At 65.5% G+C, this 56694-nt stretch carries 51 protein-coding genes (2 of these 51 cut by a window edge); 35 read left to right on the top strand and 16 right to left on the bottom strand.

Annotated elements, in window-relative coordinates; translation table 11 throughout:
* The 3 genes in view from msbA to kdsB are tightly spaced (each overlapping or abutting the next) and all read left to right on the top strand, a layout consistent with a single transcriptional unit that may run on beyond the window.
* A protein-coding gene (gene msbA / locus GBG68_RS04015) for a lipid A export permease/ATP-binding protein MsbA (protein WP_152145518.1) crosses the window boundary here: on the top strand, positions 1-652 show its 3' end. 1148 nt of this gene lie to the left of the window's left edge; the window shows 652 of its 1800 coding nt (coding positions 1149-1800); its start codon lies off the left edge, out of view; its stop codon occupies positions 650-652.
* Positions 652-1632 (top strand): tetraacyldisaccharide 4'-kinase, encoded by a 981-nt coding sequence (gene lpxK / locus GBG68_RS04010; RefSeq protein WP_152145379.1) that lies wholly within the window; start codon positions 652-654, stop codon positions 1630-1632. The genes msbA and lpxK overlap by 1 nt, the downstream gene beginning before the upstream one ends.
* On the top strand, positions 1625-2395 hold the full coding sequence (kdsB, locus tag GBG68_RS04005) for a 3-deoxy-manno-octulosonate cytidylyltransferase (protein ID WP_152145377.1): 771 nt from the start codon (positions 1625-1627) through the stop codon (positions 2393-2395). The genes lpxK and kdsB overlap by 8 nt, the downstream gene beginning before the upstream one ends.
* Before the next feature lie 10 nt (positions 2396-2405).
* Here kdsB and GBG68_RS04000 read toward each other — a convergent pair whose 3' ends face one another.
* Positions 2406-2660 (bottom strand): hypothetical protein, encoded by a 255-nt coding sequence (locus GBG68_RS04000; RefSeq protein ID WP_152145375.1) that lies wholly within the window; start codon positions 2658-2660, stop codon positions 2406-2408.
* Between the two features lie 76 nt (positions 2661-2736).
* Between GBG68_RS04000 and GBG68_RS03995 the strand changes: the two genes are divergently transcribed.
* On the top strand, positions 2737-3210 hold the full coding sequence (locus GBG68_RS03995; RefSeq protein ID WP_152145373.1) for a low molecular weight protein-tyrosine-phosphatase: 474 nt from the start codon (positions 2737-2739) through the stop codon (positions 3208-3210).
* Between the two features lie 998 nt (positions 3211-4208).
* Here the strand turns inward: GBG68_RS03995 and rne are convergent.
* Positions 4209-7238: a ribonuclease E gene (gene rne / locus GBG68_RS03990; RefSeq protein WP_226801617.1), complete on the bottom strand. Its 3030-nt coding sequence runs from the start codon at positions 7236-7238 to the stop codon at positions 4209-4211.
* A gap of 372 nt (positions 7239-7610) precedes the next feature.
* On the opposite strand from rne, the gene GBG68_RS03985 reads away from it, so the two are divergent.
* Both GBG68_RS03985 and GBG68_RS03980 read left to right on the top strand, forming a co-directional pair.
* Entirely contained in the window at positions 7611-8576 is a 966-nt protein-coding gene (locus GBG68_RS03985; RefSeq protein WP_226801614.1) for an RluA family pseudouridine synthase, read from the top strand.
* Positions 8576-9577: a S49 family peptidase gene (locus GBG68_RS03980; protein ID WP_152145368.1), complete on the top strand. Its 1002-nt coding sequence runs from the start codon at positions 8576-8578 to the stop codon at positions 9575-9577. The genes GBG68_RS03985 and GBG68_RS03980 overlap by 1 nt, the downstream gene beginning before the upstream one ends.
* An 89-nt stretch (positions 9578-9666) precedes the next feature.
* Here GBG68_RS03980 and GBG68_RS03975 read toward each other — a convergent pair whose 3' ends face one another.
* Positions 9667-10257 carry a Maf family protein gene (locus GBG68_RS03975; protein ID WP_152145366.1) on the bottom strand — a complete coding sequence of 197 codons (591 nt, stop codon included), beginning with the start codon at positions 10255-10257 and terminating at the stop codon, positions 9667-9669.
* Positions 10258-10443: 186 nt separating this feature from the next.
* On the opposite strand from GBG68_RS03975, the gene GBG68_RS03970 reads away from it, so the two are divergent.
* The 14 genes from GBG68_RS03970 to GBG68_RS03905 all read left to right on the top strand — a co-directional run bounded on the left by GBG68_RS03970 (position 10444) and on the right by GBG68_RS03905 (position 21264).
* Positions 10444-10914 (top strand): YceD family protein, encoded by a 471-nt coding sequence (locus GBG68_RS03970; protein WP_193222208.1) that lies wholly within the window; start codon positions 10444-10446, stop codon positions 10912-10914.
* Between the two features lie 31 nt (positions 10915-10945).
* On the top strand, positions 10946-11125 hold the full coding sequence (gene rpmF, locus GBG68_RS03965; RefSeq protein WP_152145362.1) for a 50S ribosomal protein L32: 180 nt from the start codon (positions 10946-10948) through the stop codon (positions 11123-11125).
* A gap of 82 nt (positions 11126-11207) precedes the next feature.
* Complete coding sequence (gene plsX, locus GBG68_RS03960; RefSeq protein WP_152145359.1) at positions 11208-12236, top strand: phosphate acyltransferase PlsX; 1029 nt, start codon at positions 11208-11210, stop codon at positions 12234-12236.
* On the top strand, positions 12233-13204 hold the full coding sequence (locus GBG68_RS03955) for a beta-ketoacyl-ACP synthase III (RefSeq protein WP_152145357.1): 972 nt from the start codon (positions 12233-12235) through the stop codon (positions 13202-13204). The genes plsX and GBG68_RS03955 overlap by 4 nt, the downstream gene beginning before the upstream one ends.
* Positions 13205-13220: 16 nt before the next feature.
* A complete protein-coding gene (gene fabD / locus GBG68_RS03950; protein ID WP_152145355.1) occupies positions 13221-14156 on the top strand; it encodes an ACP S-malonyltransferase in 936 nt (311 codons plus the stop codon).
* A gap of 12 nt (positions 14157-14168) precedes the next feature.
* Positions 14169-14918: a 3-oxoacyl-ACP reductase FabG gene (fabG, locus tag GBG68_RS03945; protein WP_152145353.1), complete on the top strand. Its 750-nt coding sequence runs from the start codon at positions 14169-14171 to the stop codon at positions 14916-14918.
* Between the two features lie 93 nt (positions 14919-15011).
* Positions 15012-15248: an acyl carrier protein gene (acpP, locus tag GBG68_RS03940; protein ID WP_152145351.1), complete on the top strand. Its 237-nt coding sequence runs from the start codon at positions 15012-15014 to the stop codon at positions 15246-15248.
* A gap of 108 nt (positions 15249-15356) precedes the next feature.
* A complete protein-coding gene (gene fabF / locus GBG68_RS03935; RefSeq protein WP_152145349.1) occupies positions 15357-16598 on the top strand; it encodes a beta-ketoacyl-ACP synthase II in 1242 nt (413 codons plus the stop codon).
* 13 nt (positions 16599-16611) lie between these two features.
* Positions 16612-17454 (top strand): aminodeoxychorismate lyase, encoded by an 843-nt coding sequence (pabC, locus tag GBG68_RS03930; RefSeq protein WP_152145347.1) that lies wholly within the window; start codon positions 16612-16614, stop codon positions 17452-17454.
* The gene (mltG, locus tag GBG68_RS03925; RefSeq protein WP_152145344.1) at positions 17441-18448 is read left to right on the top strand and encodes an endolytic transglycosylase MltG; all 1008 of its coding nucleotides are present in this window, start codon (positions 17441-17443) and stop codon (positions 18446-18448) included. The genes pabC and mltG overlap by 14 nt, the downstream gene beginning before the upstream one ends.
* Entirely contained in the window at positions 18445-19083 is a 639-nt protein-coding gene (tmk, locus tag GBG68_RS03920; RefSeq protein WP_152145342.1) for a dTMP kinase, read from the top strand. The genes mltG and tmk overlap by 4 nt, the downstream gene beginning before the upstream one ends.
* Positions 19076-20062, top strand: coding sequence for a DNA polymerase III subunit delta' (gene holB / locus GBG68_RS03915; RefSeq protein WP_152145340.1), 987 nt, complete (start codon positions 19076-19078; stop codon positions 20060-20062). Before tmk ends, holB begins: the two co-directional genes overlap by 8 nt.
* A 4-nt stretch (positions 20063-20066) precedes the next feature.
* A complete protein-coding gene (locus GBG68_RS03910) occupies positions 20067-20432 on the top strand; it encodes a PilZ domain-containing protein (protein WP_152145338.1) in 366 nt (121 codons plus the stop codon).
* A 58-nt stretch (positions 20433-20490) separates the two neighbouring features.
* A complete protein-coding gene (locus tag GBG68_RS03905) occupies positions 20491-21264 on the top strand; it encodes a TatD family hydrolase (protein ID WP_152145336.1) in 774 nt (257 codons plus the stop codon).
* Positions 21265-21342: 78 nt separating this feature from the next.
* On the opposite strand, the gene GBG68_RS03900 is transcribed toward GBG68_RS03905, so the two are convergent.
* Together GBG68_RS03900 and GBG68_RS03895 are read right to left on the bottom strand one after the other, a co-directional pair.
* Entirely contained in the window at positions 21343-22464 is a 1122-nt protein-coding gene (locus GBG68_RS03900) for an aminotransferase class V-fold PLP-dependent enzyme (protein ID WP_152145334.1), read from the bottom strand.
* An 84-nt stretch (positions 22465-22548) separates the two neighbouring features.
* Positions 22549-24336, bottom strand: coding sequence for a bifunctional diguanylate cyclase/phosphodiesterase (locus GBG68_RS03895; RefSeq protein WP_152145332.1), 1788 nt, complete (start codon positions 24334-24336; stop codon positions 22549-22551).
* 147 nt (positions 24337-24483) lie between these two features.
* Between GBG68_RS03895 and GBG68_RS03890 the strand changes: the two genes are divergently transcribed.
* A complete protein-coding gene (locus GBG68_RS03890) occupies positions 24484-25608 on the top strand; it encodes an HD-GYP domain-containing protein (protein ID WP_152145330.1) in 1125 nt (374 codons plus the stop codon).
* 8 nt (positions 25609-25616) lie between these two features.
* Here GBG68_RS03890 and GBG68_RS03885 read toward each other — a convergent pair whose 3' ends face one another.
* Positions 25617-26828, bottom strand: a complete 1212-nt coding sequence (locus GBG68_RS03885; protein WP_152145328.1) for a TraB/GumN family protein — start codon at positions 26826-26828, stop codon at positions 25617-25619.
* Positions 26829-26981: 153 nt separating this feature from the next.
* Here GBG68_RS03885 and GBG68_RS03880 point away from each other — a divergent pair, with 153 nt between their 5' ends.
* Genes GBG68_RS03880 through GBG68_RS03870 form a run of 3 tightly spaced genes read left to right on the top strand, consistent with a single transcriptional unit; the run spans position 26982 to position 31374 of the window.
* Entirely contained in the window at positions 26982-29426 is a 2445-nt protein-coding gene (locus GBG68_RS03880; RefSeq protein WP_152145326.1) for a type I restriction-modification system subunit M, read from the top strand.
* Positions 29419-30756: a restriction endonuclease subunit S gene (locus GBG68_RS03875; protein ID WP_152145324.1), complete on the top strand. Its 1338-nt coding sequence runs from the start codon at positions 29419-29421 to the stop codon at positions 30754-30756. The genes GBG68_RS03880 and GBG68_RS03875 overlap by 8 nt, the downstream gene beginning before the upstream one ends.
* 3 nt (positions 30757-30759) lie before the next feature.
* A complete protein-coding gene (locus tag GBG68_RS03870) occupies positions 30760-31374 on the top strand; it encodes a Fic/DOC family protein (protein ID WP_152145322.1) in 615 nt (204 codons plus the stop codon).
* On the opposite strand, the gene GBG68_RS14085 is transcribed toward GBG68_RS03870, so the two are convergent.
* The 3 genes from GBG68_RS14085 to GBG68_RS03860 form a co-directional block, all read right to left on the bottom strand.
* Positions 31352-31519: a hypothetical protein gene (locus tag GBG68_RS14085; protein WP_193222207.1), complete on the bottom strand. Its 168-nt coding sequence runs from the start codon at positions 31517-31519 to the stop codon at positions 31352-31354. The two genes, GBG68_RS03870 and GBG68_RS14085, sit on opposite strands and share 23 nt — an antisense overlap.
* Before the next feature lie 359 nt (positions 31520-31878).
* A complete protein-coding gene (locus GBG68_RS03865) occupies positions 31879-32442 on the bottom strand; it encodes a PIN domain-containing protein (protein WP_152145320.1) in 564 nt (187 codons plus the stop codon).
* Positions 32442-32894: a helix-turn-helix domain-containing protein gene (locus tag GBG68_RS03860; protein WP_152145318.1), complete on the bottom strand. Its 453-nt coding sequence runs from the start codon at positions 32892-32894 to the stop codon at positions 32442-32444. The genes GBG68_RS03865 and GBG68_RS03860 overlap by 1 nt, the downstream gene beginning before the upstream one ends.
* 162 nt (positions 32895-33056) lie before the next feature.
* Between GBG68_RS03860 and GBG68_RS03855 the strand changes: the two genes are divergently transcribed.
* The 5 genes from GBG68_RS03855 (at position 33057) to GBG68_RS14620 (ending at position 41218) form a co-directional block, all read left to right on the top strand.
* On the top strand, positions 33057-36362 hold the full coding sequence (locus GBG68_RS03855; RefSeq protein ID WP_152145316.1) for a type I restriction endonuclease subunit R: 3306 nt from the start codon (positions 33057-33059) through the stop codon (positions 36360-36362).
* Positions 36359-37054, top strand: coding sequence for a M48 family metallopeptidase (locus GBG68_RS03850; protein WP_152145314.1), 696 nt, complete (start codon positions 36359-36361; stop codon positions 37052-37054). The genes GBG68_RS03855 and GBG68_RS03850 overlap by 4 nt, the downstream gene beginning before the upstream one ends.
* A gap of 323 nt (positions 37055-37377) precedes the next feature.
* The gene (locus GBG68_RS03845; RefSeq protein ID WP_152145312.1) at positions 37378-38340 is read left to right on the top strand and encodes an arsenic resistance protein; all 963 of its coding nucleotides are present in this window, start codon (positions 37378-37380) and stop codon (positions 38338-38340) included.
* A gap of 288 nt (positions 38341-38628) precedes the next feature.
* Positions 38629-39138 (top strand): hypothetical protein, encoded by a 510-nt coding sequence (locus GBG68_RS03840; RefSeq protein ID WP_152145310.1) that lies wholly within the window; start codon positions 38629-38631, stop codon positions 39136-39138.
* Between the two features lie 223 nt (positions 39139-39361).
* On the top strand, positions 39362-41218 hold the full coding sequence (locus tag GBG68_RS14620; RefSeq protein ID WP_152145308.1) for a diguanylate cyclase domain-containing protein: 1857 nt from the start codon (positions 39362-39364) through the stop codon (positions 41216-41218).
* 21 nt (positions 41219-41239) lie between these two features.
* Here the strand turns inward: GBG68_RS14620 and GBG68_RS03830 are convergent, their stop codons facing one another.
* Together GBG68_RS03830 and arsS are read right to left on the bottom strand one after the other, a co-directional pair.
* A complete protein-coding gene (locus GBG68_RS03830) occupies positions 41240-41851 on the bottom strand; it encodes a TIGR04282 family arsenosugar biosynthesis glycosyltransferase (protein ID WP_152145306.1) in 612 nt (203 codons plus the stop codon).
* Positions 41852-42820, bottom strand: coding sequence for an arsenosugar biosynthesis radical SAM (seleno)protein ArsS (gene arsS, locus GBG68_RS03825; protein ID WP_152145304.1), 969 nt, complete (start codon positions 42818-42820; stop codon positions 41852-41854).
* A 169-nt stretch (positions 42821-42989) separates the two neighbouring features.
* Here arsS and GBG68_RS14525 point away from each other — a divergent pair, with 169 nt between their 5' ends.
* From GBG68_RS14525 to GBG68_RS03815, 3 genes are read left to right on the top strand one after another with little or no spacing between them, the layout of a single operon-like run.
* Positions 42990-43118 carry a hypothetical protein gene (locus tag GBG68_RS14525; protein ID WP_264297974.1) on the top strand — a complete coding sequence of 43 codons (129 nt, stop codon included), beginning with the start codon at positions 42990-42992 and terminating at the stop codon, positions 43116-43118.
* Between the two features lie 18 nt (positions 43119-43136).
* On the top strand, positions 43137-43772 hold the full coding sequence (locus tag GBG68_RS03820; RefSeq protein WP_226801612.1) for a DUF3047 domain-containing protein: 636 nt from the start codon (positions 43137-43139) through the stop codon (positions 43770-43772).
* An 8-nt stretch (positions 43773-43780) separates the two neighbouring features.
* Entirely contained in the window at positions 43781-45919 is a 2139-nt protein-coding gene (locus tag GBG68_RS03815; RefSeq protein ID WP_152145298.1) for an FAD-dependent oxidoreductase, read from the top strand.
* 55 nt (positions 45920-45974) lie between these two features.
* Here GBG68_RS03815 and GBG68_RS03810 read toward each other — a convergent pair whose 3' ends face one another.
* Together GBG68_RS03810 and GBG68_RS14615 are read right to left on the bottom strand one after the other, a co-directional pair.
* Positions 45975-46814, bottom strand: a complete 840-nt coding sequence (locus GBG68_RS03810; protein WP_152145296.1) for a mechanosensitive ion channel family protein — start codon at positions 46812-46814, stop codon at positions 45975-45977.
* A gap of 297 nt (positions 46815-47111) precedes the next feature.
* Positions 47112-49628 (bottom strand): putative bifunctional diguanylate cyclase/phosphodiesterase, encoded by a 2517-nt coding sequence (locus tag GBG68_RS14615; protein WP_152145295.1) that lies wholly within the window; start codon positions 49626-49628, stop codon positions 47112-47114.
* A gap of 150 nt (positions 49629-49778) precedes the next feature.
* Between GBG68_RS14615 and GBG68_RS03800 the strand changes: the two genes are divergently transcribed.
* Both GBG68_RS03800 and otsB read left to right on the top strand, forming a co-directional pair.
* A complete protein-coding gene (locus GBG68_RS03800; RefSeq protein ID WP_226801610.1) occupies positions 49779-50858 on the top strand; it encodes an endonuclease/exonuclease/phosphatase family protein in 1080 nt (359 codons plus the stop codon).
* A 479-nt stretch (positions 50859-51337) separates the two neighbouring features.
* Positions 51338-52318, top strand: a complete 981-nt coding sequence (gene otsB, locus GBG68_RS03795; protein WP_193222206.1) for a trehalose-phosphatase — start codon at positions 51338-51340, stop codon at positions 52316-52318.
* A gap of 28 nt (positions 52319-52346) precedes the next feature.
* On the opposite strand, the gene GBG68_RS03790 is transcribed toward otsB, so the two are convergent.
* The 3 genes from GBG68_RS03790 to GBG68_RS03780 form a co-directional block, all read right to left on the bottom strand.
* On the bottom strand, positions 52347-52817 hold the full coding sequence (locus tag GBG68_RS03790) for an Hsp20/alpha crystallin family protein (protein WP_152145291.1): 471 nt from the start codon (positions 52815-52817) through the stop codon (positions 52347-52349).
* 263 nt (positions 52818-53080) lie between these two features.
* Positions 53081-55615 carry a response regulator gene (locus GBG68_RS14610; protein WP_152145289.1) on the bottom strand — a complete coding sequence of 845 codons (2535 nt, stop codon included), beginning with the start codon at positions 55613-55615 and terminating at the stop codon, positions 53081-53083.
* Positions 55616-55683: 68 nt separating this feature from the next.
* Positions 55684-56460, bottom strand: a complete 777-nt coding sequence (locus GBG68_RS03780; RefSeq protein WP_152145286.1) for an SDR family NAD(P)-dependent oxidoreductase — start codon at positions 56458-56460, stop codon at positions 55684-55686.
* A 129-nt stretch (positions 56461-56589) separates the two neighbouring features.
* On the opposite strand from GBG68_RS03780, the gene dusB reads away from it, so the two are divergent.
* Positions 56590-56694, top strand: the beginning of a protein-coding gene (gene dusB / locus GBG68_RS03775; RefSeq protein WP_152145284.1) for a tRNA dihydrouridine synthase DusB. It continues 876 nt past the right edge of the window; 105 of the gene's 981 nt are visible here — the first part of the coding sequence; its start codon is at positions 56590-56592; its stop codon lies off the right edge, out of view.

Raw genomic sequence — 56694 nt, 5'->3', positions numbered from 1 at the left:
CCGCTCGGGCAGCGGCAAGACCACCCTGGTCAATCTGTTGCCCCGCTTCTACGAACCACTCGCCGGCGGCATTCTGCTCGATGATCACCCGCTCACCGAATACCCCTTGTCTGCCTTGCGCCGGCAGATCGCCATCGTCGGCCAGCAGGTCACTCTGTTCGATGACAGCATCGCCGCGAATATCGCCTTCGGGCGCCCGGAAGCGGTTTCCGAGGAGGAAATCCGCGAGGCGCTGCGGCTGGCCAACGCCCTGGAATTCGTGGAACGCCTGCCCGCCGGGCTGCAGACCCAGATTGGCGAGAACGGCGTGCTGCTCTCCGGTGGACAGCGTCAGCGCCTGGCCATTGCCCGCGCGCTGATCAAGGACGCACCGATCCTGGTGCTGGATGAGGCCACCTCGGCGCTGGACACCGAATCCGAGCGCCAGATCCAGTCCGCCCTGGATCGGCTGATTGTAGGGCGCACCACCCTGGTGATCGCCCACCGACTGTCCACCATCGAGCAGGCGGACCGCATCGTGGTGCTGGACCAGGGTGAAGTCGTGGAGCAGGGGAGGCATGAGGAATTGCTCGCCCGAGGTGGCCATTACGCCGCTCTGCACCGTCTGCAGTTCAATCAGGAAGGCCATCGGGGCGCGCGGGAGCCGGCCTGATGGCGCTGTTCCCCCGCTGGTGGCTGGACGACAACGCCCGCTCCCGGGTGCTGCTGCCTGTCTCGGGCTTGTTCCGCGGCGTGACCGCGCTGCGCCGAAGCCTTTACCGCCAGGGCTTGCTGCGCAGCCATGAGATCTCCGCGCCGGTTCTGGTGGTGGGCAATGTGTTCATCGGCGGCACCGGCAAGACACCGTTGGTTGCCTGGCTGGCCCAGCGCCTGAGTGCGCGCGGCCTGCGACCGGGCATTGTCACACGAGGCTATGGCGGCCGCGCCGACCAGTGGCCCCAGAGGGTCACCGCCGAAAGCGACGCCCGGCTGGTAGGGGATGAGGCGGTGTTGCTGGCCCGGCGAGCGCAATGCCCCGTGCTGGCGGGACCTGACCGCGTGGGTTCGGCCCGCCTGCTGGCGGGGGAGTGTGATCTGATCATTAGTGATGATGGTCTGCAGCATTACCGGCTGCGCCGAGATGCGGAGATCGTGGTTTTCGATGCCGCCCGGGGCGCCGGCAATGGTCGCTGCCTGCCGGCGGGCCCCTTGCGCGAGCCCCTGTCCCGGCTCGCCGGCGCCGACCTGGTTGTAGTGAACGGTGGGCCCCTGCCGCGCTGGCCGCTGTCCTTTCGATTACGCCCCCTGGCCTGGGTGAACCTGCGCAGCGGCGAACGGCGCGCCCCGGATGCCTTCACGGGCCTGGCGGCTGACGCGGTGGCGGGCATCGGCAACCCGGCGCGTTTTTTCGAGCAATTGCGGGGGCTGGGCATCCAGGCCGATTGCCGGAGCTTTCCCGATCATCACGCCTATGAGGCTGAGGACTTGCCCGTTGACACCGGCCGGCGTTTGCTCATGACCGAGAAGGATGCGGTAAAGTGCGCCGGGCTGGTCGGTGAGCAGAGCTGGTATCTGGAAGTGGGCGCGGCGCCCGATGCCGCCGCCGAGCGGGCGCTGGATGAATTGCTGAGGAGATTGACGGCTGATGAGTGAAGGGTTCGTGGTGGTCATACCGGCCCGTTACGGCTCGCAGCGTTTCCCGGGCAAGCCGCTGGCCATGCTCGGCGGACGCCCCATGATCGCTCACGTCTGGGAGCGGGCCCGGGAAAGTGGCGCCGCCGAGGTGCTCATCGCCACCGATGACCGGCGCATCGTCGCGGTCTGCGAGGAGTTCGGCGCCCAGGTGCTGTTGACCGCCGACAATCATGTATCCGGCACCGACAGACTGGCGGAAGTGTGTACCCAGCGAGGCTGGGCGGATGACACCATCGTGGTCAATCTGCAGGGCGATGAGCCGATGATGCCGCCGGCACTGCTCAGTCAGGTGGCGGCTAACCTGATGGAGCGGCCGGAGGCCGATATGGCCACCCTGGCCGTAGCGCTGGACGACACCGCGCCCTTGCCCGATCCGAACGTGGTGAAGGTGGTCCGTCGGGAAGATGGCTACGCCATGTATTTCAGTCGCGCGCCCATTCCCTGGGACCGCGACGGCTTGCTCGCCACCGATGGGCTGGCCGCCTTTCCAGACGTGTTCCTGCGCCATTTGGGGATCTATGCCTACCGGGCCGGCTTTCTGCGCGCCTATCCCGGCCTGCCGCCGGCGCCATTGGAACGGCTGGAATCCCTGGAGCAGCTGCGTGCCTTGTGGCACGGTGCGCTCATACACGTGGGCGTGGCCAGCCAGGCGCCCGAGGCGGGCGTGGACACACCGGCGGACCTGGAACGGGTCGCTCGGCTGCTGCCGCCCCAAGCTTGAGCCGAGCGGCTCAGCGGTCCAGTCCCAGCTGCGCCAGCAACGGGTGAGGGCTGCGACCATCACCGCTGTAGCAGGGGATGGTCCAGGTTTCCGGCACCCGCCGGTTGGCTTCGCCGAACTGGTTGGCTTGTATCGTGCCGTCGCCGCCGGTTTCCGCCAGCACCAGTGCCGGCCCGTCGGGCAACACCTCCACCACCTGCAATTGGCGCCCCTGATAATGCAGGTGGCGCCCGATCAGATGATAGAAGCTGTCGGCCTGGGGCATGATGTGGACTCCGGTTTTTCACAGCGGGAGCAGTGTCTCCCTGAAAGCCAGTGTAGAGCGAGTAACGAGGGATTTCATGACGAGTAGCGTGTTGTTTGTCTGCCTGGGCAATATCTGTCGCTCCCCCAGTGCCCACGGCGTGTTCCGTGAACTGGTACGGGAGGCGGGGCTGACGGAACGGGTACTGATGGATTCCGCCGGCACCGCGGACTGGCACCAAGGCAAGGCGCCGGATCCGCGCAGTATCGTGGCCGCGGCGGCACGGGGGATCGATATCGCCGACCTGCGGGCGCGGCAGGTGACGAATGAGGACTTCGTCCGGTTTGATCGCATCCTGGCGATGGACGAGCAGAACCTGGCGGACCTGCGGGCACGATGCCCCGAGGCGCACCAGCACAAGCTAGGCCTGTTTCTGGAGCTGACGCCCGATTCGCCGGTGCGTGAGGTGCCCGACCCCTATTATGGCGGCGACCAGGGCTTTCAGCAGGTGCTGGACCTGATCGAGGCGGCCTCCCGCTCCCTGTTGGAAGCGTTACGGCAAAAGGACTGAAGCGGCAGGTTGTTGGCTTGCCGCTATCCGCTCGGAAGCGGTGAATGGCGGTTAGCCCGGTTTCGAGTGCGGGCGAATGCCGTTCTCGAAACCGAAGATGCCATCGCTGACATCGTGCACGGCTTGAGCCTGCCTGGCTTGGCCGCACCGCGGTCTCGCCAGGATCCATGTCACGTCGGAACGCCTCAGCCAGGGCGGACGCGGGTGCGCTGCGGTTGTGAGCTAAAACGCGGGGTTGAAACCTCGTGCCTGGCAGGCGGAGCGAGGCTGATGAACCACGAGTGCGCGGGGCGAAAAAACGCGCCAAGGCCACTGCACGCCCAATAGTTGGAAACTGATCATTCCGCTGCGACAGTCGATGGAGACATCAAGCACCCGCCCACGCCCCACCATGCCCGTGGCTGTCTGATCGAGCTGAGACCAATCGATGGGCACCCCGGTATAGTTGGTATACGGAGGTTCGTACCCGCCACGCGTCTGATCGAAGGCGCGGATGTCCATCGCGAGGGAGATGCCAAGCAGCGCAGTGAGCGCCACCCCAATGAGTGCGAACAAGGATGTCAGCACGCGTAGTGCTTTTCTCATCAGTGAATGCCCTTGAAACTCGGGAGTTTCACGAAATGTGTGCCGCCTCCCGTGTTGCGGAGGCTCGTTGGGTCAAGGCAGGCGGCGAAGTCCGCTTGGTTGGCGCTTCCTCGGTAGTAGTTTCCCTCAGCTTGTCCCGCGGGGGGTAGCCGAAGGGCTACGCCAGCCTCAGCTGGCTAAAGCCAACGGTCCTTTCGGCGTTTCAGTCGCCTGTTATCAGATTATTCCTTCATGCGCGTCTCTCAACCGCATGTCGTGGTCATGTCATTTCGGTCACAGCGGTAGTCCTCTTTCAGCGAGCGGGCTCTCCGGTGGCTCAAGGTGGTTGGCGTCGATCGTTGCTCTCCGTGCCTGGCGCACAGCAAAAAAAACGCCCCTGAGAGGGGCGTTTTTCCATGCTTACAGATGCCGGGTCACCGGTCGGACTGCTTATCCTCCGCGGGCCTGGTTTCCACCTGCTTCAGCGGACCGGCGGGCTTGCGGGGCTGCCGGGGCGGCTCGCTGGTGGCCGCCGGTGGTGTCGCCTGCCTGGCCGGTGCGCTCTCAGGCTGAGGTGCGGGGGCCGGTGCCTGGGTTTCTACCTGTTTCAGCGGTGCCCGCGGGGCTGGCTTCTCAGCCTGCGGTGCGGCTGCCGGCGCAGCTTCGGCGCGCGGTTTCGGCGCGGCGTTCGGTACAGGCGCCTTGCGCTCTGGCTGCGGCGTCGTCGTCTCGACCTGCCGCAGCGCACTTGCGGGCTTCTCGGCCTTCGGCTCAGGCTTCTCAGCCTTCGGCTCAGGCTTCTCGGCCTTCGGCTCGGGCTTCTCAGCCTTCGGCTCAGGCTTCTCAGCCTTCGGTTCGGGCTTCTCGGCCTTCGGCTCAGGCTTCTCGGCCTTCGGCTCAGGCTTCTCGGCCTTCGGTTCAGGCTTCTCAGCCTTCGGCTCGGGCTTCTCGGCCTTCGGTTCAGGCTTCTCAGCCTTCGGTTCAGGCTTCTCGGCCTTCGGCTCAGGCTTCTCAGCCTTCGGCTCGGGCTTCTCGGCCTTCGGCTCAGGCTTCTCAGCCTTCGGCTCGGGCTTCTCAGCCTTCGGCTCGGGCTTCTCAGCCTTCGGCTCGGGCTTCTCAGCCTTCGGCTCGGGCTTCTTCGCGCCGGGCTTTACGTTCTGCTGTTCCGCCGAGGAGCTGGCACTATCGGTTTTGGCGCCATCCAGGCCGGCTTCGGCCTTGGGCTTGCGCGGCCTGCCGGTGCCACGCCGACGCGGGGCGCTCCCATCCCGGCTCTGCTCATCTCGAGCCGAGCGCTTGTCTTCCCGGGGCTTCTCGGCCGTGGTTTCGCCGGTCTGTTCCTCGCGCTTGGGCTTCTGGTCTTCACCCTGGCGCAGTTGCTGCTCGTCGGTACCCGCTTCGCCCTGACTGCCGCGCCGACGCCGGCGACCACCTCGGCGGCCTCGGCGGCTGCGATTACCGTTCTCGCCGCGCCCGGCCTCGTTGTCCTCGTCGCTGCGGGCCGCGTTGCCGTTGGGGGCGGCGGCACGGGGCTTCTCCTCGGCGCTCTCCTGACGATTGCGACCTCGCGAGCGCGGCGCCTCGCCATTGTCCTGGCCGCCGCCATTGCCGCCGCGGCGGCTGCGGCCACGGGGCGCCTGGGTACCACGTTCGCCCTGTTTCTCGCGCTCTTCGCGCTTACGCTGCGGGCTGCTGCGCTCCTGACGGGGTTTCTCGGGCTCGCGGGCGCTCTGTTCACCGGCGTCACCGACGAAGATGTTCCGCAGCCAGCCCAAAACGCCGGCGACGGGCTTGGGCGCTTCAGCGGCGGGAGCGGGTTCTGCCGACTTCTGCTCGGGCTGGGGCGTCACCGGTGCGGCCGGTGGTGCTACGCGCTTCACCGCGGGCTGTTCCACCGGCGGACGCTCCTGGGCCACGGTGCGAACCACCTGCGGCTGCTCTTCCTTGCTTTCGGCGAGCTTGTAGCTGCTGCGCTCGTCGGTGCTGTTGTCGTCGGCGCGTATCCGCTGCACCTCGTAGTGCGGCGTTTCCATGAACTTGTTCGGGATGAGAATGACATCGACGCCGTAGCGCTCTTCCACGCCCGCAATCGCGGCGCGCTTCTCGTTGAGCAAGAAGGTCGCCACATCCACCGGCAGTTGCGCGAGCACTTTGCCGGTCTTGTCCTTCATGGCTTCTTCTTCGACGATGCGCAGCACCGACAGGGCCAGGGACTCGACGCTGCGCACGGTGCCCTGACCGCTGCAACGGCTGCAGACTTCCTGATGGGATTCGCCCAAAGAACTGCGCAGGCGCTGGCGGGACATCTCCAGCAGGCCGAAGCGGGATATGCGACCGATCTGGACCCGCGCCCGGTCAGCCTTCACCGCATCCCGCAGGCGGTTCTCCACCTCGCGCTGATTGCGGTTCGGACCCATGTCGATGAAGTCGATCACCACCAGGCCGCCCAGGTCGCGTAGCCGGAGTTGGCGCGCCACCTCGTCGGCGGCCTCCAGGTTGGTGTTCAGGGCGGTTTCCTCGATGTCCGCGCCCTTGGTGGCGCGGGCCGAGTTGATATCGATGGAGACCAGCGCCTCGGTGTGGTCGATGACGATCGCACCTCCGGAGGGCAGACGCACTTCGCGACGGAAGGCGGTTTCGATCTGGCTCTCGATCTGATACCGGGTGAACAGGGGCACCGGATCGTCGTAGTGCTTGAGCTTGTTCAGGTTGTAGGGCATGACCTGCTGAACGAAGTCCTGCGCCTGCTGGAAAACCTGGGGCTCATCGATCAGGATCTCGCCGATGTCGGCGCGCAGATAATCACGCAGCGCGCGGATGATAACGTTGCTTTCCTGGTAGATCAGGAAGGGCGCGGGGCGCTCCTCGGCGGCCTTTTGAATGGCGCTCCAAAGCTGCAGCAGGTAATCCAGGTCCCACTGCAATTCTTCCACCGAACGGCCAACGCCGGCGGTGCGCACGATCAGGCCCATCCCTTCGGGCACTTCCAGCTGACGCAGGGCTTCGCGGATTTCGTTGCGGTCGTCGCCTTCAATGCGGCGGGACACGCCGCCGGCCCGCGGGTTGTTGGGCATGAGCACCAGATACCGGCCGGCAAGACTGATGAAGGTGGTCAGCGCCGCGCCCTTGTTGCCGCGCTCTTCCTTGTCCACCTGGACTACGATTTCCTGACCTTCCTTGATGACATCCTTGATGCTGACCTTGGCAGGGTCGGCATCCGGGTTGCTCTGGAAGTAGGTGCGGGCGATTTCCTTGAAGGGCAGGAAGCCGTGGCGCTCCGATCCGTATTGGACGAAGGCCGCCTCCAGGCTGGGTTCTACGCGGGTGATCTTGCCCTTGTAGATGTTGGCTTTCTTCTGCTCCCGGGAGGGAGTCTCGATATCAAGATCGTAGAGGGACTGGCCGTCCACCAGGGCGACGCGCAGCTCTTCCGGCTGGGTCGCATTGATCAGCATGCGTTTCATGTCGTGTGAGTCTCCGGCGCTCAACCACGGGACGTGCCGGCACGGGACGCGACTGCTTGTCGTGGCGGGGCCACGGCAATACGCGGCCGGCGCCCGGTACGGAGTCCGGGAGCAGCCAGGCCAGCCATTGCAGTAAAGTCAGTTGCGTTACCATGAACAGGTCGTCTCGGGGGCGCGCTTTCGTTCGGTTTCAACGGCGAGGCCGCACCCTCAATGAGCGCGGCCTGGTTCTTTCGGTACCCATCTTCAGCCACCCGCTTGTGCGACCAGCTCAAAAATCGTCGTGCGGCGGCGGAAAACCGCCCAATCCTGCACGCAGCGGCACTATATCAGGCTTCGCCGCGGCCGCACAAACAGGCTATGATCGCGACGGTGAACACTACAGCCAACCACAGTCGGGGCGGGGTGCGGCGGGTCCGCGTGAACGCCGAGGGCGCCGGCCAGCGCATAGATAATTTCCTCCTGCGCGAGCTCAAGGGGCTGCCGCGCTCAAGGGTCTACAAGCTGCTGCGCAAGGGCGAAGTTCGAGTGAACGGCGGGCGCATCGGCCCCACCTATAAACTGCGCGCGGCGGATGAAGTCCGGATCCCCCCGGTGCGCCTGGAGGCTCCGAACCCTTCGGCCCCGCGAGTGCCCGCCGGGCTGCGCGAGCGTCTGCTGAGCGGTGTGCTGCACGAAGACGAGCGCCTGCTGGTGCTCGACAAGCCGCCTGGCATACCCGTTCACGGGGGCAGCGGCCAGGCCTGGGGGCTTATCGAGGCGCTGCGCGAGCTGCGCCCCGAGCTACCCTTTCTGGAACTGGCCCATCGCCTGGATCGGGACACCAGTGGCTGTCTGGTTCTTGCCAAGAAACGCAGTGCCTTACGGGAAGTTCATGAGGCCCTGCGCGAAGGCCGGGCCGAGAAGAAATATCTCACCCTTTTGAAGGGCAGGTTGCCCCGGGGCGCGCTGCCAGTGGAGGCGCCCCTGGATAAACGCGAGCGGCGTGGTGGTGAGCGCACGGTCACCGTAAGCGCGGCAGGCAAGGCGGCACGCACGGTATTCCGTACCGTGCGGCGGCTCGGTTTCGCCACCCTGGTGGAGGCCGAGATCGCCACCGGGCGAACACATCAGATACGCGTGCATGCCGCCCATGCAGGCCACCCGGTGCTGGGCGATGACCGCTATGGCGACCGGGACGCGAACCGAGACGTTCGCCGGTTGGGCCTGAAGCGAATCTTCCTCCATGCCCACAGCCTGCACCTGCGCCTGGCGGAGGGGAGGGAGTTATTGGTCGACGCGCCCCTGAGTGCGGATTTGCGAGCGGTACTCGATGCCGCGGAAAAGGAAGGTGCCTGATGAGCGAGCGACACGGACGAGACGACGGCGGGCAGGACGCCTGGCGGGAGCCGGCCCGGCACCCGCAGGGAGGCGACTGGGAGCAGGGGACCCTGCGCGAGATCGCCCTGGAGGGTGTACGGGAGCGTCGTCGCGCACGCCGTTGGGGCGTCTTCTTCAAGCTCTTCATGGTGGCTTACCTGATCTTTCTCGCATTCACGCTGCGCAGCTGCATGGATGCCCGCGAAGGCGCGCCCCCGGGGCCACACACCGCCGTGATCGACGTCAGGGGCGCGATCATGTCCGATTCCCCCGCCAGCGCCGAGCGGGTGATCCGCGGCTTGCGCAAGGCCTACCAGGCCAAAGGCGTGGTCGGCGTGGTGCTGCGCATCAACAGCCCCGGCGGCAGCCCGGTGCAGGCCGGGCAGATCAATGCGGAGATTCTACGCTTGCGAGCCGAACGGCCGGACCTGCCGGTGTATGCGGCGGTCGAGGATATCTGCGCCTCCGGGGGCTATTACGTGGCCGTCGCCGCCGAGCGCATCTATGTGGACCGGGCCAGCATGGTGGGCTCCATCGGTGTGCTGATGAACGGCTTCGGCTTCAGCGACACCCTGAACAAGCTGGGTGTGGAGCGACGCCTTTACACGGCGGGCGAGAACAAGGCCTTCCTGGACCCGTTCTCCGACGAGAATCCCGAGCACGTAGCGCACCTGGAGCAGATGCTGGACACGGTGCATCAGCAATTCATCGCCTTGGTTCGCGAGGGGCGGGGTGATCGGCTCGCGGACGATGCGGAGCTCTTCAGCGGCCTGGTATGGACCGGCGAGCGCAGCATAGAGCTGGGGCTGGCCGATGAGCTTGGCAATGTACACGACATAGCCCGGGACGTGCTGCGGGCGGAAAGGCTGGTGAACTATACGCCCGCGCAAGACTGGATGACCCGCCTCAGCGAACGCATGGGCGTGAGCATGGGTAATGCGCTAGGCGGGCTGCTGCAGAGCCAGAGCGGGCTACGTTAGAGAGACGCTGGCCGCGGAATGGGCGGAGATCGCCGAGGGGGTTTGCGGCCAGGGCCGCCCCCGCGGTCTTTCTCGCAAGGAAAGCCGCATCAGGGGAGTCGCACGCCTGCCCCCTTGAGCATATCCACCAGTCGTATCAGGGGCAGGCCGATCAGGGCGCTGGGGTCCTCGCCGCGCAGGGCGCGGAACAGGGTGATGCCCAAGCCTTCGGATTTGAAGCTGCCGGCGCAATCCAGCGGGGATTCACGGGCCACGTAACGCTCCACGGTACTCTTGTCCAGTTCGCGAAAATCCACCGAGTAGGGCACCAGGTCGAGCTGGTACTCCCCGCTACGGCTGTCCAGCAAACACAGGCCGGTAAGGAATTTCACGGTCTTCCCGGAAGCGGCCAGCAGCTGTTCTACCGCGCGCTCCGCGCTACCGGGCTTGCCCAGGATTCGGCCTTCCAGAATTGCGGCCTGGTCGGAACCGATGATCAGCGCATCTCCATGCCGGGTCGCCACGGCGCGCGCCTTGGCCAGCGACAGGCGGCTGACGTAGTCGGCCGGGGTTTCATCCGGCAAAGGCGTTTCGTCCACCGCAGGGCTGTCGCTTTGAAAGGCTAGCGACAGGCGCTCGAGCAGGGCGCGCCGGTGGGGGGAGCTGGAGCCGAGGATCAGTTGTCGGGAGGGGGTGGTCATGGGCGGGGTTCCGGGCAGTATTTCGGTGGCGGGCATTACAGGCGGCGCGCCCCGTGTCGTCAAGCGTCGCGCCGCTTTGACAGGCCTGATGCCGGCCGCTAATATTCGCGCCTTATGTCGCAGCCACGATTACCGCACTGGCTTGAAATCGAGCGCCTGGCCCGTACCGGGCAGGGTGTTAGTGGGGTGTTGCCGCTCGCAAAGCTTGAGCGCCTGCGCTCCTTGTTGGCGGTGGACGAGGGCGAGGCGCTGTTGGAGCTGCAGGTGCAGCGCTATCAGCGCCGCTACGTGCTGCAGGGTCGGGTGCAGGCCGAGTTGTCGCTGGTATGTCAGCGCTGTCTGAGGCCCTACCGCCACTCGGTGGCGCAGGCGTTCGAGTTGGTGGCCGTGGGCAGCGAGCAGGAAGCCGAGCGCTTGCCCGAAGAGGTGGAGCCGCTGCTCATCGATCGCGGGCGGCTGGACCCGGCACAGGTGCTGCAGGACGAGTTGATACTCGCCATACCGGTGATTCCCCGCCACATGGGGGAGGATGAGTGCACCGGGCAGGCGCTCACGGAAGTGCGTCCCCCCGAGGCCGAGCAGGAAGAACACGCGGACGAGCGCCCCAACCCGTTTTCGGTGCTCGCCCAACTGAAACGCGATGATTCGCAGGACTGATTTCTTTTCATATCTTTAAGGAGGCTGCGCGATGGCCGTTCAGCAAAACCGTAAGACCCCGTCCAAGCGCGGCATGCGCCGTTCCCACGACGCCCTGACCGGGCCCACCCTGTCGGTGGAGCCCACCACCGGTGAGACCCATCGCCGTCATCACATCAGCGCCGACGGTTTCTATCGCGGTCGCCAGGTACGCCCCGCCAAGGGCGAATGATGCCGACGCACAGAACGGGCGCCCTCCCTCGGGTGTGGCGCCCGTTTGTTTTGTTAGCAGACAGACGCGAGCGATGCCGCCTATGTCACGCAGCGTGACGATTGCACTGGACGCGATGGGTGGGGATCACGGCCCCGCCGTCGTCGTCCCCGCCGCCCTTGATGTGTTGAGGCGGCATCCCCGGGCACGGTTGATCCTGGTAGGTCAGGAAGAAGCCCTGCGGGAAGAGTTGGCCCGCCATCCGGCAGCCGACGAGCAACGCCTGAGCATCCATCATGCCTCCCAGACGGTGGAGATGGGTGACCCCCCCTCCCAGGCATTGCGCATGAAAAAAGACTCTTCCATGCGGGTCAGCCTTAACCTGGTCAAGGAAGGGCAGGCCGACGCGGTGGTGAGCGCCGGCAACACCGGTGCGCTCATGGCCACGGCGCGCTTCGTGCTGAAAACCCTGCCCGGCATCGATCGTCCGGCCATTATCACCGCCATCCCCTGTCAGGGCGGCTACACACGGGTGCTGGACCTGGGCGCCAACGTGGACTGCTCCGCGGAGCATCTCTTCCAGTTCGGGGTGATGGGTTCGGTACTGGCCGAAGCGGTGGATGGCATCGATCGGCCGCGCATCGGGCTGCTGAACATCGGTGAGGAAGAGATCAAAGGCAATGATCAGGTCAAGCAGGCCGCGCAGATGCTCTCGGGCAGCGATCTGAACTACCTGGGCTACGTGGAGGCCGACCAGATCTTCAAGGGCGCGGCGGACGTGGTGGTCTGTGACGGCTTCGTCGGGAACGTCTCGCTGAAGACCATGGAAGGCGTTGCTTCGCTGATCAAGCAGTATCTCAAGGATGCCTTCACCCGCAATCTGCTCACCAAGGCCGCGGCGCTGGCCGCGGCGCCGGTGCTCAAGGCCCTGGCCAAGCGCATCGATCATCGCCAGTACAATGGCGCCAGCCTTCTGGGGCTGCGGGGCATCGTGCTCAAGAGCCACGGCGGGGCCGATGCCTTCGCCTTCGGCCGAGCCATCGACGCCGCCATTGTGGAAGTGGACAAGGCCGTTCCTTCCCGTATCGACCAACGCCTGGATGCGCTGCTCTCGGAAAGGCGGCCCTCGTGACCTACGCTCGCATCATCGGCACCGGCAGCTACCTGCCGGAGAAGATTCTCACCAACCAGGACCTGGAGCAGATCGTCGAGACCAGCGATCAGTGGATCCAGGAGCGCACCGGCATACGCCAGCGCCACGTGGCCGCCGAGGGGCAGAGCTGCTCGGACCTGGCCACCATCGCCGCTCAGCGCGCGCTGGACGCCGCCGGTGTCACGGCCGCCGATATCGACCTGATCGTGCTCGGTACCTGCACCCCGGACCGGGTTTTTCCCAGCACCGCCTGCCTGGTACAGCACCGCCTGGGCGTACCCGGCGGCAGCCCCGCCTTCGATGTCTCGGCCGCCTGCTCCGGCTTCGTCTACGCCCTGGATGTGGCGCGGCGCTATCTGGAAACCGGCGGTGGCAAGCGTGCGCTGGTCATCGGCGCGGAGACCATCACCCGACTGCTGGACTGGAGCGACCGGAGCACCTGCGTGCTCTTCGGCGATGGCGCGGGTGCCGTGGTCCTGGAATCCGGTGAGCAACCGGGCATCCTCTCCACCCATCTGCATGCCGACGGCCAGTACGAAGACCTGCTGGGCGTGCCCTGGGGTATCTCTCAGGGTTTCGAGGAATTGAACGAACGTGCCGGCACCATCGAGATGCGGGGCAACGAGGTGTTCAAGGTGGCGGTGCGCACCCTCGGGCGTATCGTCGATGAAACACTGGACGCCAATGGCCTGAAGAAAAGCGATGTGAACTGGTTGGTTCCCCATCAGGCCAACGTCCGTATCATCGCCGCGACGGCGAAGAAACTCGATATGCCCATGGAGCGGGTCGTGGTCACCGTGGGCGAGCATGGCAATACGTCCGCGGCATCCATTCCCCTGGCACTGGATGCGGCTGTGCGCGACGGACGCATTCAGCGCGGCGAGCTGCTGTTGCTGGAAGCCTTCGGCGGTGGATTCACCTGGGGCTCGGCACTGATCCGCTACTGATAAAAGATCAAGGACAATGACCCAAGACACGAAACTCGCAGTGGTTTTCCCCGGTCAGGGCTCCCAGTCCCTGGGCATGCTCGCGGATCTGGCCGCGCAGTACCCGCAGGTGCAACAGACCTTCGCGGAAGCCTCCGAGGCGCTGGGCTACGATCTGTGGGAGCTGGTGCAGAACGGCCCGGAAGCGGACTTGAACAGCACTGATCGCACCCAGCCGGCCATGCTGGCGGCGGGTGTTTCGGTCTGGCGTCTGTGGCAGGCCCGCGGCGGCGCCGAGCCGGCTTTCCTGGCCGGGCACAGCCTGGGTGAATACAGCGCCCTGGTTTGCGCCGATGCCCTGGGCTTCGCCGACGCCGTGCGCCTGGTGGCCGACCGGGGCCGATTCATGCAGGAAGCCGTGCCCCAGGGGCAGGGTGCCATGGCCGCCATTCTCGGGCTGGACGACGAACAGGTCCGTGCTGCCTGCGAGCAGGCCGCCCAGGGAGAGGTGGTGGAAGCCGTCAATCTCAACGCCCCCGGCCAGGTGGTCATCGCCGGTGCCGCCGCCGCTGTGGAACGGGCCATCGAGGCTGCCAACGGTCTGGGCGCAAAACGCGCCATGGCGCTGCCGGTGAGCGTGCCCTCCCATTGCGCGCTGATGGAGCCCGCGGCACAACGCCTGGCGGAACGGCTCGCGGCGCTTGAGATCCGCAGCCCGCGTATTCCCGTGATTCATAACACCGATGTGAGCCCGGCGGGTTCCCCGGACGCCATCCGCGAGCGCCTGGTGCGCCAGCTGCACAGCCCTGTGCGCTGGGTGGAGACCGTACGGTATCTCGCCGACCAGGGTGTGGAGACGGTGGTGGAATGCGGCCCCGGCAAGGTGCTGGCGGGGCTTAACCGGCGCATCTTGCGCGAGATCAAACCCCTGCCGGTCTTTGACCCGGCAAGCCTGGACAAGGCGTTGAGCTGAAGGAAGAGCAACATGGACAAGCCGCTTAAGGACCAAATTGCCCTGGTCACCGGCGCGAGCCGCGGCCTGGGGCGGGCCATCGCCCAGGCCCTGGGCGCCCAGGGGGCCACGGTCATCGGTACGGCCACCTCCGACAAGGGTGCCGAGGCCATTCAGCAGGCCCTGGACACAGCGGGTATCACCGGTGCCGGGATGATGCTGAATGTCACCGACCGGGCCGCCGCCGATGATTTCGTCAAGACCGTGGGCGAGCGTTTCGGCGCGCCCACCATCCTGGTGAACAACGCCGGCATTACCCGGGACAATCTGGCCATGCGCATGAAGGACGCGGAATGGGATGCGGTGATCGAGACCAATCTCACCGCCGTGTTCCGCCTGAGCAAGGCCTGTCTGCGGGGCATGATGAAAGCGCGCCATGGGCGGGTCATCAACATCGCCTCCGTGGTCGGCGCCTCGGGCAACGCCGGTCAGGCCAATTACGCCGCCGCCAAGGCCGGCGTGTTCGGTCTTACCAAGTCCCTGGCCCTGGAGCTGGGCAGTCGCGGGATCACCGTGAACGCCGTGGCGCCGGGCTTTATCCAGACCGACATGACCGATGCGCTGAACGAAGAACAGCGTGCCGGTGTGCTGGAGCGGATCGCGCTGGGCCGCCTGGGCCAGCCCGAGGAAATCGCCGCCGCCGTAAGCTTCCTGGCGTCGCCGGGCGCGGCTTACATCACCGGCGAGACCATACATGTCAATGGCGGCATGTATATGAATTAAGTCGACTTTTTGTCGGCTGGAATACTGATAACGGTTCACATACAATACGCCCGCACTGCGGTTGCACCGGGAAACCTCAAGAGGAATTTTAGAATGAGCAGCATCGAAGAGCGCGTTAAGAAGATCGTGGTCGAGCAGCTGGGAGTCAAAGAAGAAGAAGTTACCGCTGAAGCTTCCTTCGTCGACGATCTTGGCGCCGATTCCCTGGACACCGTCGAGCTGGTAATGGCTCTGGAAGAGGAATTCGAGTGCGAAATTCCCGATGAGGAAGCCGAGAAGATCACCACGGTGCAGCAGGCTGTGGATTACATCAACAAGAACCTGGGCTAAGTCCGGTTCTCGGCTTCGGCCTCACGAAGTCGTACAGGGTCGGCAAGTGCCGGCCCTGTTTTGTTTCAACCCGTCAGGAGTGGCGGAGCGCAAGTGTAGGGGTGGGCCTTGGCTAAGAGGCGTGTGGTGATCACCGGTTTGGGTATCGTCTCGCCGGTGGGTAATACGGTGGCGGATGCCTGGCGCAATATCCTGGCCGGTAACAGCGGCATAGCGCCGATTACCAGCTTCGATACCGAAGGCTACGCCGTTCGGTTCGGCGGCTGCGTGAAGGATTTCGACGTCTCGGAATACCTCTCGCCCAAGGAAGCCCGCAAGATGGATCCCTTCATCCATTACGGCATGGCCGCCGGCATCCAGGCCTTTCGGGATTCCGGCCTGGAAGTGACCGAGGCCAACGCCGAGCGGATCGGTGTGGCCATCGGCTCCGGCATCGGCGGCATCCACACCATCGAGAACGGCCACAGCGGCCTGCTCAAGGGTGGCCCACGCAAGATCTCCCCCTTCTTCATCCCCTCCAGCATCATCAACATGATCTCCGGCAATCTGTCGATCATGTACGGACTGAAGGGGCCGAATATCGCCATCGTCACCGCCTGCACCACCGCCACGCACAACCTGGGCGAGGCGGCGCGCATGATCAGCTATGGCGACGCCGACGTGATGATCGCCGGCGGCGCCGAATACGCCAGCACCCCCATGGGCTTGGGCGGCTTTGCCGCCGCCCGCGCGCTGTCCACCCGCAACGATGACCCCGCGGCTGCCAGCCGCCCCTGGGACAAGGACCGGGACGGCTTCGTGCTGGGTGACGGCGCCGGCGTGCTGGTGCTCGAAGAGTACGAACATGCCAAGGCCCGAGGTGCGACGATCTACGCCGAGCTGGCCGGTTTCGGCATGAGCGGCGACGCCTACCACATGACCCAGCCCTCCGAGGGCGGCGAGGGTGCCAAGCGCTGCATGGCCAATGCCCTGCGCGATGCCGGCATCAACGTCGAGGACGTGGACTATATCAATGCCCACGGCACCTCCACCCCGGCTGGTGATCGGGCCGAGACCCAGGCGGTGAAGGCGCTGATGGGCGAGGGCGCCTATCAGGTGGCGGTGAGCTCCACCAAATCCATGACCGGGCACCTGCTGGGCGCGGCCGGCGGCATCGAGGCCCTGTTCACCGTGCTCGCGCTGCGCGATCAGGTCGCTCCGCCCACCATCAATTACACCACCCCGGATCCGGAGTGTGATCTGGACTACGTGCCCAACACGGCGCGTGAAATGCGCATCGACGTGGCGCTGTCCAATTCCTTCGGCTTCGGCGGCACCAACGGCAGTCTGGTCTTCCGCAAGCCGGAGTGACGCGGGCGCGGGCATGATGCTGATCGACGGTCACTGGCGGGAGGATGTGCCGGCCAATGACCGTGGCCTGCAGTACGGTGATGGCCTGTTCGAGACGATAGCCTGCCGTAACGGGCGGGCGCTGTTGTGGGAGCGACATCTGCAGCGCCTCATCGAGGGCTGTGCGCGCCTGCGCCTCCCGCCGCCCGAACCCGCACAGCTCTCGCGGGAGCGGGACCTTTGCCTGGCGCGCCAGCCCGATGGCGTGCTCAAACTGATCTACACCCGTGGCAGCGGCGGGCGCGGTTATGCGCCGCCCAGCCCGGCGCGGGCGCGCCGGCTTATCGCCCTGCATCCTCTGCCCGAGTATCCTGCCAGCCATTGGAGGGGCGGCGTGCGGCTGCGCCTGTGCGAGACGCGCCTGGCACGCCAGCCGGCATTGGCCGGCCTCAAACATCTCAATCGCCTGGAGCAGGTGCTCGCCCGCGCTGAATGGGGTGGGCCCGAGATCGTCGAAGGGCTGATGCGCGATACCGACGGCAAGGTGGTGGAAGGCACTTTCACGAATGTCTTCGTCCGTTTCGGTGATACGGTGAAGACGCCGGATCTTTCTTTTTGCGGTGTTCGTGGCGTGATGCGCCAGCGAGTGCTGGAGCAGTGTGCGGTGCTGGGCCTGAGGACCGAGCAGGCCTGGGTCACGATAGAGGATCTGTGCGGCGCGGACGAACTGTGGCTGAGCAACAGCCTGATCGGGTTGTGGCCCGTGCGACAATTCCAGAACCGGGCTTTTGATGCCAGCGAGCAGTTGCGTGCCCTGCAACGGGCGCTGGCCGAAGACTGCGGATTCATCGAGGAGATGCGTGATGGTGGCGCTTAAGCGTCTACTACTGGCGGCCCTGATGCTCGCGCTGCTGGGCGCGGGGGTGCTGTTTCTAGCCTACCGGGAGCTTGCCCAAACCCCCCTGGTGAGCGAAGCGCAGACTCTGGAGGTGCCTCGTGGCACGCCCTTCGCTCACCTGGCGCGGGATCTGGGACAGCGGGGTTGGGTGGACAGACCTTGGCTGCTGCGGGTCTACGCGCGCCTGAGCGGGAAATCCGCCCGCATCCAGGCCGGCGAGTACCGGGTGGAGGCGGGCATGAGCGCGCTGGAACTGGTGGATCGCATGGTCCGGGGCGAGGTGCTCCTGCACGGCTTCACCATTGTCGAGGGTTGGACTTTCAAGCAGTTGCGTGAAGCTCTTGCCGCGCATCCGGCGCTGGATCACCGGACCCACGCCTTGAGCGGGCCGGAGTTGATGGCCCGACTCGGGCACCCCGGCGAACATCCCGAAGGGCGGTTTCTTCCCGAGACCTACCACTTCCCTCGGGGTTTCACTGACCTGGAGCTGTATCGGCGCGCCTACCAGGCCATGGCACAGACCCTGAGCCGGGAGTGGGAGGCGCGCAGCGACGGGCTGCCACTGGACAGCCCTTACGAGGCCCTGATTCTCGCCTCCATCATCGAGCGCGAGACCGCCGTGCCCGCCGAGCGCCCGCGCATAGCCGGGGTGTTCGTGCGCCGGCTGCTGAAGGGGATGCGCCTGCAGACCGACCCCACGGTGATCTACGGTATGGGCGATCGATATCGGGGCGATATCCGATTTCGCGATCTGCGCAGAGATACGCCCTACAACACCTATACCCGGGGCGGCCTCACGCCCACCCCCATCGCCATGCCCAGCGCCGCGGCCATCCACGCCGCGCTGCATCCGGCCGAGGGCGACGAGCTGTATTTCGTCTCCCGAAACGATGGCAGCCATGTATTCTCCGCCACGCTGCAGGAGCACAACCAGGCCGTGAACTGCTACCAGCGCAAGCGGGGCTGTGAATGAGACGCGGACGCTTCATCACCCTGGAAGGACTGGAGGGGGCGGGCAAGACCAGCTGCCTGGGCTTCGTGCGCCAACAACTGGCCGCGCACGGTATAGCGCCGCTGGAGACCCGAGAGCCCGGCGGCACCCCCCTGGGCGAGGCAGTGCGTGAACTGCTGCTGGCTGAAACCTACACCGGCATGGCCGCCGAAGCCGAGGCGTTGCTGATGTTCGCCGCCCGAGCAGAGCACCTGGATAAATGCATACGGCCCGCGCTGGCACAGGGTCGCTGGGTGTTGTGCGATCGCTTCACCGAGGCGAGTCTCGCCTATCAGGGTGGCGGCCGCGGCCTGGGCCGTGAACGGGTGGCGGCGTTGGAGCAGTGGCTGCAGGGCGAATTGCGCCCGGATCTGACCCTGCTCTTGGACGTGCCGGTAGAGCAGGGGCTGGCCCGTGCCGCCAAGCGCGGCGCGCTGGATCGCTTCGAGCAGGAGCGGCTGGACTTCTTCGAACGCGCCCGGGAAGTTTACCTGACGCTGGCCCGGGATTACCCCCAGCGCATTCGCCTGATCGACGCCTCCCGGCCCCAGGAGCAGGTTCTGGCTCAATTGGGCGTGGAGCTGGGCGATTTTCTGGAGCGTGCCCTGGATGAGTGATGCCGACCACCCTTGGCTGGACGACGCCCGAGCACGGCTGTATGCCGAGCGCGCCCACGATCGTCTGGCCCACGGCCTGCTCCTGCACGGCCCCGCCGGCATCGGCAAGGCGGGGCTCGCGGTATCGCTGGCGGACGCGCTGCTATGCGAGCGGCCCCAACGGCAGGGCGCAGCCTGCGGCGCCTGTCGCGGCTGCCGGCTCACCGCCGCGGATGGCCGTCCACACCCGGACTACCAGGCCCTGTGCCCGGCGGACGACAAGAAAAGCATCTCGGTGGACCAGGTGAGACAGCTGGCTGAGTTCGTGCACCTGAAAAGCCAGTACGCGGGTTACCGCGTCGCCGTGATCACGCCCGCCGACGCCATGACCCATGCCGCAGCCAATGCCTTGCTGAAAACCCTGGAAGAGCCGCCGGCCGGCGCGGTGCTGATCCTGGTGGCGGACAGGCTCTCCCGCCTGCCCGCCACGGTGCTCAGCCGCTGCCGGCAGGTGGCGCTGCGCCCGCCCACCGCGACCGTCGCCGCGAAATGGCTGGCGGGGCAGGGCGTGGAGGACCCGCAACTGCTACTGGCCCTGGTGGGCGGAGCCCCCCTGCGGGCGCTGGATTATCGCGACCTGGGGCTGGTGGACGCCTGGGACGGGCTGTTGGCCGATCTGCTGCAGTCCGCTGGTGCGGTGCGCGCCGCCGCCCGGTTCGACAAACTCCCCCTGGAGCTTTTCCTGCTCAGCCTGCAACTGATGCTTCGCCAGATCCTTCGTCTGGGCGCCGGTGGTGAATGTGAGCCGCTAGGCAAGGAGCGCGAGCAAGGCTTGCGCCGATTGAGTGAGGGGGTAGACTGGGTTCAGGCACATCGTTTTCACGATTTATTGCTGCAGGCGCGGCAACGCCAGGACCATCCGCTCAACCCGCAACTCGTGCGCGAGGAATTGCTGGAGCGCTGGAACCGGCTGATGCGCCCGCGGCGGCTCAAGGGATAAGCCCATGGCAGACGCAGCACCACGCAAGCCCGGCGCGCGGCAGGGGATCCTGTCGCTGACCATCAAGGACAAGAACGCCCTGTACGCGGCCTACATGCCCTACATCAGGAACGGTGGGCTGTTCGTGCCCAACAACAACAGTTACTCCTTGGGCGATGAGGTGTTCATCCTGTTGAGCCTCATGGACGAAGCCGAGAAGTTCCCCGTGGTGGGCAAGGTGGTCTGGATGACCCCCAAGGGCTCTCAGGGCAACCGCACCGCCGGTATCGGCCTGCAGTTCACCGACAAGGATGGCGGGCCCGCCCGCACCAAGATCGAGACTTACCTGGCCGGTGCGCTGGACTCCGATCGCCCCACCCACACCATGTAAAGCCGATTTCCCCTGACTACGCCGACGGCTCGCCGCCGGCGAACAGACCCTATTGCCCATGCTCGTAGATTCCCACTGCCATTTGCACATGCTCTCCGAAGACCCCGAAGGGGTGCTGGCCGCCGCGGCCGCTGAAGGGGTGGAGCATTTCCTCACCGTTTCCGTAGCCGTGGAAGAGGCCGCGGAACTCAAGCGACTCGTCGCCCTATACCCGCAGGTATCCGCCAGCATCGGCGTGCACCCCTGCGGCGAGGGCCAGGACCCGGGGATGGACGAACTGGTGCGACTGGCCGCCGACCCCGATTACGTGGCCGTGGGCGAAACCGGACTGGACTACTTCTACGGCGAGGGTGACCTGGAATGGCAGCGGGAGCGTTTCCGCCGCCATGTGCGCGCGGCGCGGCAAGTGCGAAAGCCGCTGATCATCCACAGCCGCGGCGCCCCGGAGGACACCGCCCGGATATTGAAGGAGGAGGGCGCGGACACGGTAGGCGGCATTATCCATTGCTTCACCGAGGATTATCCCAGCGCCCGACGTTTCCTGGATCTGGGCTTTCACATCTCGCTTTCGGGCATTCTCACCTTCCGCAATGCCGATGCGTTGCGGGAAACCGCGGCCCGTCTGCCCAGCGATCGATTGCTCGTGGAAACCGACTGCCCCTATCTTGCCCCGGTGCCCCATCGCGGCAAGGAGAACCGCCCGGCTTTCGTGCGCCACACCGCTCAGTGTCTGGCGGAGTTGCACAAAATGCCCCTGGAGCGCATGGCCGAGATTACCAGCGAGAACTTCTACCGCCTGTTCCCGACGATCGAACGCAGGGCAAGCGCCTGAGCGGCTGTGCTGTGGGCTCGGCCTGGGCCGCCGATGCGCGCGGGTTATCCCAAGCCTTTTCCTGGCCGGGAGCCGCTCTTACAGGGAGAGGGAGAGAACCAAATCCACCGCAGCATCAATCTGTTGCGGGGTATTGTAAAAGTGCGGTGAGAAGCGCACCCCGCCGGCGCGGTGGGCGCAGGGGATACCTTCCTTGACCAGGGCGCGGTACAAGGTGGCGGTGTCCGTCTCGCGACGGCGGAAGGTGACGATGCCGGCACGCCGGTCAGCCGCGCTCAAAAGCTCCAGTGCCGATTCGGCGCGAATCCGCTCCACCAGATAACCGCTATTGGCGAGCACCCGCCGCTCCACCTCGGCGTAACCCACCTCTTCCAGCAGGCTCAGGCTCGCGCTCAGGCCGTGTACGCCGAGCATATTGGGGCTGCCGGCCTCGAAGCGGCGTGCGTCAGGCGCGGGAGCCCAGTCCTTGCGGTCGTAGTCGCCCGCGGCGGCCACCATGTGCCAACCGAACTGGCGCAGTTGCAGTTGGTCGCGCAACTCGGGCCGGGCGTAGAAAAGTCCCAGACCTTCGGGGCCCAGCAGCCATTTATGGCCGTCGGCGATGACGAAATCCGCGCCGATGGCCTGCGCATCGAAGCGCAGTGCCCCCAGGCTCTGTATCGCGTCCACGCAGAACAGGGCACCCGCCTCGCGGCATGCCTCACCCAGCCTCCCCAGATCCATGCGCAGCCCCGTGCCGTACTGCACGGAGCTTACCGCCAGCAGCCGCGTGCGCGCGCTCATGGCGGCAATCAAGGAACCCTCCGGGTCCTCGCGATCCAGGGTCACGTCGCGTACAAGCACGCCATATTCCCGGGCGAGGGATTCCCAGACGATGCGGTTGGAGGGGAATTCGTCGCCGTTGATGATGACCTCGTCCCCGGCCTGCCAGCCCAGCCCGTAAGCAACCAGTGACAAGCCCTCCGAGGTGTTCTTCACAAGCGCCACGTCCTCGGCGGGTACGTTGATCAGCCGGCCCAACTGTTCGCGCAACACCTGCTCGGTCTGCAGCCAGCGCGGGTAGTGGCGCGCACCCCAGCGTACATTCTCTTCCGCGAAGCGTTGCACCGCGGCGGCGGTGCGGCGAGGCCAGGGGCCGACGCCGGCGTGGTTGAGGTAAATCAGCTGCGGGTCTTGGGGGAATTCCTGGGCGATGTCCATGTGAGAGCGCTCGTTCTCTTTGCGGCCGGACACTCATGATAGCCACAGCGGAGCAGGGCTGTCGCCCGGCCCCGGGGGCAAGCCTCAGCAGGCTTGACGTTGACGGGGCGGACGAGGGTAGGCGGCATCCTGTTCCTCGTAGGCACGCCGATCCACGAATAGGCTGTTGCCCGGGCGTGCCTTGGCCTGGGCCTTGAGCTCTCCCATCACCGAAGCGATGTCGTAGGGGTTGGCAAAGCGTCCGGCGGGCACGGGGGCGACAGCCACCGACAAGCTGACAATGGGGTGGAAGCAGGGCCGGTCCTGGCGATCCCGGCAGCGTATGCCCTGAGCCTGGCGGTCGGTTTCGCTGTAATGCCAGGGGGCCAGGGTCTCGAAACGCCGCAGCACTTCCCGCAGGCGGTTGTGCCAGTCCGCGCTCTTCATCACCAGCATGAAATCATCCCCGCCGATGTGACCCAGAAAATCCAGCCCCGGCTGCAGGGATTCCTGCAACAGCCGGCTCAGGGCGAGAATCAGGTCATCGCCCTGGGCATAGCCGTAGCGGTCATTGAAGGCCTTGAAGTTGTCCATGTCGCAGTAGGCGACGATGAAGGGCCGTTGCTGATCGAGTAATTGCTGGATATGGGTGTTGATGGGCACATTGCCCGGCAGCCCGGTCAGCGGGTTGGCGTAGCGGGCGCTGCGCAATTGTTGCTCGGTGATCGCCCGTAGCAGGTCGATGATGGTGCCGAGCCCCAGATAACGATCATCACGGTCGATGATGATGAAATCCTCGTCCCCGGCCAGCCCTTGCATATCGGTGATCCGCTGGCTCAGGGCTTCCAGCGCGAGGCCCTGCGGAATCCGCAGAGCTTCGGTCTGGATGAGGTCGACGATGGGCCGCCGGCTGTACAGCGCGCGCCCGTAGCGGCTGGCGAAGAGGTTCAGCACGTCCGCGCGGCGCGCGAGCCCTAGCGCGCGCTGCTCGCCATCGAGCACCGGAACCGAGCGCAGGGACGGGTCGTTCTCGAACAGGTGGGCCACCTGCTCGGCGGGGGCTCTGCCATTGACCGGGGGTACGGGGCGGGCGAGTTCGCCTACATTGGCCGGTCCCACCTTGGCGCGCTGCTCCTGGCGCTGCGCCGGCAGGACCGTACTCACCTTCCGCGCCGGCTGCGCTGCGGGCCGCGCGAAGTAATAACCCTGCCCCAGCTCCAGACCGCTGCTCCACAGCGTGCGGTACTCCTCCAGGGTCTCGATGCCCTCGGCCACCACCTGGCAGCCCAGGCTGCGGGCCATTTCCATGATCGAACGAACAAAATCCCGCTTGCCGGAATCCTGGTCCACGCCCTGTACGAAGTGGCGGTCGATCTTCACATAATCCGGGCGCAACTCAGACCATTGGCGCAGCCCCGAATAGCCCGCGCCCAGGTCATCCATGGCGATGGAAAAGCCCATGGCCCGGTAGTGCTGCACGGCAGCACGCATCACGTCATAATCGTGAATGGGGAATTGCTCGGTGAGTTCGATGACCACGCGGTTGCCGCTCAGGCCGTGCTCGGCCAGAAAGCGGCTGGTTTCGCCGCTGCGGAAGTCCGCCTCCATGACGGTCTGTGGCGTGACGTTGAGAAACAGGCGGCCAGGCAGGGCGAGTTCTCCGAAGCGCGCTATGGCGACCTTGCGGCAAAGCAGGTCCAGCTCCACCAGTCGGCCGTTGCGGGCGGCGGCGTCGAACAGCTTGAGCGGTGAGTGCAGCAGGCTGTCCGAGGGGCCGCGGATCAGCGCCTCGTATCCGTAGACCGCCTGGCGGCGACAGCCGACAATGGGCTGGAACAGGGCGTACAGGCGTTCCTGCTCCAGTATCAGTTCGAGTGCTTCGACAGTGTTCATATTTATCCTCTTGACCACCGCGGCAACGCTAACCGCCTTGTGTTACACCCATGTTGCGGTTTGCCCGTTCGAGCGCTCTGTGCAAGACTCCCCCGCACGAAGTCGGGCACCGAGGACCCGGCTGACAGGGGAGAGGGCCGAAGCCCCATGGATATGATTCAGCTCGGACCCGGTGACCTCCAGGTTGGCGGTGTGCTGCCCTGGCCGGTGTTCGATTCCCAGGAGCGTTTGCTACTCAAGCAAGGTGCTGTCATCGGTTCGCCGCGGCAGCTGGAATCCCTGCTTTTGCGGGGCGTCTATCGCAGCTCGACGGAGGAGGGCGGGCGCCGCCCGGCGGCCGAGGCGCGGGAGGTACCCGACAACAGTACCCCCTTCGAGCGACTGGACGGGATGATCCGTCGGGTGCCGGGCTTGCTGGATAACGTGCTGGAAGCGCGGGAGGGCGCTGCAGAGCGCATCGGCCGCTTCGCCGACGAATTGGACGCCCTGTACAAGGAGGCGCCCCACGCGCTGATCGGCGCCGTGCATCTTGTCCACGAATACGAGTACAGCCAGATACACCCGGTGCATGTGGCCATACTGTGTCGGATGATGGCCGGTGCTCAGGGCTACGCCGACGATGACATGCGCAGCCTGCTGGCCGCCGCGCTTACGCAGAACGTGGCCATGCTCAAGCTGCAGGATGAATTGCAGTACCACCAGGGCCCGCTCAGTGACGAGCAGCGCCAGCAGATAACCGCCCACCCGGCCCGGGCCGTGCAATTGCTGCGCGCAGCGGGCGTGAAGGACCGGCGCTGGTTGGCGGCGGTGATGCAACATCACGAACGTATGGATGGCCGCGGTTATCCACTCGGGATATCCGGCAACGCACTGGGCCTGGATGCCAAATTGATAGCGCTGGGCGATCGTTACGCGGCCATGGTGTCCTCCCGCGCCTATCGCGCCGCCCGCGAATCCAGGGAGGCCCTGAAGGATTTTTTCCTGCACAAGGGGGAGTTCTGCGAAGAGGCGCTGACCCTGGCCTTCATTCGCGAGATCGGCGTCTACCCACCGGGCAGCTTTGTATTACTGAGCAACGGTGAGGCGGGCGTGGTGATCCGCAAGGGCAAGGAGGCGATCCGGCCAGTGGTCTCGGCCTATGTCTCGCCACGCGGCGCCCCCTACGCGCGCCCGTTCAGGCGCGACTGCGCGGTGGGGGACTATCAGGTGCGCAACACCATCAAACCCGATGTGAGCATCCCCATCAATCTGTCGACGCTCTGGGCCGTGTGAGTCGCGGCTCAGCCGCCCATCAGCTTGCCGGCAATGCGCGCCCCCGCCACGTACGTGCCCACCGCCGAGCCCAGACTTACCAGCACGAACACCAGCAGCGTGCGGGCTACCCGATTGCGCCACCAGCCACGCAGGCGGGTGAGCTCATCACGCAGGTTACGGAAATCCCGAACCTTGGGCTTGCGCAACACCAGTTCTACCCCGGCGGCGACCATTCCCGCGCCCACGGTGGGATTCAGGGAGGTCAAGGGGGCGGCGAGGAAGGAAAGGACCACCGTGCCCGGATGAGCCAGCGCCAGCAGGGCGCCGAGCGCGGCCAGCACGCCATTGATCAGCACCCAATCCCAGACCAGTGCCATGCCCATCGCCGGGCTGCGGCTAAAACCCAGGGCGAAGGCGGCCAGTATGGCGATGATCACACCGATACCGACGCGCCGGGGCCAGGGGGAGGGCGGCGGCACCTGGTCCAGCTCGGTGAGTTCCGCCGCGGGGGGCGGGGCCTGATCAGCGGGCTGCCCGAGCAGCTCGGCAATGCCCGCCGCATGGCCGGCGCCCACCACCAGCAGTACATGCTTGAACGCCCCGCAGCCGCTTTGGCGGATGCGGGCGGCCATGTAGCGATCCCGCTCCTCGATCAATGCCTTGTAGACAGACGGGGCGCGCTCGGCGAAACCGGCAAAGGCCGATTGCAGGATATCCGCCTCCTTGAGCTCCTCGATCTCCTCACGGCTTACCTGCTCGCGGCTGAACAGGCTGGCCAAGAGCTCCGCGAACAGGGCAAAGCGTCTGATCCACGGCACGCCGCGGATCAGACGCTTGAGGGTGATGCCGATATCCCTGTCCACCACGAAAGCGGGCAGACCCGCCTCAGCGGCGGCTTTCAGGCCGGCACGCATCTCCGCGCCGGGTTCCACCTCCAGGTGCTGGGCGATACGTTGCTGATAGGCGCTCAGGGCCAGGTTCGCCGCAACCAGACCGGCCTTGCCCTGACGGATCACCTGAAACAGATCCAGATCCTGCAGCGTATCCCTGCCTTCAAGACTCTGGCGGCGGCCTTCGCAAAGCTCCAGCGCCACGGCGTCGTACTCACCGGATTCTATAAGGGCGCGCACTTCATCCGCGCTGGCTTGCGAGACGTGGGCGGTGCCAAGGATGGTGATGCGGGTGTCGCCGCAGCGTATGTCGTAACGGGTGCCGGGCTGGGCCGAGGTGGAATCCATGCCGTGGGGTCGCTGCCTGTATGGGTAGTGGGCGGTCATTATGGGGTATCGACTTGCGGTGGGCCAATGTCGGGCAGACAGGCTGCCCCGATCCGCCGCGGCTGCTAATATCGGCGGTTGGCCGACGCACCGAAGAACAAGGGAATACGCCCCATGCCCCTGACCCTGCCCCAACTGGAACGCCATCTGTTCCGTGCCGCGGACATACTGCGCGGCAAGATGGACGCCTCGGAGTTCAAGGAATACATCTTCGGCATGCTGTTCCTGAAACGCTGCTCGGACGTATTCCAGCAGCAGTACGAGCAGGTGCTCGCCGAGCAGCGGGCCGAGGGGCTTGGCGAGGCGGACGCGCGGGAACTCGCCGACCAGCCGGACTGGTACGGCGACAGCTTCTACGTGCCGCCCCAGTCCCGCTGGAGCTTCCTGCTCAACGAGGCCCACCACAACGTCGGCGACTACCTGAACAAGGCCCTCTCGGGCCTGGAAGCCCACAACAACAGCCTGGCCGGCGTGCTGGAGCACATCGACTTCACCCGCAAGGTGGGTTCGGCCAAGCTGGCCGACAGGAAACTGCGCGAACTGGTGGTGCATTTCGGCGAACACCGCCTGCGCAACGAGGACTTCGAATTCCCCGACCTGCTGGGCGCGGCCTACGAATACCTGATCCGGGACTTCGCCGACTCCGCCGGCAAGAAGGGCGGCGAGTTTTACACCCCCCGCTCGGTGGTCCGCATGATGGTGCGACTGATCAAGCCCCAGGAAAATCACAGCGTTTACGACCCCTGCTGCGGCTCCGGCGGCATGCTGATCCTGTCCCGGGAATACGTCGAAGAGCAGGGCGGCAACAGCCGGCACCTGGGCCTCTACGGCCAGGAGGCCGCCGGCAGCGTGTGGTCCATCGCCAAGATGAACATGCTGCTGCACGGCATCCCCAGCGCCGATCTGCGCAACGAAGACACCCTGGGCGAACCGGCCCACGTGGAAGGCGGCGAGCTGAAGCGCTTTGACCGCATCCTCACCAATCCGCCGTTCTCCATCGCCTACGGCCCCTCGGACAAGGACAGCCAGCAGGACTACCAGCCCGCCTTCCCCGAGCGCTTTCGCTACGGCCAGGTGCCCCTGGGCGCGAAGAAGGCCGACCTGATGTTCCTGCAGCACATGGTCGCCTCGCTGAACAGCCAGGGCCTGCTCGCCACCGTCATGCCCCACGGCGTGCTGTTCCGCGGCGGCGACGAAAAGCGCATCCGCGCCGGCATCATCGACGACGACCTGATCGAAGCGGTGATTGGTCTTGCCCCCAACCTCTTCTACGGCACCGGCATCCCCGCCAGCATCCTCGTGCTGCGCGCCCGGGGCGCCAAGCCCGCCGAGCGCAAGGGCCGGGTGCTGTTCATCAACGCCGACCGGGAATACCACGAGGGCCGCGCCCAGAATTACCTGCACCCGGAGCACATCGAGAAGATCGTCAGCACCTACGACGACTTCGCCGAGGTGCCGGGGTTCTCCGCCATCGTCAGCAATGACGCGCTGCGCGACAACGACTACAACCTCAACATCCGCCGCTACGCCGACAACGCCCCGCCCCCGGAGCCCCAGGACGTGCGCGCGCACCTGAAAGGCGGCGTACCCCTGGCCGAGATCCGCGCCAAGCGGGCCCTGCTCGACGCCCAGGGCCTGGAACCCATGGAGCTCTTCGCCGCTCGCGCCGAAGACCCGGACTACGTGGACTTCCGCCCCGAGCTTGAGACCCGCGCCGCACTAAAGCCCGCCATCGAGGGCAATGCCGGCGTGCAGGCCAAGCAGGCCGCGCTCCTGCAGGCCTTCGAGGCCTGGTGGGCCGAGCACGGCCGCAGCATCGCCGACGTGGCCAATACGCTGGAGGCCAACGGCAGCCGCCTCAGCAACCTGCGCGACGAGCTGCTGGCCAGCTTCAGCCAGGCGCTGGAGCCGGTGGCCATGCTCGACCCCTTCGCCGTGCGCGGCATCATCGCCGGCTTCTGGGACCAGACCAAGAACGACTTCCGCACCCTGCAGGCTCGCGGCGCCAGGGGCGTGGTAGATGCCTGGCGCACCAGCATCGTCAACGCCCTGGACGACAAGCAGGACAAATCCAACCCCCTGGACCACAAGCTAATCACCTTCCTGCTGGCCGAATTCGTCGACGAACTGGAACGGCTACAGGGCCTCAAGGCCGAGCTGGACAGCAAGATCAAGGCCGCCGAGACCGCCGGCGACGAGGACGAAGAAGCGGAAGCCGAGGAAGACGCCCCCACCGAGACCGACATCAAGGCCTGGAAGAGCGCGCGCACCCAGGCCAACAAGAAGCTCAAGGCCAAGCGGGCAAGCTTTGAGCAGCACTTGAACGAAGCGGTGGACGCCCTGGACGAGGCGGCCGCCGCCGAGTTGCTGCTCACCGTTCTGCATGATGACGTGGCCGCGATTCTTGAGCGTTACAGCCGACAGCAGCGACAGGCAGTGATCGGCGCCTTCGAGACCTGGTGGGACAAGTACAAGGTGACGCTGGCGGATATCGAGGCCGAGCGGGATAAGGCGGCGCGGGAGCTGCAGGGGTTCCTGGAGGGGCTGGGGTATGTCTGATCGTGCAGTCTACGGAACGTTTCCTGATGACTGGACATGTACCAGCCTTGATGCGATCGCAAGTGCGGTTACTAGTGGAGGCACTCCTCGCTCTGGTGACCCTCGCTATTACGACCCCCACTCAGGCTATCCTTTTGCGAAGATCGAAGACCTAACGCGCTCGGATGGGCACCAGCTAGAGGATGCAGAGCTTAGGGTAACCGCTGCAGCGCTTCGGGAGTCCGCGGCTAAGCTGTATCCAGTGGGTACGATCTTGCTGTCAATGTACGGGACAATTGGGCTGGCGAAGCAGTGTGCAGCAGAAATGGCGGGGAATCAGGCGTTGAGCGCTCTGCTTCCACCTTTCCAGTGTGACCCACAATACCTGCTCCACCATCTGGACTACGTCCGTGATCACTGGCTTCGCTATTCGGGACAAACGACGCAAGCGAACATCAACGGTAGAGCGGTTAAAACGCATCTAGTACCTCTTCCTCCTGGCCGCGAGCAACGCCAGATCGCCCACATCCTGGACACCCTGGACACCCAGATCCGCCGGACCGAGGAGCTGATCGGGAAGCTGGAGCAAATCAAGCAGGGCCTGCTCACCGACCTGCTCACTCGCGGTATCGATGAAAACGGCCAACTCCGCCCCCCGCCCGACCAGGCCCCGCACCTCTACAAGGACTCGCCGCTGGGTTTTGTGCCGGAGAGATGGCGGGTCGTGCCGCTGGAAGAATTGGCTACCAGCTCCGTGATCGGTCCATTTGGTAGCGATCTGGTAGCTGACGACTACCGGGCTGAAGGCGTCCCTGTCGTATTCGTTCGCGATGCGAAAGTGTCAGGTTTCCAATGGAACAGCGACGTCTATATCACCCCGCAAAAAGCCATAGCCCTCAAAGCACATGAGGTACGGCACGGCGACGTAATTCTCACGAAGATGGGTCTGCCGCCATGTGTCGCGTGTGTCTACCCGAATTGGATGCCGCGGGGCGTGGTCACGGCTGACATCATTCGTATCCGTGTGGACGCGGAACGTGCGCAGCCGCAGTGGGTGGCCGAACAGGCAAACGCAGAGCAGGTTAGGCGACAGGTCGCCGCAATTACTGGTGGTGTAACCCGGCCTAAGGTTACGCTGCGAGATGTCCGGAATCTGGTTTTGGCCCTTCCTGATGTCGAAGAGCAAAATCGAATTCTAGTGGTCGTTGGTCAGAGCAATGCTCGCTTAGGCGCAGAAAGACGCCAACTCCAGGGGCTCCTGAACTTGAAGGCTGGATTGATGAACGACCTCCTCACCGGCCGAGTCCGTGTCACGCCGCTGCTGGACAAGGCCGAGCAGGCCGCAAGCTAGCCCATGAACCGCTATTCCGTACCGGGCTCGGAAGGCCAGTTTCAGCCAGGCTCCAATGAGCAGGTGCTGGCAAACAAGCTGGGCCTTACCGATCCCGCCGAAATGGACGAGGCTGAACTGCAGCTCCTGCTAAAGCTCCACGAACACGTGTTGCAGACAGTGGCACCGGATCAGCCTCTGTCAGTGGCCATGATCAAGGAGTGGCACCGTAAATGGCTGGTTAACATTTATCCCTGGGCCGGTGAAGAGCGCTCCGTGAACATCGCCAAGGGCGGGTTCCAGTTCGCGGCGGCGGCTCAGGTGCCACGGCTGTTGGCGGATCTCGAGCGTCAGCATCTGGGGCCGTTGACACCCTGCGCGGGCATGAGCGTTGAGCAAGCGGTTCACGCGATCGCCGTCGTCCACGTGGAACTGATTCTGATTCACCCGTTTCGGGAACGGAATGGTCGAATCTCGCGTGTGTTGGCCGATGTCATGGCCGTACAAGCGGGGCTTGGGATGCTGGATTTTCAGCCCTGGAAACAGAACACCGAGGGCTATATCGGCGCCATACACGCCGGCCTGGGCGGGGACTACGCACCCATGGAAGGCCTGGTCAGCCGAGCGGCAGGTCTCTGAAGCGGGATTTGCCCGCGCGCAAGCGCGCCTCGATACGGCTAACCGGTTCACCGGTCTCGATGGCGGTGGAGCTGGCCACCGAGCGGAGTATTGCCTCGCGGCTTGGCTGAGTGGTGCGGGTGGGAGTTTTCGCGGGTTTGCTCATGAACAGCAGCCTTTATGAAACTACCGCTCATTATACGCTGGCTGCGTTGCCAACGCATCAACAACCCACCCGTGCCATGCCTGAAGCGGTGCGGGTTCCCAGCCTCCCAAGGTCAGGGTAGGCTGGTCATGCTCCTATGACTGGCAGCTAAAGCCTGCTTACTTGCGTTTTTGAGCCCGCCTCAGCCAAGCTTCAAGTTCTGGAAGCGCGGATCAGGCTAGCGTAATTTGGCCTCTATGCGCGCCACGGATTTGCCGGTAGACAAGACGGTGGAACTGGTCACGGACTTGATTATCTCATTAGAGGAGGGCCGCTGGCGCGGCAGGTTTCGTCCTTTCCTCATCGCTCTGGGCTCCAGATCAAATGAACTGCTGAAACGCGCGCAGTCGGTCAGCCGTTACCACCAGCCCCTGCGCCGCCAGCAGATCGAGAAAATCCGTGGCCTCGACCGGCGGGTTCCGCAGGGCTGCCCGTTGCTGCTTGGCAGCGGCAACCACTACCCCCTCGTGCAGGTCCATCTGCTGCTCCACGAAGCGATCCGGGTGCACGGCCTCGATCCCGAAGCCATCCAGCACCTTTGCCGGAAAGTCCTTGAGATTGGCCGTGACGATGAGTTGCGCACCAGCCCGAATGGCGGCGGCCAGAACATGGCGGTCGTCGGGATCGGGCAGCGTGAGTCCGTCGATCAGTGGCTCATGGCCCTCTACCAGACAATCGGGCACAGCTTCGTTCATCAGTGTTCGTGTTCGATACACCGCCTCACGCAGCTCGGGCCGTTTCGCCACCAGGTTTCGCATCCATTCATCATGGATCTGTTCGGTCCACCTGGCAGCGAACATACCGGTCATGGCCAGTCGTATCAGCAGATCACGCAGGGGCGCAGGGTAGAGCACACAGGCGTCGTAGATGACCACAAAGCGCATCAGTAGCCGAGGCCCAGTTCTTGTGCCTGGGCTGCCAACTCATCCATGGCCTGCTCGCTGCGGCGCTGGCGTTCCTGCTGATAGGCCATCAGGTCTTCGTAGCGGATGCGCCTGTGGGTGCCCACACGGGTGTAGGGGAGCTCTCCTTGTTCCAGTAGCTTGACCAGATGCGGACGGGAGACGTTGAGGATGCCGGCCGCCTCCTGGGTGGTCAGTTCCGCGTGAGTGGGAACGATAGTCACCGCATTGCCCTGTGCCATTTGTGCCAGGGTATCGCGCAGCAGCACCAGGGCGTGGCGGGGCAAAACGAGGTCGGTGCCGTCCAATTGCACTCGGGCCCGTTCGGCCTCCGGGCGGCGCGCCAGCAGCTTGCTCAGCTCCGTGGCGCTGGCGCGAGCCAGGGCGGTGGTTTCATCGTTGGGCAGATTGCCTTTGTCTTCCGCGTTGTGCATGGGCTTCTCCCTGTTGTTGCCGTCCCTGCCTTGCATCCAAGGATATTCGAAATAACCGAAAATCGCAATAAACGAAATGGGTCGGGTTCCCAGTCTCTCAAGGGGAAGGTAGGCTGAGCGGGACAAAAACAACACTCGCAAAGCAAGCTAAAGGGGGGCGGCGTGGCCGGCCCGGAATTCAACGACGTAGAACTCCCCTTCATTCGCCAACTGCAAGCCCAGGGCTGGGAGTACCTGCAGGGCTCGCTGGACGACCCTGCGGCCACCGGGCGCGGCGACTTTGCCCAGGTCATTCAGGAAGACGTGCTGCGCGAGCAGCTTTACCGCCTGAACCGGCGCGATGGCCAACCCTGGCTGGACGAAGAGCGCCTGTCCCAGGCCGCGGCGGCACTAACCCGCATCCCCGCCGCGAAGCTCATGGAGGCCAACCAGGCCGCCACCGAATTGCTGCTCAACGGCACCGCCGTCGATGGCCTGCCGGATTGGGACGGGGGCCGCGGCCAGACTGTTCGCTACATCGACTGGGACGAGCCCGAGAATAACCGCTACACGGTCATCAACCAGTACAAGGTGAAGTGCCCGCCGGGGCATGACGGTGCCGCGGCGCACATCATCCCGGACCTGGTGCTGCTGGTGAACGGCATCCCGCTGGTGGTGGTGGAGTGCAAGGGCCGCGGTGTGCCCGAGGGTCTGCCCTCGGCGGTGGATCAGCTGCGCCGCTACACCAACCAGCGCAAGGCCGCCTTCGAGGTAGAAGACAACGAGGGCGCGCCGGCGCTGTTCCACAGCAATCAATTACTGATCGCCAGCAACTTCGACGATGCCCGTGTGGGCACCATCGGCGCGGGCTTCGACCATTACCTGAACTGGAAAACGGTGGCGCCGCGCACGGAAGGTGAGGCGGCCGCGGCGCTCGCCGTGACGCAGCTCTCCAGCCAGCAGCGTTTGATCGCCGGCATGCTCACCAAAACGAACCTGCTGGACATCGTCCGCCACTACACCCTGTTCATGAACCCGGCCGGGCAGACCATCAAGGCGGTCTGTCGTTACCAGCAGTTCCGCGCCGTCACCAAGGCCATCGAGCGGCTGAAAACCGGCGAGACCCGGCTGGAGGACGGTGAGCACGACCGGCGGGGCGGCATCATCTGGCACACCCAGGGCTCGGGCAAGAGCCTGAGCATGGTGTTTCTGGTGCGCAAGCTGCGCACCGACCCGGATCTGCGCCGCTTCAAGGTGGTGGTGATCACCGATCGCAAGGATCTGCAGACCCAGCTTGCCGCCACCGCCAGCCTTACCGGCGAGAACGTGGAAGTCGCGAAGAAGACCGGCAAGCTCAAGAGCCTGGTCAAGCGCCCGGGGCCGGGACTGGTGTTCGCCACCATCCAGAAGTATCGCGAGCCGGAAGAGGCCGCGCCTTACCGCCTGCGCGACGAACGGGTGGAGTGGGACAGGCGCGATGCGGCGGAGCAGGGCGGCCCGAGACCGGACCAGCCTTTCGAGCTGTTGAACGACAGCGCCGATATCCTGGTGATGATCGACGAGGCCCACCGCACCCAGGCCGGCGACCTGCATGCCAACCTGTTGCGCGCGCTGCCCAATTGCGCGCGCATCGGCTTCACCGGCACGCCCATCATCATGGGCGAGAAGAAACGCACTCACGAGATCTTCGGCGAGTTCATCGACCGCTACACCATCAAGGAATCCGAGCGCGACGGCGCCACCGTGCCGGTACTCTACGAGGGCCGCACCGCCAGTGGCGCGGTGAAGGAGGGCGGCAGCCTGGACGAGCTGTTCGAGGATCTGTTCCGCGAGCGCAGCCCGGAAGAGCTGGAGGCGATCAAGAAGAAATACGCCACCAAGGGCCAGATCCTCGAAGCGCCGAAGCTGATCGAGGAAAAGGCCGCCGACATGCTGCGCCACTACGTCATCCACATGCTGCCCAATGGCTACAAGGCTCAGGTGGCCGCCTACAGCCGCCGGGCGGCGGTGGCTTATCAAAAGGCCTTCGAGCAGGCCCGCGCCGAATTGCTGGAGCAGGCCCTGGCGCTGAGCCCGACCGAGAAGGCCATGGACATGGATGCGCTGATGCAGCGCCCGTACCGGGTGCAGGCGGCGGTGCAGGCCTGGCACTACCGGGAGCTGCTGGCGAAGCTGGAGTTCGCCGCCGTGATCAGCGCCGACCACAATGACCCGGCCCGGTGGGCGCGCTGGAGCGATAACGCCGCCGTTGAATCCCATATCAAGCGTTTCAAGAAGCCGCTGAGCCATAAAGACCCGGACAAGCAGGACCCGCTGGCCTTTCTGGTGGTGCGCACCATGCTGCTCACCGGCTTCGATGCGCCCATCGAGGCGGTGCTGTACCTGGACAAGCCCATCCGCGAGGCCGAGCTGCTGCAGGCCGTGGCGCGGGTGAACCGTACCGGTTTCGGCAAGCGGGCCGGCTTCGTGGTGGATTATTACGGCGTGGCCCATCATCTCCAGGAGGCCCTGGCCGCCTACAGCGCCGAGGATGTTGAAGGCGCGCTGCAAAGCCTCAAGGACGACATTCCGACCCTGCGTGATCGGCACCTGCGCACCATCGACGTGCTGCGCGCCCAGGGTGTGGAGAGTCTGGACGACGTGGAAGCCGTCATCGAGGCGCTGGGGGACGAGCGGGTACGGGCCGAGTTCACGGTAAAGTTCAAGCAGTTCACCGCGCTGCTGGATGAGGTGCTGCCCCGGCCCGAGGGGCTGGAGTTCACCGCCGATGCCAAGCGCCTGGCGCATATCTACGCCGCGTCCCGCGGGCGTTACAAGGACATGGTGGAGCTGGGCCGGGACGTGGGCGCGAAGGTGCGCCGGCTGGTGGAAGACCATGTCATCTCCCTGGGCATAGACCCCAGGATTCCGCCGGTGCAGCTCACGGACACCGACTTCGAGCGTCACATCAACCGCCAGGTCGGCGACCGGGCCAAGGCCTCGGAGATGGAGCACGCCATCCGCGCCCATATCCGCAAGCACATGGACGAGGACCCGGTGAAGTACGGCAAGCTCAGCGAGCGCCTGAAAGAGCTGCTGGAGAAGCTGGAGGGGCAGTGGCAGGAGCAGATGGACGCCTTCGGCGAGATCAAGGCCGAGTTGCACGGTGATGCCCGACTCGAAGGCGAAGACCTGCCGCACATGCCCGAGCACTGCCTGCCGTTCCTGCGTCTGCTCACGAGTGCCAAGCTTGGCGACGACCAGCCGGATGCGCAGACCCAGGCCAAGCTGATGGATGCCACCGCCGAGGTGGTGGAAATCCTCACCGGCGAGCTGCGTATTCCCGACTTCTGGAAGCCGGCCCGCGTACCCGACCAGACGGCGCTGCGCACCCGGTTGTTCCGGGAGCTCGCCGCGCGCAAGCTGCTGCCCATGAAGAATTTGCCCGCCACCGCCGACAAGCTCATGGAACTGGCGAGGGCCAACCACGAGAAGCTCACCAAGGCATGAACCGGCTGCAGGTGGACGAACTGGCATTCACGGTGCGCCTCAGCGCCCGTCGCAAGACCCTGCAGATCACCGTGGAGCGCGACGGCGAATTGTTGCTGTCCGCGCCCACGGGAACCGAGGAGCAGCACCTGCGACGGTTCGTGCACGAGAAACGCTATTGGATCTACACCAAGCTGGCGGAGAAGGCGCAGCTGCAGCACGTGATTCCGCGCAAGGAATTCGTGGACGGCGAGGGCTTTCTGTATCTGGGGCGCAGCTACCGCCTGAAACTGGTGGATGAGCAGGACGAACCGTTGAAGCTTGTGGGCGGGCGTTTCCGGCTGCGCAGTGATCTGGGCGCGGAGGGTCGTGGGCAATTCATCCGCTGGTACACGCACCGCGGTCGGGAGTGGCTGGCAAACCGGGTGCGGGCCAACGCGCCGCGCATGGAGGTGCAGCCCGGCGGCGTGAAGGTGCAGGACCTTGGTTACCGCTGGGGGTCCTGCGGCAAGGGTGGCCAGGTGTACTTCCACTGGAAGACCGTGCTGCTGCCGCGAAGCATTGCCGAGTACGTGGTGGTGCACGAACTGGTGCACTTGCTGGAGCCGCACCACACACCGGCGTTCTGGCGCCGCCTGGAGCGCGCCATGCCGGATTACGAGCGACGCAAACAGTGGCTGGCGAACCATGGCATGAGTGTGGAAGGGCTTTGAGGGCGGTGGCCGCGCTGGCTGCTTTTCGACCAGCGCTTACCAAAAATAACCGGGCTGCTTGTGCGTCTGATGTATTCGCTGATGGTTAAACGCACCTTGGTGCCGGCAACATCCAAAACGGTGTGCTGTTCCGAGGCGTTGCTGCGCATAATGTATATTATGGTAAATGAAGGATCAGCAGGCGCATCACAGCCCTTCCGCCTCCACCTCACTCGCCGCCGCCAACTCGGCTTCGCCCAGGCTGCCGGCCTGCGGTGCTCCCACGGCCCGCTCCTAGTGCAGCGGGCACAATCCGGCGAGCGATCAATAGAGAAGTTACTCCGGTGACTCGCATCCAACTCGAGCGCAACCAGGTCTGGCTGTATCTGTTGGCGATCACCCTGGGGCTGATCCTGGGCAACACCTTTCCCGCGGCATTCAGTCATGTCGATACCCTGCTTTGGCCTCTGCTAGCCTTGCTGCTTTTCACCACCTTCACCCAGATACCACTGGCGCGGCCGGGTCAGGCTTTTCGCGACGCCCGCTTCATCGCCGCGGTGCTGATCGGCAACTTCCTGTTGGTGCCGGTCTTTGTCTGGGGGCTTTTGGCCCTGCTGCCGGCCTCTGATGCCATCCGGCTCGGGGTGTTGCTTGTGCTGTTGGTGCCCTGCACGGACTGGTTCGTCACCTTCGTCCAGCTCGGTGGAGGCGATGCGCGGCGCGCCGTGGTGGTGACGCCCATCAATCTGCTGCTGCAGCTGTTATTGTTGCCGATGTATCTATGGCTTTTCCTGGGGCGCGAACTGCTGCCGGCATTCGACCCGGGAACGTTGCTGGCCGTGGTGCTGGGGATTCTGCTCATGCCGCTGCTGTTCGCCGGCTGGATGCAAGGTGCCGCGCGACAACACGAGGTTTGGCGAGGCACGATCCGCCGCCTCGGCGGCTGGCCGGTGCCGCTGCTCGCGCTGGTGGTGTTTTTCATCGCCGCCTCCCAGGTACAGACCGTATTGGCTGGCCTGGACATGCTCGGCCGGGTTGCGCTGGTGTTTATCGCGTATCTGGTCGGCGCGGCCCTGTTCGGGCGCTGGCTGTCCCGTGCCTTCGCCCTGCCCCCGCCGGCGGCCCGGACTCTGACCTTCAGCCTGGGCACGCGAAACTCCTTCATGATGCTGCCGTTCGCCTTGGCCCTGCCGTCGGGCTGGGAGTTGGCCGCAGTGGCGATCGTGCTGCAGTCGCTGGTGGAGCTGTTTGGCATGTTGGTGTTTCTGGCCTGGCTACCGGAGCGGCTGTTTCCCCATCAGGAATAACCATCTGTTCAGTATCACCATGGCCACAGCGTGTACCCAGGGCATCATCGGCAGGCTGGGCCGAATGACTTATCACCGGATGAGCCCGGCAAACGCGCGAGTTGCCCAGCCCGCGATCCGGCCTTGTCCCGGCGCCTGCCGCATGCATGCCGGGGAACGCCCGCGGCGGCCCTTTCCCTTGGGACCACAGCGCGTGGCCTTGCCGTAGGGGTTATCACGTATTGCAAAGGACACCGCCGAGCGGCATCCCTTACCTGCGTCAGGGTTATTCGCGCAGGAGGTGCGGCGATGGCACAAGTACATGTACACACCTTGATTGGGCACCAGGAACTGGAATGGCGGCCTGTGCTGTGGAGCGGCCTGCTGGCCGGGGCCGTCTTTCTGTTGCTGGAAATGCTCATGGTGCCACTGTTCCTGGGGGGTAGTCCCTGGGGGCCGCCGCGAATGATTGCGGCCATGGTGCTGGGTTCGGGCGTGCTGCCGCCGCCGGCCGGCTTCGATGCCGGCATCGTGCTGACCGCGCTGATCGTCCACTTCGTGCTTTCCTGGGTGCTTGCCGGCATTTTCGCCTGGGTTTTCGGTGGTGTGCGCCTGTCGACGGCGCTGGTGGCGGGTGCCGGCTTCGGCCTGGCGGTTTACCTGGTCAACTTCTACGGCTTTACCGCGCTGTGGCCGTGGTTCGCCGGCGCCCGCAATGCCGTGACGGTGATCGCCCACCTGGCTTTCGGTCTTGTCCTGGCCTGGACTTACGTGGGCATCAGCCAGAAACACCGCCACCATGGTTTAGGGAGGCACTGACCAATTCCCAGCGGTTGCACCGCACTCTTCTCGCCAATCGCACAGCCCGGGCCACCGGCAGGAGCGGTGATGGCGACCTGGGAAAGAAACACACTGCCGGCGCAGCGCCTCCGCCTTCATCGCTTCCGTGGCGGTGGAGGCGGAAGCGATGGCGTGCACACTAACTTCCAGGATGTCGCAGTGAGCATCCACCGAACTCCTGTTCAGCGAGGGAGATCAGACAGTGGTAAAAACACCCCAGCACCTCTTGCGCCAATATGCATTTTACGCGCTCAGTCTGCTCGGTGTGCTCGCCCTGCTGGATGCCTGGTCCGATTACCGTGATGCCACCTCCAGCCGATTTGCGCGGCTGGAGGTGGAAGCGCGCTTGTTTGCAGAGCACGCGGAGCTGTCCCTCGCCTCCGCGGAAACCGTGCTCACGGACGTGGTCGGGCTGGTCCACGATACGAGCCTGGACGAAGTTGCCAGCGCCTTGGAATACGCCGCTTCTCTGCGGCGGCGGCTGGATCAGCTCCCGCAACTGACCTCTCTGGCCATGGTCGACAGTGAAGGGAGGGTACGTTTCTGGAGTGGTGGCCCGACGGAGATGCTGGGCACGGTCATTGGCGAGCGGGATTACTTCCACGCCCATCGAACTGACCCCTCGCTGCGAATCAGTGCGCCGGTGGTGGGTGCGGGCAGCGGCCGATACCTGGTACCGGTCAGTATGGGGCTGGCGCCCCAAGGGGGGGCTTTCGCCGGGATCGTGGTGGCCATGCTGGACGTGAACTATTTCGAGCGCTTTTACGCCCTGCTGCCGGAGGCCTCCGATCGTCGTCTGCTCATGTACCTGGACAATGGCGCCTTGCTCACCCGCAGCCGCAACGAAGCCTCCTTGTCCGATTCGGAGCAGCGCATAGTGCCGGGCTGGGCTCCCGCAGAACGTGGTATCGCGCCCTGGGGTGGGCGCGGGGAGGAGAACCTTTACGTCAGAAAGGGCTTGCGCGGATACCCGGTAGAGGTGGCCGTCGGGAGCCCTTACAGCCTGTTGATCAATGCTCTGTGGCTGGAGTGGTTCTGGACCGCAGTGATCTTGATCGCCCTCGGTGGCGGCGCGCTGTTCGCCATCCGTATGGTGCGCCGGGCCTTGCGCGTTGCAGAGCAAGCCAACGAGAACACCTTGCGCCAGGCGCAGGAACAGCACCGCGCGGAAACACTGGCGCGGGAGATCACTCGCCGCCTGCCCAGCGGCCGAGTGGCTGTGCTGGATGCCGAACTGCGCTACGTCTTCGCCGAGGGGAAGCCTCTTGCCGACGAGCTTGGGCTGGATAATGCGGCATTGATCGGGCAATCGCTGGCGGACGTTCATCCGCCACCCAGCGCTCAGGCCCTCACGGAGATCGCCCGAACCGCGCTGACCGGCGCGGAGTCTGGCGGGGAAATCGCCTACGGCGACCGGTGTTACAAGGTCATCGGAGCGCCTTTGCGCGATGAGGCCGATGAGGTGGAACAGGTGCTGCTTCTCGCTCAGGACATCACCGAGTTCAAGCAGATACAGAAGACATTGCAGGTGCGCAACAAGGAGCTGGAGTGTCTCTCCTACACGGATCCGCTGCTGGGCATCGCCAACCGCCGCGCCTTCGACGAGGCTCTGCCAAGGGAGTGGCGCCGCGCCCGGCGCAGAAGCCTGCCGCTGGCACTGCTGCTTGTGGATGTGGACCGCTTCAAGCTCTATAACGACAGCTACGGCCACAGCGAAGGCGACCAGGCGCTCATCCGGGTCGGAAAAGCGCTGCGGCGCGCGGTGTCCCGCCCGGCGGATCTAGTGGCGCGATACGGTGGCGAGGAATTCGTGGTGCTGTTGCCGGAAACCGATGAAAAGGGGGCCCAAGAGGTGGCGGGTCGGATTCACCGCGGGCTGGCTGAAGCCGCCATACCCTTCCCCGTGGCGCCGGCACCGGGGCGGCTGACGGTGAGCATCGGCCTTGCCGCGATCATACCGGTGCCGGGCGTGCACGTGGCCGGTTTGATGCAAGCCGCCGACCGGGCCTTGTACGCTGCCAAGGAGGGCGGCCGCAATCGTACCGTGGCGGGCCACTGAGAAAGCTGGTCCCGGGGCGACTCAGCCGGGCGCGAGCCAGGCGGCCGGCAAGCTGGACAGCTGTGGTGGTTCATCCACATCTTCCAGCACTTCGCCTTCCCACCAGTCCCAGCCCAATGTCTTCAGCCGCTCCCGGGTCGCCGCCATAACCCGTGGGGTACTCCAGGCTATATCGGTGAACAAGTGCCGGTTCTCCCGGCGCAGGCCCACCAGACAATAGCCGCCATCCCGGGTGGGGTAGAAAACCGCCGTTGTGCCTGCCTTCAGCCGCGCGGCGGCGCGCCCAAGCCGGCCCGCATCCAGCGCGGGGCAATCCGTGCCGATCAGCAGAACTTCCTCGTGCGCCTTCAGCGCGCGCGCGATGGCTCGGTGCATGCGCACACCCAGATCGCCCTCGCCCTGATCCGTATGCGCCAGCCCGGCCTCCGCCGCCGCCCGCGCCAGTACAGGGTCCCGGTCCGGCGCGCCGCACAGCTCGCCACTGCCAAGCCCGGCGCCGCAGACCTGGGCCAGGGTGTGATCGAGCATGTGGGTGGCGATTCGCGCCGCGGCCCGGTCACCCACCGCTCTGGCCAGCCGGGTCTTTACCCGTCCCGGCATGGGAGCCTTGGCAAAGACGATCAGGTGCGCCATTCACGCACCCTGCAACGCGCCGCCACAACTGCTGCCCTGCCCCGCGGTGCAGCCGTAACAGTGGTCGGCCACAGTGATCGCGCGGCCCTCGGTATCCGTCTCCAACAGATCCCGCAGATGCGGACGCGCCGCGTCCACGGCTTGCAGGGGCAGCCCGAGCATCTGGTTGAAATCGCAATCGTACAGATAGCCCTGATAATCCACGCTCACCAGGCCGCGGCACATCACCTGAGGAACATTCTCCGGCTTGTGATTCTCCTTGAGCAGGCGCATGTAATCCGCGAACTGGCCACGGGAAATCAGTGTGCTGCCGAAGCGTTGTATGGGCATGTTGGCGAGCGTGAACAGCCCCGTGAAGACCACACCGAAACGGGCACGCAGTTCGCGTTTGTAATCGGCCTGTAGCGCTTCCTGGCCCGGCGGCAGGGTGGGACCCAGCGGGTTGTAGACCAGGTTGAGTGCCCGCCCGCTGCCCTCCACGCCGTAGCCCAGAGCATTGAGCTGGCGCAAGCCGGCGATGCTGCGCTGGAACACGCCATCGCCCCGCTGGCTGTCCACATTGTCGGCGGAATAGCAGGGCATGGAGGCGATCACCTCCACGTCATGCTCGGCGAGAAATTCCGCCAGATCCTCCTGCCCCGGCTCACTGAGCACGGTCAGGTTGCAGCGGTCGATCACGTGTATGCCCTGTTTGCGCGCTCGACGCACCAGTTCTCGAAAATGCACGTTCAACTCCGGCGCGCCCCCGGTCAGGTCCAGGGTACGTACGCCGCGACGCCGCGACACCTCCAGGGCAAGCTCCATGGTCTCCAGATCCATGGCCTCCTTGCGACTGGGGCCGGCATTCACGTGACAGTGCAGACAGGCCTGGTTGCAGCGGTAGCCCAGGTTCATCTGCAAGGTCTCCAGGGCCCCGCGGCGCAGCCGAGGGAAATCGGTATCGCGAAGCAAGGGCAGCACGGCGTGCATGGCGACTCCTGAAAAGCGTTATTAAGGTAGCGGGCTACAGGCTCCCGCAATTGCAGGCGGCTGACAATAAGTACCAACCCCTACCCCCGGATACGGGGCTTCACGTATAGACGCCGCTCGGGCGGCGCGATTAACTGGGGGGTAGCTGACCGCCGAGGAGAATACCAATATGGATCCGGCCCTCGCCTTTCGGGCGTTCCCGTATGACCACCCCTGCCGGCGCTCCTGTCATCGGCCCATCGCCGACGGGCCGGATTACCCGCTGGCGCAGGGGCGCCATGCGGCGGCTTTCATTTGACTCATGAGAGAGGCGCTCATGCGACCCGGGCTGTTTTCATCGATCCCCTTGCTGCTGCTGCTCGCCAGTGCCACGGCGGCCGAGATCCCGGCCTTTTCCCGGACCGGCCTGTCAGGTTGGGAAGAGCGTTCCTTCGAGGGCAACAGCCGCTACCGCCTGGAAGAGCAAAATGGCCGCCAGGTACTGCATGCCAGTTGCGACGGTACGGCCTCGGTGCTCTACCGGGAGCAGGAAGTGGACCTGCGGGAAACACCCATCCTGCGTTGGCGCTGGCGGGTGGACGAGGTTTTCCAGGGCAATGACGAGCGCAGCAAGGCCGGCGACGATTACGCCGCCCGGGTCTATGTGGTGGTGGATGGCGGCCTGCTTCCCTGGCGCACCCTGGCCGTGAACTATGTCTGGGCCGGCGGCGAACCCCGCGGGCAGGCCTGGCCCAATGCCTTTACCGGCAATGCCATGATGCTGGCCCTGCGCTCCGGGGAACGCGATACCGGCGCCTGGCGCGAGGAGCGGCGCGATGTGCGGGAGGACTTTCGCCGCCTGCACGAGCGGGAAATCGACGTCATCGACGGCGTTGCGCTGATGACCGATTGCGACAACACCGGCGGCCAGGCCGAGGCCTGGTTCGGCGATATCCGTTTCGAAGCTCGATAGAGGTGCCCGTGAGGTATTCCCGTTGGTTCCTGCTGGCCGCCCTGCTGATCGCGGTGCTGGCCTTCTTCGCCCTGGACCTGGGGCGTTATCTGAGCCTCGATTGGCTGAAGGCCCAGCAATCGGCGCTGCAACATCTGGTGGCCACCCACTGGCTGCCCGCGGCCCTCGCCTATTTCGGCCTTTACGTGCTGGTTACCGCGCTCTCCTTGCCGGGGGCGACGATCATGACGCTGGCCGGCGGTGCCGTGTTCGGGCTGGCGGCCGGCAGCGTACTGGTCTCGTTCGCCTCCACCCTGGGCGCCTTTCTCGCCTTTCTCATCGCCCGGGGCCTGTTGCGCGAGACCGTGGCGCGGCGCTTCGGCGCGCGGCTGGAGGCGGTGGACCGGGGCGTGCGCGAGGACGGCGCCTTTTATCTGTTCACCCTGCGCCTGGTGCCTATCTTCCCCTTCTTCGTCGTCAACCTGGTGATGGGGCTGACCGCCATACGCGCCTGGACCTACTGGTGGGTCAGCCAGCTGGGCATGCTGCCGGCGACCCTGGTCTATGTGAACGCCGGCACCCAGCTCGCCGCCGTGGATTCCCCCGGCGACATCCTCTCCCCCGGCCTGCTGTTCTCCTTTGCCCTGCTGGGCATCTTTCCCTTACTCGCCAAGAAGGGGCTCACCATGCTGAAAACCGCCAAGGCCCTGAGCGGCCACCGCAAACCCCGCCACTTCGATCGCAATCTGGTGGTGATCGGCGCCGGCTCCGGCGGCCTGGTGGCAAGCTACATCGCCGCCGCGGTCAAGGCCCGGGTCACCCTGATCGAGAAATCCCGCATGGGTGGTGATTGCCTGAATACCGGCTGCGTGCCCTCCAAGGCGCTGATACGCACCGCCCGCTTCGTCGATGAGGCACGGCGCTGTCAGGATTACGGCGTGCAGGAGGCGGAAGTGCGGCTGGATTTCGCCAAGGTGATGGCGCGTATCCAGAATGTGGTGCGGCAAATCGAGCCCCATGATTCCGTGGAGCGCTACCAGGGGCTCGGAGTAGAGGTGATCGAGGGAGAGGCGCGCATCACCTCCCCCTGGACCGTGGAGGTGAACGGCCACACCTTGAGCACCCGGGCGATCGTTGTGGCGGCCGGAGCCTCGCCGCTGGTGCCGCCCATACCCGGCCTGGCGGAAGCGGGTTATCTGACCTCGGATACCGTGTGGGAGCTGCGCGAGCAACCCCGGCGGCTGCTGGTGCTGGGGGGCGGCCCGATAGGCTCGGAGCTCGCCCAGGCCTTCTCCAGGCTGGGCTCACAGGTGATTCAGGTGGAGATGGGTGAGCGCCTGCTGCCCCGAGAGGATCCGGACATCGCCGAGCGGGTACAGCGGCAATTTCGTGACGAGGGCATCGATCTGCGGCTGGCGCACCGAGCGGTGGAGGTGAAACGCCGTGGCGAGGCGCTGAGCGTTGTCTGCGAGCACCAGGGCAAGCAGGTCGAGATCGAATGCGACCGGATACTGGTGGCTCTGGGGCGTGCCGCCCGGGTAGAAGGCTACGGGCTGGAAGAGCTGGGCGTGCAGCTCACCTCCCGGCACACGCTGGGGGTGAACGATTTCATGCAGACCAGCATTCCCACGATCTATGCCTGCGGCGACGTGGCAGGCCCCTACCAGTTCACCCATGTGGCCTCCCACCAGGCCTGGTACGCGTCGGTGAACGCCCTGTTCGGTTCACCCCTGAAGCGTTTTCGAGTGGATTACCGGGTCATCCCCTGGGCCACCTTCACCGATCCGGAGGTGGCGCGCGTGGGGCTGTCGGAAACGGAAGCGCGGGAGCGCGGTATCGCCTACGAACTCACGGAGTACGATCTGGCGGATCTGGATCGGGCCATCGCCGACGGCGAGGCCCGTGGCGTGGTGAAAGTGCTGACCGCGCCGGGGAAGGACCGCATTCTGGGCGCGACCATCGTCGGCTCCCATGCCGGAGAATTGATCGCGGAATTCGTGCTGGCGATGAAGCACGGGCTGGGCCTGAACAAACTTCTGAGCACCATCCACATCTACCCCACCTGGGCGGAGGCGAACAAGTACGCGGCGGGCGTCTGGCGCAAGGCACACAGCCCGGAGGGCCTGTTGCGCTGGCTGGAGCGGTTTCACCGCTGGCGGCGGGGCTGAGTGCAAGGGGGGGGGCGGCGACAGGCGCGCGCCCTCCCCTTTCGCTCCTGGAAACTCAGCCCAGGCTCTGCTCATCGCTGGCGACGTGCACGGTTCGCTGCGGGAAAGGAATACTGATGCCCTCCGCGTCGAATGCCTTCTTCACCCGCTCCTGCATGTCCCAGTAGAAAGGCCACAGGTCAGCGGATCGGGTCCAGGCCCGCACGGTGAGGTTGACGGAACTGTCGGCCAACGCCCCCACCACGATCAAGGGCTCCGGCTCCTTGAGGGCGCGCTCGTCTTCCTCGATCAAGCGTCGGCAGATGGCCTTGGCCTTGTCGATATCGTCGTCGTAACCGATGCCGAAGCTCATCTCGCAACGCCGGGTCTCGTAGGCGCTGAGGTTGGTCAGGCTGCTGTTGGAGAGATTGCCGTTGGGAATGACGATGCGGCGATTATCGAAGGTATTGACGATGGTGTAGAGGATCTGGATCTCCACCACGCTGCCCAGATACCCCTGGGCCTCGATCACATCGCCCACCTTGAAGGGCTTGAAGATCAGGATCAGCACCCCGCCGGCGAAGTTCGCGAGACTGCCCTGCAACGCCAGACCAATGGCCAGGCCCGCGGCACCGATCACCGCCACGAAGGAGGTGGTGGCAATGCCGATCATGGAGGCCACCGAGATGAGCAGCATCACCTTCAGCGCCACGCTGATCACGCCGGAGAGGAACTTGCCCAGCGTCGGGTCCCTGGCGCTGAGCTTCTTGTCCAGCACATTGACGAAGCGCTTGATCAGCCACAGGCCCGCCAGCAGGGTGACGATGGCCAGCAATACCTTGGGCGCATAACCCAGGAGCAGGGCTATTCCCCGCTCCATCAAGGCGTTGGCGTCGGCTCCTGCGAGTTCTTCCATGTATTGTTCCTTCAGTAGCGGTTGAATGTCCGGATGCGGCCCTCTTCATCGAGCGAGCGCAGATGATTTCTCAAGGCTTGCATGCTCCCTTATCTCTTGGTTTCAGTCGCTGAAACGGCCTCGCCGCGGCGAAGGCGTGCCGGTCGGGTCGCCCACCCGGCGCGAGGCGAACAGTTGGTTTGCGGCTTTCTCCAACAACGGGTGGCAGGCCTCTGCGACGACGTCGCCGGGCCCGGCTGCTGGGGCAAGCGTGCTCAAGCCGCCGCCCGCGCTGCGCACCCCAAGCGTTGATGGCTTTCAGCGGGCATCAGCGCCACCATGGTGGAATTCCGCCGCCGGCACAGGATAGCCGAAGTAATAACCCTGTGCTTCATAGCAGCCGCGGCTGCGCAGCCAGCGGGCGGCGGCGGCGGTTTCCACGCCCTCCGCCACCACCTCCATGCCCAGGCTCGCGCCCAGCCGTATGATGGCCCTGGCGATGGCCGCGTCCTCCTTGTTGCCTGGAATCTGGCGAATGAAGGTTTTGTCGATCTTCAGGGCATCCACCGGAAAGCGTTTCAGGTAACTGAGGCTGGAGTAGCCGGTGCCGAAGTCATCCACGGCCAGCCGCACGCCCAGCGCCTTCAGTTCCCGCAGCCGGTCATTGGCGCCGGCAGTGTCGCCCATGAAAACGCCTTCGGTGACTTCCAGCTCCAGCCGGCCCGCCGGCACCCGGAATTCCCGCAGTGCCCCGCGAACCTGCTCCAGCAGGCTTTCGTGGCGAAACTGCACCGGCGAAACGTTCACCGCCACCCGGATAGGGGGTTTGCCGGCATCCGCCCAGGCTCGCATCTGCGCGCAGGCATGGTGCAATACCTGCTCGCCCAGGCTGAGGATTAGTCCGCTGTCCTCCGCCACGGGGATGAAGCGCGCCGGGGAGATGGCGCCGCGGCGTGGGTGCACCCAGCGCAGCAAGGCCTCGGCCGCCAGCAGGCGCCGGCTGCGCAGATGCAATCGTGGCTGGTAGTGCAAGCTCAGGCGGCCCTGTTCCATGGCCTCGCGCAGAGCCGTCTCCAGGAACAGGTGTTCCCGGGCGCGGCGGTTCATATCAGCCGTGAAGTAGACAAACCCGTTGCGGCCCTGCTCCTTGGCGTGATACATGGCGATATCGGCGTGCTTGACCAGTTCCCGAGCCTGCTCGGCGTCATCCGGGTACAGGCTTATGCCCATGCTGGTGGTGATGTGAAGCTGGTGGCCATTGGCCTGGTAGGGCGCCGCGATGCGCGTGATCAATTCCTGGGCCAGGTCGGCCAGCTGTTCGGCACTGCCCGGGTCCTCCAGCAGCAATACGAATTCATCGCCGCCGTAACGGCTCACGGTGTCATTGCGCCTGACCACCTGCTTGAGACGCTCAGCCACCTGGCGGAGCAACTCGTCGCCGGTCTCGTGCCCCAGGGTATCGTTGACCTGCTTGAACCGGTCCAGGTCGAGAAAGCACACGGCCAGCCGTTTGCCGTTGCGCCGCGCCCCGGCCAGAGCCTGCTCCAGGCGATCCGCCAGCAGGCTGCGGTTGGGTGCACCGGTGAGCGGGTCGTGGGTGGCCTCGAAGGCCAGCTGTCGCGCCAGCGCCTGTTGCAGTGTTATATCCCGCAGCAGCACCACATCTCCCTCGATGCCCTGACCGCTCCGCAGCGGCTCGCGTTGCACGTCCACCCAACGGTCCTGGCCCGGTGCCGTGCATAGCAGTCGCCGGGCAGGTCGCTCACTCAGCGTCTCCCATGCCTGCTCGGCCGCCTCGGGCCGACCCGCGTCCCGGCGCAGTTGCAGCACTTCGTGAATGGGTTGCTGCTGCATGCTGTCCAGGGGCAAGCCGCACAGTCGAGCCGCCGCCGGGTTGGCGTAACGCACACGCCCGCTGCGATCCACGGAAATCACCCCTTCGCTGATGGACGCGAGTATGCGCTCGGCCCAGCGTCGCTCCCCCGCCAGGGCCTGGCGTGTGTTGTGCTGCTCGGTGATATCCACGGAAACGCCCAGGCAGCCAATGATTCGTCCGGTATCGTCGCGCAAGGGCTCCACATTGCGCTGGTACCGGCGCCCGCCCCGCCAGCCTTCGTTGCTCACGGACTGACCGCGCAGGGCGTGCTCGAGCATACGGGGCAGCGGATCCGTGTCGGCCTGGGACAAGGGAAGCAGATCGGTCGGCCGCTGCCCGATCACCTGTTCAGCGTTCAAGCCCTGTGCGGTCAGACCTCGACCGGAAGCCGTGGTGATACGCATGCGGGTATCGGTGGTCCATATGGTGGCGGGAAGTTGCTCGAGGACACGGGACAGCTGTCGATGGGCGGCTTCGTTGCGGCGGATTTCGTGCGCGCGTTCCAGGGCGGCGGCAGCCGGCGCCGCCAGGACGCGCAACAGCTGCTCGCTGCTGTGCATGGATCGGGGTCGCTGCAGGCGCAACAGGCAATGAAGCTGCCCGGGGGGTGCCTCGGGCAGGTACCAGTACTCGCGGTCCAGGCGCTGCAGGACACTCCCGGGCCGTAGCCCCTGGAGCCGGGCGAGCAGGACTTTTTTCAGCGGCACGGTCAGTGTGCTTACCCGGACTCGACGATATTCCCGGGCGAAATGCCCCCGGGCGATAACCGACCGCAGCTCGCGATCCACCAGCAGAATGCTGACGGCCCGCGCATCGCAGCTTTGTCGAATTCCGGCGAGAAGCCCGCGCAAAAGGGTATCCAGGCAACGCTCTGCGCTAAACGCCTTCCACAAGGCATTCACCCAGTCCGCTTCCCCACTGGCATGGCGGACGATAGCCGCGTGCAGATCGTCCCCCATGTGGCCTCCGCGCGGTGTAGTTTCCCGCAGATGTTGGGCTCGGGCCGTGCCCCCGCAAGGGCGTTTGTTGCAAGCGCCTCGGAAGGGCACAATGAGACTCTCTAAGGGGGGGCACTAAGCAATGACCGGGAGAACGGCAAAGGTGAGGGCTTGACCATCCTGGCCTGGGCAGCCGCGTCACTGGCGGTGCTGCTGTTCGTGCTGACCGCGCTGCCCTGGTCGCGTTCTACGCGCTGGTGGGTGCGAGGCCTGGATTTCCCCCGCCTGCAGTTGCTGGCCGTCGCCCTGGTGCTTATGCCGGTGCTGTATCTGGTGCTGGCGCCGGGCCCCTTGCGCACCGCGCTGCTGGCCTTGGTCGCCCTGTGCCTGGCCTGTCAACTCTGGTGGGTCCTGCCATACTCCCCGCTGTACCGTCGCGAGGTGCCCGATGCGGTGGCCAGGCCCGGCGAGCCGCTCTCGGTGCTCACCGTCAATGTGTTGATGGATAACCGGAACGCCCAGCGCCTGCTGACGATAATCCGCGCTCAGCGACCGGACGTGGTGCTGGCTCTGGAGCCGGATGCCTGGTGGCAGGCGCAACTGGACCAGCTGGCCGCCGACTACCCCCATAGTCTCAAGTGCCCACTGGACAACCTCTACGGCATGCTGGTCTATTCCCGTCTGCCCCTGGACGCAGGGCAGGTGGTTTTTTTGGTGGAGGACGGCATCCCCTCGGCTCACGCCACGCTGCGCATGCCCTCGGGCCGTGAAGTGGCCTTGCATTGCCTGCACCCCAGGCCCCCCAGCCCGCCCGAGAGCGACAGCGCCGGCCCTCGGGACGCGGAGCTGCTGGTGGTGGGACGCGACCTGCGCGGTCGGGACAAGCCCATCATCGTCGCCGGGGATCTCAACGACGTGGCCTGGTCCCATACCACCCGCCTGTTCCGCAAGGTCAGCGGTCTGCTGGATCCGCGGGTGGGCCGCGGCATGTACAACAGCTTCCATGCGCAGCTTTGCTGCTTGCGCTGGCCTTTGGATCATCTGTTCCACAGCGAGCATTTCGCGGTGGAGACCATACGACGGCTGCCGGCGTTCGGTTCCGATCATTTTCCCTTGTACATACGCCTGCGCCTGCTGGAGACGCCGGAAAGCGCCGCGCAGGGTCCGGACGCCGATGGGGAGGACCTGGCCGAGGCGAGGCGCAAGCGTCGGGAGGAGGACGTCAATCAGGTACACGCCCCCCGTGTCTAGACGCCTGCGGGGCCCGATTCAGGCAAGCTCGTACTGGGTCGCTGTGGGAAGGTACGGGGTGCGAAGCGCTCTTGTCAGTTATTGTCCGGGCGACAACAGACGTTCCCTATCCGCCAGCGCCAACAAAGCTCTCGACGAGGCCAGGCTCCGCGTTCGCGATCGGGTGGTCTCCGCTGGGCAATACGGGTCATCGTTCCCGCCATGCCGAGAAGAACCGCTGCCCAAGACTTGCACTCGCCGGCTTCGACCCGCACGAGAGCATCATGGTCGAACCCCTGCAACCTACTGCCTTGCCCCCACGCCCCACGGACACAGCGACCCCGGTCCTGGTCCTCGGGCCTGACGTTTCGCCACCACCGTCGTGGGACAGCCACGCCACCGCCCTCCCCCTTCGCAGAATAAGGCTGAGCAAGGCCGAGGACACCCGGCACGCCCTCGCGCAGCTGCCTCATTGCCCGGGCATCGCAGGGGCGCCCCTGGTGCTGCTCGCCGCAGAGCCCGAGCTGTTGGCCCGGGCACGGGCGCTGGGCTACGCCCTTGTGGTGGGCTTGGCCGGCCGGCATGCTCGCTCCACCCTCCTGAAAGCCGGTGCGGATCTGGTGCTGCGCCGCATCGAGGAACTGGACCCGCACCATCTGCCAACACGCCAGCTACCGAGCGCTTTCGCCGCCATACACACCTTGCGGGCCGAGTTGAAGAGCGCCACCCCGCGCCTCTTTCTGGACTATGACGGCACCTTGACCCCCATCGTGGACCAGCCGGCCCAGGCCAGGCTCACTGAGCACCAGCGTGCAATACTGCGCAGCGTATCCGCACGGGCAAAAATTGCCCTGGTCAGCGGCCGAGACCTGGCGGATCTGCGCCGGCGCGTGGCACTGCCCGAGCTGATCCAGGTGGGAAGCCACGGTTATGAAGCGCTGGAGCCGGCAGGCGGTCACTGGGTTCACCCGGATGCGGGCCCGGCCACGAGGGCGCTTGCCGAGCTGGAAAGGGTTCTTCGTTTCCAGCTTCCGCAGTGGCCCGGGTGCGTGGCGGAGCGCAAGGCCTATGGGCTGGCAATCCATTACCGACACTTGCCCGAGCACCGGGTGGGCGCTCTGGAGCAATGGCTGCTTGGCCTCGCGGGGCGGTGGCCTGCGCTACGCCCGCGGGATGGCAAGAAAGTGCTGGAATTCGTGCCGGACCTGGCCTGGGACAAGGCGCGGGCCGTGAAGAGGCTGCTGGCCGGGGCCATGAGAGGCCGGGGGCCGGCAGTCTACATCGGCGATGACCTCACCGATGAGGATGTATTCTTCCACCTGAGGGGCGAGATCATCGGTTTGCGGGTGGGCAAGGAAGCGGGAGCCAGTTACGCGCAATACCAGCTCGATGATGTGGAGGCCGTCTATCGGCTGCTATGGGAGCTCGTCAGGCCAGGCGTCTCCCGCAGCGATCAGGGCCCGCCACGCCGCGGGCCCTGAACAGGGCTGCCTGCACTCAGCCCCTGCTCTATTGAACAGTGATCCGCTTGCGGCGGGATTGTTCCACCTTCGGCAAGGTCAGCTCCAGCATCCCGTCCTTGAAGGAGGCCTTGGCCTTGTCGCCATCCACCAGGCAGGGCAAGGGGATGGTGCGCAGGTACTCGCCGCGGGAGATTTCCGCCCGGTAGTAGTTGCCCTTCTCGGTGCGTTCCTCGTGATGGCGGGTGGCATGCAGGCTCACGCTCTGTTCGTCCACGGTGATGTCCAGGTCTTCCTTCTTCACGCCGGGCAGTTCGGCGCGCAGAACCATCTCCGATTCTCGATCCATCAAGTCCACGCGGGGCATGTTGCCGTGAATCTCCGCTTCACCCCAGAGCCCTGAGCGCCAGGGACGAAGATCGTTGAACAGGCGCTCGATCTCCTCGAAGGGCCGACCCCAGCGCTGGGGCGTGGTGCGCATGATGCCGCCCTCGGACTGTTCTTCTCTCTCTTTGGCCATGATCCGTCACCTCGATTGATTGCAGACAACAGCACGAGCTCGCCTGCGCAGTAAGGTGGGGCCGTCGTTGGCGCGATCAAACCATGAGAAAGGCTTATTCCCCCCTTGAGGCGCGGGGCGGCGGGCCTGCTGATGATCCCCCTGGCGGCACAAGCCCTTCCCAGCCGTCGCTGACCGGGAACTGGCCCTGCGCGGCTCCGGCGGCAGCGACAAGGACCTCGACAACAACCGTTGGGCGGGGGCCGCCGTGGGCCGCCCTCTGCTCAGGGCTGCTGATTGCGAATCTCGCCCAGCAGCTCTTCAGTGGAGCCACCCTTGGTGAGATAGGACTGGGCGCCGGCGGCCAGCATCGCGCCCTCCATGTCACGTTGGTCGTGCATGGACAGCCCGATCACACGAGTCTGCGGGTGGCGGATACAGATGCGCCGTGTCGCCTCTATGCCGTTCAGACGCGGCATGCCCACGTCCATGATCACCACGTCGGGCTTCAGGCGATCAGCCAAGCGCACCGCTTCCAGTCCGTCCGCGGCCTTGCCCACCAGCTCGATATCCGGCGTTTCGCCCAACACTTTCGCCAGGCCCTCGCGCAACATCTCATGATCGTCCGCCAGGAGTACGCGTATACGGTCCAGCGGGATGCGCAGCTGGGCAGACGAGGCTTCGGCCGAGGGCACGGGCTGCCGACGCTCCGTGGGCGGCAAGGCGCTGACGGGCAGGCTGAGACGCACCGTGGTCCCCTCCCCCGGCGCGGTTTCCAGGATGAATTGGCCACCCAGTACCTCGATACGCTCGCGGATGCTGAACAGGCCAAAGCCGCCACTGCCTTGGTAACGCACCGCCTCCGCGGCATCGAAACCTCGCCCATGGTCGCGGATGCCGATCCACAATTGCTGTTCCGCATCGCGCTCCAGCTCGATCTCCGCTTCCGAGATCCGGCCGTGCTTGACCACGTTGAACAACAACTCCCGCACCGCCTGGAACAGGAAGGCACGCAGGTCCTCGGGCAAGGGGTCTATTTCCTCGCCGGCGCGTACCGTCACCCGCAAGCCGTTCTTGTCCAGGGACCAGCGTGCCAGCCAGTCCAGCGCGGCTACCAAGCCGGCGTCATAGAGGATGGGGGGGCTGAGCTCCACGGTAAGCGAGCGGGAGGCATCCAGGGATTCATCGATCAATTCCGAAAGCTCGTGGAATACCGGCCCCGACCAGGCTTCGACGACCCGGTTCTGCAGATAGCTTACCCGCAGTTTGGCCGCCACCAAGAGCTGCTGCAGATGATCATGCAGCACCTCGGCGATGCGGCGGCGCTCCCTCTGTTCGGCGTTGGCCAGCTGCGCCGCCAACACCCGCAGCTGCGCGGCCCGCTGCTCCGCCTCTCGGGTGCGCTCCAGCACGCGCCGTTCCAGGGTCTCGTTGAGCGCCGCCAAGGCCCGCTCGGCCTGCTTGCGCTTGGTGATGTCGGTGAAGGTGGTCCGTACCAGGCGCCGCCCGGCCGGGTCCGGCAACGCCGTGGTGCGTATTTCCACCACGAACTCCTCGCCGGCGGCATTGCGGCGCAGCGCCTCCTCCACCACCAGCTCCCCGGCCAGGGCCCGGTCAGCCAGTTCGCGCATCTTTCCCCGGCTGTCGTTGCCGTCCAGGTCGTGGTCCGGCAGCAGCTCTCCCCAGGCCGTGTAGGGCATCTCCTCGCGGGGTATGCCGAACATCTCCAGGGCCTTGTCGTTCGCCTCCACCAGACACAGGGTATCCACGTCCAGCACCGCGATGGCTTCCGGGGCATGGTCCACCAGGGTCTTGTACTTGCGCTCGCTGGCAAGCAGCGCCTCACGGGTGCGCTCATTCACCACCGCCAGCCAGGTCCGTTCGGCCACGGCCTGGACCAGGGCGATTTCCTCGCTGCTCCAACGCCGCGCCCTGCCGTGCTGCACCACGAAACCGGCCACCAGGCGACCGTTCTTCACCAGCGGAACGATCACAGCGGCGCGGGTGCCGAATTCACGATAGACCTGGGCCAACTCGGCGCAATCCGGGTCGGTTTGGGTATCCTCCACGACAACGGTCTGACCAGCCTGCAATTGGTGCAGCAAGCTCGGGGAAATGGTCTGATCCAGATCCCAGCGCCCCACCATGGTAGCCTCGCCGGCGCTGTAATCCGCCATGGAGGCGACCCGGCGACCCGGCAGGTCGAATTCCACGTAGCCGGCCCGTGCCACACGCAGGTTGCGGCCCAGACGGTCCGCCGCGATGGCCATGATGCGACGGGGTTCATGGCAGCCGCGCAGGGCGTCATTGAATTGCCCCAGGAACATCTCCCGCTTGCGGGCCAGGTCGTCAGTCTGCCCGTCCGCGGCGGCCAAGCGGGCGGCCAACTCAAACGCGAAGCACAGCGCATCGAGGGCTTCGCCTATGGCATCGTCCGCGCCTTCTCTGCCCAGGACCAGGCAGTATACCGCCGAGCCGTCCCGCGCCAGGCTTATACGCGCAGTGCGATACATCCGCCAGCCAACACCGGCCAGCGCGCCGCCTCGCTCCAGCTCCACCAAGCCTTGCGCAGGCTGGGTGCTTAGGGCCAGCGCCTGCGAGAGCGCCGCGCCGCGCAATTCGGGGCCGGAAAGTGCAAGAGGAGACTGGGAAACAGACTCACCGGTTTCGCGCAACAAAATAGCGAGATGCGGATAGCGGGCATCAGCCCATTCCGAAAGGAGTGCGACGCGTCGTGACAGGGGCTCGCCTTCCATCGCGGCCCGATAAAAGGCGCGAGAGCCGGGACATGCCTCGGGCTGATGGGTTCTGCGTTCCATGCTGTTCCTGTATTACCCCGCCACGGGCGCTGCGGTCGTGGCTTTATAGTTGTTGTTGCTCGGCGCCTTCAACCGGGCCGCGGTCTTTCACCCTGGCGCTCCCACTGACGCCTGTGCCCCGGATCACCCAGATCCCATTCCTGGGCGCTGTAGGCCGCGGCCCCCTGCTCCATCAGCAGCCAGGCGGCAAACCCCCCCACTTCCGCCGGTTCGCGCAGGCCGCCCTCGGCATGCAGGCGCTGGAAGCGCTCCACCGCGGGAAAACGCTGCGCGGGAATACCGCGAATATGCGCCTGCATGGGGGTGTTGACCACCCCGGGGCGCAGGCTGCCGAAGGCGATACGCTCGACGGGCCATTCGCTTTTCCAGGCCAGAAAGAGCATGTGCAATGCCGCCTTGCTGCTGCAGTATGCCGCCCAGCCCGGGTAAGCGTGATGTGCGGCACCAGAGGAAATGTGCAACACGCGCCCGCCGCCGTCCAGTACCGGCAGCAGCTCACGGGTCAGAAACAGCGGCGCTTCCACGTTCACCGCGTAATGCCGGCGCCATGCCGCGGGGTCCATATCGGCCAAGGCACAGACCGGTTCCAGCAAGGCCGCGTTATGCACCAGCGCACGCAACCGCGCCTGCGCGGGTAACGCTTGGCGCAGCGCCCCGCGCCCGGCCTCGGTGGCCACATCGGCCACTACAGGCTGCAGGCCCGCGCCATAACGCTGCGAGGCCTCCCGCAAGGGTGCCTCTCGTCGCCCGCAGATCAGCACCTGCAGGCCACGCTCGGCCAGAGCGCGGGCAATGGCCAGCCCTATACCCGTACCGCCGCCCGTGACGATGGCGTAATCCTGCATGCCTATGCGCTCCTGTGCCGTATTCCTTACCGATCTTGTCCAAGCCGCAAGTGGCTGGCAAGTGCCCGCCGTTGGTGCCGCCCGCGCCAGCGCGTATGATAGGCGCTTTGCTTCCGCCTCGGAAAAGCCATGCGTATCGGGCCTTACCGTATTGATAACCCGCTGGTTCTTGCTCCCATGGCCGGGGTCACGGACCGCCCGTTCCGGCAGTTGTGCCGAAGCCAGGGCGCGGGT

The sequence above is a fragment of the Alkalilimnicola sp. S0819 genome (genome assembly GCF_009295635.1).
Taxonomy (GTDB): domain Bacteria; phylum Pseudomonadota; class Gammaproteobacteria; order Nitrococcales; family WHIW01; genus S0819.
This window is presented reverse-complemented; position numbering and strand designations above follow the sequence as displayed.

What these genes read in the sequence shown, in the direction of transcription:
- GBG68_RS03980 (WP_152145368.1), top strand. Translation starts at nt 8,576, where the DNA reads ATGAGCGAGCGACACGGACGAGACGACGGCGGGCAGGACGCCTGGCGG.
- GBG68_RS03780 (WP_152145286.1), bottom strand. Translation starts at nt 56,460, where the DNA reads ATGCAGGATTACGCCATCGTCACGGGCGGCGGTACGGGTATAGGGCTG.
- rpmF (WP_152145362.1), top strand. Translation starts at nt 10,946, where the DNA reads ATGGCCGTTCAGCAAAACCGTAAGACCCCGTCCAAGCGCGGCATGCGC.
- GBG68_RS03810 (WP_152145296.1), bottom strand. Translation starts at nt 46,814, where the DNA reads ATGGAAGAACTCGCAGGAGCCGACGCCAACGCCTTGATGGAGCGGGGA.
- GBG68_RS03860 (WP_152145318.1), bottom strand. Translation starts at nt 32,894, where the DNA reads ATGCACAACGCGGAAGACAAAGGCAATCTGCCCAACGATGAAACCACC.
- kdsB (WP_152145377.1), top strand. Translation starts at nt 1,625, where the DNA reads ATGAGTGAAGGGTTCGTGGTGGTCATACCGGCCCGTTACGGCTCGCAG.
- GBG68_RS03820 (WP_226801612.1), top strand. Translation starts at nt 43,137, where the DNA reads ATGCGACCCGGGCTGTTTTCATCGATCCCCTTGCTGCTGCTGCTCGCC.
- GBG68_RS03975 (WP_152145366.1), bottom strand. Translation starts at nt 10,257, where the DNA reads ATGACCACCCCCTCCCGACAACTGATCCTCGGCTCCAGCTCCCCCCAC.
- GBG68_RS03995 (WP_152145373.1), top strand. Translation starts at nt 2,737, where the DNA reads ATGACGAGTAGCGTGTTGTTTGTCTGCCTGGGCAATATCTGTCGCTCC.
- fabD (WP_152145355.1), top strand. Translation starts at nt 13,221, where the DNA reads ATGACCCAAGACACGAAACTCGCAGTGGTTTTCCCCGGTCAGGGCTCC.
- arsS (WP_152145304.1), bottom strand. Translation starts at nt 42,820, where the DNA reads ATGCACGCCGTGCTGCCCTTGCTTCGCGATACCGATTTCCCTCGGCTG.
- GBG68_RS03885 (WP_152145328.1), bottom strand. Translation starts at nt 26,828, where the DNA reads ATGGATTCCACCTCGGCCCAGCCCGGCACCCGTTACGACATACGCTGC.
- mltG (WP_152145344.1), top strand. Translation starts at nt 17,441, where the DNA reads ATGGTGGCGCTTAAGCGTCTACTACTGGCGGCCCTGATGCTCGCGCTG.
- GBG68_RS14525 (WP_264297974.1), top strand. Translation starts at nt 42,990, where the DNA reads ATGGATCCGGCCCTCGCCTTTCGGGCGTTCCCGTATGACCACCCCTGC.
- GBG68_RS14610 (WP_152145289.1), bottom strand. Translation starts at nt 55,615, where the DNA reads ATGGAACGCAGAACCCATCAGCCCGAGGCATGTCCCGGCTCTCGCGCC.
- GBG68_RS03905 (WP_152145336.1), top strand. Translation starts at nt 20,491, where the DNA reads ATGCTCGTAGATTCCCACTGCCATTTGCACATGCTCTCCGAAGACCCC.
- plsX (WP_152145359.1), top strand. Translation starts at nt 11,208, where the DNA reads ATGTCACGCAGCGTGACGATTGCACTGGACGCGATGGGTGGGGATCAC.
- GBG68_RS14615 (WP_152145295.1), bottom strand. Translation starts at nt 49,628, where the DNA reads ATGGGGGACGATCTGCACGCGGCTATCGTCCGCCATGCCAGTGGGGAA.
- holB (WP_152145340.1), top strand. Translation starts at nt 19,076, where the DNA reads ATGAGTGATGCCGACCACCCTTGGCTGGACGACGCCCGAGCACGGCTG.
- acpP (WP_152145351.1), top strand. Translation starts at nt 15,012, where the DNA reads ATGAGCAGCATCGAAGAGCGCGTTAAGAAGATCGTGGTCGAGCAGCTG.
- GBG68_RS03890 (WP_152145330.1), top strand. Translation starts at nt 24,484, where the DNA reads ATGGATATGATTCAGCTCGGACCCGGTGACCTCCAGGTTGGCGGTGTG.
- GBG68_RS03910 (WP_152145338.1), top strand. Translation starts at nt 20,067, where the DNA reads ATGGCAGACGCAGCACCACGCAAGCCCGGCGCGCGGCAGGGGATCCTG.
- GBG68_RS04000 (WP_152145375.1), bottom strand. Translation starts at nt 2,660, where the DNA reads ATGCCCCAGGCCGACAGCTTCTATCATCTGATCGGGCGCCACCTGCAT.
- GBG68_RS14085 (WP_193222207.1), bottom strand. Translation starts at nt 31,519, where the DNA reads ATGAGCAAACCCGCGAAAACTCCCACCCGCACCACTCAGCCAAGCCGC.
- GBG68_RS03880 (WP_152145326.1), top strand. Translation starts at nt 26,982, where the DNA reads ATGCCCCTGACCCTGCCCCAACTGGAACGCCATCTGTTCCGTGCCGCG.
- rne (WP_226801617.1), bottom strand. Translation starts at nt 7,238, where the DNA reads ATGAAACGCATGCTGATCAATGCGACCCAGCCGGAAGAGCTGCGCGTC.
- GBG68_RS03865 (WP_152145320.1), bottom strand. Translation starts at nt 32,442, where the DNA reads ATGCGCTTTGTGGTCATCTACGACGCCTGTGTGCTCTACCCTGCGCCC.
- pabC (WP_152145347.1), top strand. Translation starts at nt 16,612, where the DNA reads ATGATGCTGATCGACGGTCACTGGCGGGAGGATGTGCCGGCCAATGAC.
- GBG68_RS03850 (WP_152145314.1), top strand. Translation starts at nt 36,359, where the DNA reads ATGAACCGGCTGCAGGTGGACGAACTGGCATTCACGGTGCGCCTCAGC.
- GBG68_RS03870 (WP_152145322.1), top strand. Translation starts at nt 30,760, where the DNA reads ATGAACCGCTATTCCGTACCGGGCTCGGAAGGCCAGTTTCAGCCAGGC.
- GBG68_RS03875 (WP_152145324.1), top strand. Translation starts at nt 29,419, where the DNA reads ATGTCTGATCGTGCAGTCTACGGAACGTTTCCTGATGACTGGACATGT.
- GBG68_RS03900 (WP_152145334.1), bottom strand. Translation starts at nt 22,464, where the DNA reads ATGGACATCGCCCAGGAATTCCCCCAAGACCCGCAGCTGATTTACCTC.
- GBG68_RS03790 (WP_152145291.1), bottom strand. Translation starts at nt 52,817, where the DNA reads ATGGCCAAAGAGAGAGAAGAACAGTCCGAGGGCGGCATCATGCGCACC.
- GBG68_RS03830 (WP_152145306.1), bottom strand. Translation starts at nt 41,851, where the DNA reads ATGGCGCACCTGATCGTCTTTGCCAAGGCTCCCATGCCGGGACGGGTA.
- fabG (WP_152145353.1), top strand. Translation starts at nt 14,169, where the DNA reads ATGGACAAGCCGCTTAAGGACCAAATTGCCCTGGTCACCGGCGCGAGC.
- tmk (WP_152145342.1), top strand. Translation starts at nt 18,445, where the DNA reads ATGAGACGCGGACGCTTCATCACCCTGGAAGGACTGGAGGGGGCGGGC.
- GBG68_RS03895 (WP_152145332.1), bottom strand. Translation starts at nt 24,336, where the DNA reads ATGAACACTGTCGAAGCACTCGAACTGATACTGGAGCAGGAACGCCTG.
- GBG68_RS03840 (WP_152145310.1), top strand. Translation starts at nt 38,629, where the DNA reads ATGGCACAAGTACATGTACACACCTTGATTGGGCACCAGGAACTGGAA.
- lpxK (WP_152145379.1), top strand. Translation starts at nt 652, where the DNA reads ATGGCGCTGTTCCCCCGCTGGTGGCTGGACGACAACGCCCGCTCCCGG.